Annotated in this window: 49 protein-coding genes, 1 tRNA gene and 2 pseudogenes (2 of these 52 running past the window's edge); 21 read left to right on the forward strand and 31 right to left on the reverse strand. The window is 62.0% G+C overall.

From position 1 onward, the window contains the following. The 6 genes from ACVMIM_RS15135 to ACVMIM_RS15160 all read left to right on the forward strand — a co-directional run. On the forward strand, window positions 1-1,327 hold the 3' portion of the coding sequence (locus tag ACVMIM_RS15135) for a heme lyase CcmF/NrfE family subunit (protein ID WP_476112893.1). It extends 659 nt beyond the left edge of the window; 1,327 of the gene's 1,986 nt are visible here — the last part of the coding sequence; the start codon falls outside the window, past its left edge; it ends in the stop codon at window positions 1,325-1,327. Further along, the gene (locus ACVMIM_RS15140; protein WP_278049575.1) at window positions 1,324-1,785 is read left to right on the forward strand and encodes a cytochrome c-type biogenesis protein; all 462 of its coding nucleotides are present in this window, start codon (window positions 1,324-1,326) and stop codon (window positions 1,783-1,785) included. The genes ACVMIM_RS15135 and ACVMIM_RS15140 overlap by 4 nt, the downstream gene beginning before the upstream one ends. Before the next feature lie 224 nt (window positions 1,786-2,009). After that, the gene (locus ACVMIM_RS15145) at window positions 2,010-3,560 is read left to right on the forward strand and encodes a Do family serine endopeptidase (RefSeq protein ID WP_476112895.1); all 1,551 of its coding nucleotides are present in this window, start codon (window positions 2,010-2,012) and stop codon (window positions 3,558-3,560) included. A 314-nt stretch (window positions 3,561-3,874) separates the two neighbouring features. Beyond that, window positions 3,875-4,549 (forward strand): response regulator transcription factor, encoded by a 675-nt coding sequence (locus ACVMIM_RS15150; protein ID WP_476112897.1) that lies wholly within the window; start codon window positions 3,875-3,877, stop codon window positions 4,547-4,549. 8 nt (window positions 4,550-4,557) lie between these two features. Beyond that, a complete protein-coding gene (locus tag ACVMIM_RS15155) occupies window positions 4,558-6,039 on the forward strand; it encodes a sensor histidine kinase (RefSeq protein WP_476112899.1) in 1,482 nt (493 codons plus the stop codon). A gap of 12 nt (window positions 6,040-6,051) precedes the next feature. Beyond that, window positions 6,052-9,012, forward strand: a complete 2,961-nt coding sequence (locus tag ACVMIM_RS15160; protein WP_476112901.1) for a bifunctional [glutamine synthetase] adenylyltransferase/[glutamine synthetase]-adenylyl-L-tyrosine phosphorylase — start codon at window positions 6,052-6,054, stop codon at window positions 9,010-9,012. Between the two features lie 19 nt (window positions 9,013-9,031). On the opposite strand, the gene ACVMIM_RS15165 is transcribed toward ACVMIM_RS15160, so the two are convergent. Continuing rightward, window positions 9,032-11,353 carry a PAS domain-containing sensor histidine kinase gene (locus ACVMIM_RS15165; RefSeq protein ID WP_041002166.1) on the reverse strand — a complete coding sequence of 774 codons (2,322 nt, stop codon included), beginning with the start codon at window positions 11,351-11,353 and terminating at the stop codon, window positions 9,032-9,034. A 172-nt stretch (window positions 11,354-11,525) separates the two neighbouring features. Beyond that, entirely contained in the window at window positions 11,526-14,171 is a 2,646-nt protein-coding gene (gene pepN / locus ACVMIM_RS15170; protein ID WP_476112904.1) for an aminopeptidase N, read from the reverse strand. A 152-nt stretch (window positions 14,172-14,323) separates the two neighbouring features. On the opposite strand from pepN, the gene ACVMIM_RS15175 reads away from it, so the two are divergent. Further along, window positions 14,324-15,271, forward strand: a complete 948-nt coding sequence (locus ACVMIM_RS15175) for a DMT family transporter (RefSeq protein WP_476112906.1) — start codon at window positions 14,324-14,326, stop codon at window positions 15,269-15,271. Between the two features lie 2 nt (window positions 15,272-15,273). On the opposite strand, the gene ACVMIM_RS15180 is transcribed toward ACVMIM_RS15175, so the two are convergent. The 3 genes from ACVMIM_RS15180 to ACVMIM_RS15190 all read right to left on the reverse strand — a co-directional run bounded on the left by ACVMIM_RS15180 (window position 15,274) and on the right by ACVMIM_RS15190 (window position 17,940). Then, a complete protein-coding gene (locus ACVMIM_RS15180; protein WP_476112908.1) occupies window positions 15,274-16,086 on the reverse strand; it encodes a helix-turn-helix domain-containing protein in 813 nt (270 codons plus the stop codon). A gap of 89 nt (window positions 16,087-16,175) precedes the next feature. Then, window positions 16,176-17,099, reverse strand: coding sequence for a uracil-DNA glycosylase (locus ACVMIM_RS15185; RefSeq protein WP_476112910.1), 924 nt, complete (start codon window positions 17,097-17,099; stop codon window positions 16,176-16,178). Window positions 17,100-17,301: 202 nt separating this feature from the next. Beyond that, window positions 17,302-17,940 (reverse strand): hypothetical protein, encoded by a 639-nt coding sequence (locus tag ACVMIM_RS15190; protein ID WP_476112911.1) that lies wholly within the window; start codon window positions 17,938-17,940, stop codon window positions 17,302-17,304. Window positions 17,941-18,167: 227 nt separating this feature from the next. On the opposite strand from ACVMIM_RS15190, the gene ACVMIM_RS15195 reads away from it, so the two are divergent. Further along, the gene (locus ACVMIM_RS15195; RefSeq protein WP_476112913.1) at window positions 18,168-19,871 is read left to right on the forward strand and encodes an electron transfer flavoprotein-ubiquinone oxidoreductase; all 1,704 of its coding nucleotides are present in this window, start codon (window positions 18,168-18,170) and stop codon (window positions 19,869-19,871) included. 212 nt (window positions 19,872-20,083) lie between these two features. Then, on the forward strand, window positions 20,084-20,680 hold the full coding sequence (locus ACVMIM_RS15200; RefSeq protein ID WP_476112915.1) for a DUF922 domain-containing protein: 597 nt from the start codon (window positions 20,084-20,086) through the stop codon (window positions 20,678-20,680). A 34-nt stretch (window positions 20,681-20,714) separates the two neighbouring features. Here the strand turns inward: ACVMIM_RS15200 and ACVMIM_RS15205 are convergent, their stop codons facing one another. The 4 genes from ACVMIM_RS15205 to ACVMIM_RS15220 all read right to left on the reverse strand — a co-directional run bounded on the left by ACVMIM_RS15205 (window position 20,715) and on the right by ACVMIM_RS15220 (window position 23,837). After that, entirely contained in the window at window positions 20,715-21,725 is a 1,011-nt protein-coding gene (locus ACVMIM_RS15205; protein ID WP_476117239.1) for an endonuclease/exonuclease/phosphatase family protein, read from the reverse strand. A 128-nt stretch (window positions 21,726-21,853) separates the two neighbouring features. Beyond that, a complete protein-coding gene (locus ACVMIM_RS15210; protein ID WP_476112917.1) occupies window positions 21,854-23,314 on the reverse strand; it encodes an AMP nucleosidase in 1,461 nt (486 codons plus the stop codon). A gap of 127 nt (window positions 23,315-23,441) precedes the next feature. After that, entirely contained in the window at window positions 23,442-23,636 is a 195-nt protein-coding gene (locus ACVMIM_RS15215; RefSeq protein ID WP_041002148.1) for a hypothetical protein, read from the reverse strand. A gap of 66 nt (window positions 23,637-23,702) precedes the next feature. Next, on the reverse strand, window positions 23,703-23,837 hold the full coding sequence (locus tag ACVMIM_RS15220) for a hypothetical protein (RefSeq protein WP_476112919.1): 135 nt from the start codon (window positions 23,835-23,837) through the stop codon (window positions 23,703-23,705). Window positions 23,838-24,711: 874 nt separating this feature from the next. Here ACVMIM_RS15220 and ACVMIM_RS15225 point away from each other — a divergent pair. Then, entirely contained in the window at window positions 24,712-24,948 is a 237-nt protein-coding gene (locus ACVMIM_RS15225; protein WP_476117241.1) for a DUF982 domain-containing protein, read from the forward strand. 30 nt (window positions 24,949-24,978) lie between these two features. Here ACVMIM_RS15225 and ACVMIM_RS15230 read toward each other — a convergent pair whose 3' ends face one another. Then, window positions 24,979-26,076: a COG3904 family protein gene (locus ACVMIM_RS15230; protein WP_476112920.1), complete on the reverse strand. Its 1,098-nt coding sequence runs from the start codon at window positions 26,074-26,076 to the stop codon at window positions 24,979-24,981. Window positions 26,077-26,735: 659 nt separating this feature from the next. Here ACVMIM_RS15230 and ACVMIM_RS15235 point away from each other — a divergent pair. The 3 genes from ACVMIM_RS15235 to ACVMIM_RS15245 all read left to right on the forward strand — a co-directional run bounded on the left by ACVMIM_RS15235 (window position 26,736) and on the right by ACVMIM_RS15245 (window position 29,530). Further along, window positions 26,736-27,446: an SOS response-associated peptidase gene (locus tag ACVMIM_RS15235; RefSeq protein WP_476112921.1), complete on the forward strand. Its 711-nt coding sequence runs from the start codon at window positions 26,736-26,738 to the stop codon at window positions 27,444-27,446. Between the two features lie 202 nt (window positions 27,447-27,648). Continuing rightward, window positions 27,649-28,947: an SMODS domain-containing nucleotidyltransferase gene (locus ACVMIM_RS15240; protein ID WP_476112923.1), complete on the forward strand. Its 1,299-nt coding sequence runs from the start codon at window positions 27,649-27,651 to the stop codon at window positions 28,945-28,947. 22 nt (window positions 28,948-28,969) lie between these two features. Beyond that, window positions 28,970-29,530: an SLATT domain-containing protein gene (locus ACVMIM_RS15245; protein WP_476112924.1), complete on the forward strand. Its 561-nt coding sequence runs from the start codon at window positions 28,970-28,972 to the stop codon at window positions 29,528-29,530. A 13-nt stretch (window positions 29,531-29,543) separates the two neighbouring features. Here ACVMIM_RS15245 and ACVMIM_RS15250 read toward each other — a convergent pair whose 3' ends face one another. The 11 genes from ACVMIM_RS15250 to ACVMIM_RS15300 all read right to left on the reverse strand — a co-directional run bounded on the left by ACVMIM_RS15250 (window position 29,544) and on the right by ACVMIM_RS15300 (window position 39,079). Further along, window positions 29,544-30,452 carry a hypothetical protein gene (locus tag ACVMIM_RS15250; RefSeq protein WP_476112925.1) on the reverse strand — a complete coding sequence of 303 codons (909 nt, stop codon included), beginning with the start codon at window positions 30,450-30,452 and terminating at the stop codon, window positions 29,544-29,546. 7 nt (window positions 30,453-30,459) lie between these two features. Further along, entirely contained in the window at window positions 30,460-30,843 is a 384-nt protein-coding gene (locus ACVMIM_RS15255; protein WP_476112927.1) for a thermonuclease family protein, read from the reverse strand. A gap of 531 nt (window positions 30,844-31,374) precedes the next feature. Then, the gene (locus ACVMIM_RS15260; RefSeq protein ID WP_476112929.1) at window positions 31,375-31,764 is read right to left on the reverse strand and encodes a hypothetical protein; all 390 of its coding nucleotides are present in this window, start codon (window positions 31,762-31,764) and stop codon (window positions 31,375-31,377) included. A 50-nt stretch (window positions 31,765-31,814) separates the two neighbouring features. Then, window positions 31,815-32,606 (reverse strand): hypothetical protein, encoded by a 792-nt coding sequence (locus ACVMIM_RS15265; protein ID WP_476112931.1) that lies wholly within the window; start codon window positions 32,604-32,606, stop codon window positions 31,815-31,817. Between the two features lie 111 nt (window positions 32,607-32,717). After that, complete coding sequence (locus ACVMIM_RS15270; RefSeq protein WP_476112932.1) at window positions 32,718-33,257, reverse strand: hypothetical protein; 540 nt, start codon at window positions 33,255-33,257, stop codon at window positions 32,718-32,720. 106 nt (window positions 33,258-33,363) lie between these two features. Continuing rightward, window positions 33,364-34,104, reverse strand: a complete 741-nt coding sequence (locus ACVMIM_RS15275; protein WP_476112934.1) for a hypothetical protein — start codon at window positions 34,102-34,104, stop codon at window positions 33,364-33,366. A 31-nt stretch (window positions 34,105-34,135) separates the two neighbouring features. After that, window positions 34,136-34,918 (reverse strand): hypothetical protein, encoded by a 783-nt coding sequence (locus tag ACVMIM_RS15280; protein ID WP_476112936.1) that lies wholly within the window; start codon window positions 34,916-34,918, stop codon window positions 34,136-34,138. 17 nt (window positions 34,919-34,935) lie between these two features. Further along, a complete protein-coding gene (locus ACVMIM_RS15285) occupies window positions 34,936-35,166 on the reverse strand; it encodes a hypothetical protein (RefSeq protein ID WP_476112938.1) in 231 nt (76 codons plus the stop codon). A gap of 336 nt (window positions 35,167-35,502) precedes the next feature. After that, on the reverse strand, window positions 35,503-36,372 hold the full coding sequence (locus ACVMIM_RS15290; RefSeq protein WP_476112940.1) for a ParB N-terminal domain-containing protein: 870 nt from the start codon (window positions 36,370-36,372) through the stop codon (window positions 35,503-35,505). Window positions 36,373-37,177: 805 nt separating this feature from the next. Further along, window positions 37,178-38,686, reverse strand: a complete 1,509-nt coding sequence (locus ACVMIM_RS15295; protein WP_476112941.1) for a recombinase family protein — start codon at window positions 38,684-38,686, stop codon at window positions 37,178-37,180. A 51-nt stretch (window positions 38,687-38,737) separates the two neighbouring features. Further along, window positions 38,738-39,079 carry a DUF2147 domain-containing protein gene (locus ACVMIM_RS15300; RefSeq protein WP_476112943.1) on the reverse strand — a complete coding sequence of 114 codons (342 nt, stop codon included), beginning with the start codon at window positions 39,077-39,079 and terminating at the stop codon, window positions 38,738-38,740. A 119-nt stretch (window positions 39,080-39,198) separates the two neighbouring features. Between ACVMIM_RS15300 and ACVMIM_RS15305 the strand changes: the two genes are divergently transcribed. The 3 genes from ACVMIM_RS15305 (at window position 39,199) to ACVMIM_RS15315 (ending at window position 41,345) form a co-directional block, all read left to right on the forward strand. Next, a complete protein-coding gene (locus ACVMIM_RS15305; RefSeq protein ID WP_476112945.1) occupies window positions 39,199-39,387 on the forward strand; it encodes a hypothetical protein in 189 nt (62 codons plus the stop codon). A gap of 124 nt (window positions 39,388-39,511) precedes the next feature. Further along, window positions 39,512-39,778 carry a sel1 repeat family protein gene (locus ACVMIM_RS15310; protein ID WP_476112946.1) on the forward strand — a complete coding sequence of 89 codons (267 nt, stop codon included), beginning with the start codon at window positions 39,512-39,514 and terminating at the stop codon, window positions 39,776-39,778. Between the two features lie 445 nt (window positions 39,779-40,223). Next, window positions 40,224-41,345 (forward strand): ABC transporter substrate-binding protein, encoded by a 1,122-nt coding sequence (locus ACVMIM_RS15315; protein WP_041002142.1) that lies wholly within the window; start codon window positions 40,224-40,226, stop codon window positions 41,343-41,345. Between the two features lie 51 nt (window positions 41,346-41,396). On the opposite strand, the pseudogene ACVMIM_RS15320 reads toward ACVMIM_RS15315, so the two are convergent. The 4 genes and pseudogenes from ACVMIM_RS15320 to ACVMIM_RS15335 all read right to left on the reverse strand — a co-directional run bounded on the left by ACVMIM_RS15320 (window position 41,397) and on the right by ACVMIM_RS15335 (window position 46,050). Next, a pseudogene (locus tag ACVMIM_RS15320) lies at window positions 41,397-43,360 on the reverse strand (acetyl/propionyl/methylcrotonyl-CoA carboxylase subunit alpha). Between the two features lie 52 nt (window positions 43,361-43,412). Next, window positions 43,413-43,790: a hypothetical protein gene (locus ACVMIM_RS15325; protein WP_476112948.1), complete on the reverse strand. Its 378-nt coding sequence runs from the start codon at window positions 43,788-43,790 to the stop codon at window positions 43,413-43,415. Window positions 43,791-43,909: 119 nt separating this feature from the next. Continuing rightward, entirely contained in the window at window positions 43,910-44,440 is a 531-nt protein-coding gene (locus ACVMIM_RS15330; RefSeq protein WP_476112950.1) for an O-acetyl-ADP-ribose deacetylase, read from the reverse strand. A gap of 2 nt (window positions 44,441-44,442) precedes the next feature. Then, entirely contained in the window at window positions 44,443-46,050 is a 1,608-nt protein-coding gene (locus ACVMIM_RS15335; protein ID WP_476112952.1) for a carboxyl transferase domain-containing protein, read from the reverse strand. A gap of 233 nt (window positions 46,051-46,283) precedes the next feature. On the opposite strand from ACVMIM_RS15335, the gene ACVMIM_RS15340 reads away from it, so the two are divergent. Continuing rightward, the gene (locus tag ACVMIM_RS15340; protein ID WP_278049554.1) at window positions 46,284-46,688 is read left to right on the forward strand and encodes a hypothetical protein; all 405 of its coding nucleotides are present in this window, start codon (window positions 46,284-46,286) and stop codon (window positions 46,686-46,688) included. A gap of 17 nt (window positions 46,689-46,705) precedes the next feature. Here ACVMIM_RS15340 and ACVMIM_RS15345 read toward each other — a convergent pair whose 3' ends face one another. From ACVMIM_RS15345 to ACVMIM_RS15365, 5 genes and pseudogenes are all read right to left on the reverse strand, one after another. Further along, window positions 46,706-47,869: an isovaleryl-CoA dehydrogenase gene (locus ACVMIM_RS15345; RefSeq protein ID WP_476112954.1), complete on the reverse strand. Its 1,164-nt coding sequence runs from the start codon at window positions 47,867-47,869 to the stop codon at window positions 46,706-46,708. 49 nt (window positions 47,870-47,918) lie between these two features. Next, window positions 47,919-48,566 carry a TetR/AcrR family transcriptional regulator gene (locus ACVMIM_RS15350; protein WP_476112956.1) on the reverse strand — a complete coding sequence of 216 codons (648 nt, stop codon included), beginning with the start codon at window positions 48,564-48,566 and terminating at the stop codon, window positions 47,919-47,921. A gap of 17 nt (window positions 48,567-48,583) precedes the next feature. Continuing rightward, a pseudogene (locus tag ACVMIM_RS15355) lies at window positions 48,584-48,700 on the reverse strand (hypothetical protein); the annotation flags it as partial. Then, on the reverse strand, window positions 48,660-48,941 hold the full coding sequence (locus ACVMIM_RS15360) for an acylphosphatase (protein ID WP_476112958.1): 282 nt from the start codon (window positions 48,939-48,941) through the stop codon (window positions 48,660-48,662). The gene ACVMIM_RS15360 and the pseudogene ACVMIM_RS15355, both read right to left, overlap by 41 nt. A 102-nt stretch (window positions 48,942-49,043) precedes the next feature. Next, window positions 49,044-50,156: a pyridoxal phosphate-dependent aminotransferase gene (locus ACVMIM_RS15365; protein ID WP_476112960.1), complete on the reverse strand. Its 1,113-nt coding sequence runs from the start codon at window positions 50,154-50,156 to the stop codon at window positions 49,044-49,046. A 120-nt stretch (window positions 50,157-50,276) separates the two neighbouring features. On the opposite strand from ACVMIM_RS15365, the gene ACVMIM_RS15370 reads away from it, so the two are divergent. Further along, on the forward strand, window positions 50,277-51,956 hold the full coding sequence (locus ACVMIM_RS15370) for a tetratricopeptide repeat-containing sulfotransferase family protein (protein ID WP_476112961.1): 1,680 nt from the start codon (window positions 50,277-50,279) through the stop codon (window positions 51,954-51,956). A 369-nt stretch (window positions 51,957-52,325) separates the two neighbouring features. Here ACVMIM_RS15370 and ACVMIM_RS15375 read toward each other — a convergent pair whose 3' ends face one another. Further along, complete coding sequence (locus tag ACVMIM_RS15375) at window positions 52,326-53,519, reverse strand: porin (protein WP_041002121.1); 1,194 nt, start codon at window positions 53,517-53,519, stop codon at window positions 52,326-52,328. A 333-nt stretch (window positions 53,520-53,852) separates the two neighbouring features. On the opposite strand from ACVMIM_RS15375, the gene ACVMIM_RS15380 reads away from it, so the two are divergent. The 3 genes from ACVMIM_RS15380 to ACVMIM_RS15390 all read left to right on the forward strand — a co-directional run. Then, window positions 53,853-53,943 (forward strand) — tRNA-Ser (locus ACVMIM_RS15380). Window positions 53,944-54,331: 388 nt separating this feature from the next. Continuing rightward, window positions 54,332-55,522 (forward strand): porin, encoded by a 1,191-nt coding sequence (locus ACVMIM_RS15385; protein WP_476112962.1) that lies wholly within the window; start codon window positions 54,332-54,334, stop codon window positions 55,520-55,522. A 242-nt stretch (window positions 55,523-55,764) separates the two neighbouring features. Next, window positions 55,765-56,678: the 5' portion of a tyrosine-type recombinase/integrase gene (locus ACVMIM_RS15390; RefSeq protein WP_476112963.1), read on the forward strand. 163 nt of this gene lie beyond the right edge of the window; 914 of the gene's 1,077 nt are visible here — the first part of the coding sequence; the start codon lies at window positions 55,765-55,767; the stop codon falls past the right edge of the window.

Genomic DNA, 56,678 nt, shown 5'->3' on the forward strand with positions numbered 1-56,678 from the left:
CATCGCCATGGGTTCCTACTGGGCCTATTACGAGCTCGGCTGGGGCGGCTTCTGGTTCTGGGATCCGGTCGAGAACGCCTCCTTCATGCCGTGGCTTGCCGGCACGGCGCTGCTTCATTCGGCCATCGTTATGGAGAAGCGCTCGGCGCTGAAGATCTGGACGCTGCTCCTGGCTATCCTCACATTCTCGCTGTCGCTGCTCGGCACCTTCCTGGTGCGTTCCGGGGTGCTAACCTCGGTGCACGCCTTCGCCACCGATCCGACGCGCGGCGTTTTCATCCTGTGCATCCTGACTTTGTTCATCGGCGGCTCGCTGACGTTGTTTGCGCTACGTGCCTCACAGTTGACGGCGGGCGGCCTGTTCCATCCGATCTCGCGCGAGGGCGCGCTGGTGCTGAACAACCTGTTCCTCACCACCGCCACGGCAACGGTGCTTGTCGGCACGCTCTACCCGCTGGCGCTCGAAGCGCTGACGGGCGGCAAAATCTCGGTCGGCGCACCCTTCTTCGACCTGACCTTCGGTCCGCTGATGCTGCCGCTGCTTGCCATCGTGCCGTTCGGCCCGCTGCTCGCCTGGAAGCGCGGCGACGTCATTGCCGCCTCGCAGCGGCTGATGGCGGCTTTCGCTTTGGCGATCGCCGCGATGCTGGTCACCGGCCTGTTCATCGACGGTGCCTCCGTGTTCGCCGCCCTTGGCGTCGGCCTTGCCGTCTGGCTGGTCGCCGGCGCGCTGACCGACCTTGCCGTCAAATCCGGCGCCGGCTCCGTGGCGCCGGCCGTCATGCTTCGCCGCTTAGCCGGGCTGCCGCGCTCGGTCTTCGGCACGGCGCTTGCGCATATCGGCCTCGGCCTGACCTTGCTCGGCATCGTCGGCACGCTCTGCTTCGGCACCGAGAAAATCCTCACCCTGCGTCCCGGCGAAACCGTGGAGCTCTCCGGCCACACGCTTCGCTTCGAGGGACTCACCCCACAGAAGGGGCCGAACTTCACCGAGGATCGCGGCCGCTTCCTGCTGATGGGCGCCGGCGGTAATCCCGATGGCGAGATTACCTCGGCCAAACGTTTCTATCCGGTGCGCCAGACGGTGACGACGGAGTCCGGCATCAGGACGCTTGGCTTGAGCCAGCTCTATCTGTCGCTCGGTGACGAGAACAAGGACGGCTCCGTCGTCGTGCGGCTCTGGTGGAAGCCGCTGGTGACGCTGATTTGGGGCGGCGGTCTGGTGATGATGGCGGGCGCCGCCATGTCGCTGCTCGATCGCCGCCTGCGCGTCGGCGCGCCGGCAAAGCGGCGCAAGCCGGCGGCGGCCTTGGCGAACCCGACATGAGGTCGAGATTTTCACTCGCCTCGCTGGTCCTGCTGCTGGCGCTGTCCTTCGCCGGCACGGCACAGGCGGTGAAGCCTGATGAAGTGCTGCAGGACCCCGCGTTGGAGGCGAGGGCGCGCGCGCTTTCGGAAGGCCTGCGCTGCATGGTCTGCCAGAACCAGTCGATTGACGAATCCGACGCCGATCTCGCCCGCGACCTGCGCATCCTCGTGCGCCAGCGGCTGGTGGCCGGCGACACCGACCAGCAGGTGATGGACTATATCGTCTCGCGCTATGGCGAGTTCGTCCTGCTCAAGCCGCGCTTCAGCCTGCGCAACGCGCTTTTGTGGGGCACGCCTGTGCTTCTGCTTCTGGCCGGCGGCCTCTTCATCGTGCTCAGCGCCCGCACGCGCCGCCCGGCATCGACCACGCTTTCGGCCGACGAGCAGGCGGCACTGGACAAGATGCTGCGCGACTGAACGCCATCGCGGACCGTGGTGAATGGCTTCGACCGCTTCCGTGGTCGTCATTTTATGGACTGCGCATGTCGCTTCGCTCCTGCTTGGCCCAGGAAGGACGAACCCGGCCAACATTACAAAACTTTCATGTACCGGAAATGGCGCCGTAATGTGCGGCTCTCTAATCCTTTTGCCCGAGGATGCTTCGCCTGAGCGCATCCCTTCGAAAGAGGAAACGAGACCCCATGAATATTGCCCCCAATTCATATTTCCGCACCCGAAAGCGCCTGATGGCCGCCGTCGCTTCCCTGGCCGTCGTCGGCACGGTCGGCGCGGGCATGCTTGCAACCGGCACCGCCCCCGTGCTGGCCGATGCCGTGCGCGTCGAAGCCCCGCAGATGCCGAGTTTCGCCGATGTCGTCGAGCACGTCTCGCCGGCGGTCGTCAGCGTCAAGGTCAAGGCCAAGATCCAGCCGACGGCCGATGACGGCTCCGACGATCAGAATGGCTTCGACAATCTGCCCGACAATCCGCAGCTGCGCCGCTTCTTCAAGGAGTTCCGCGGCTTCGGTGACCAGGGCGGCCAGTTCGGCATGCGCCGCTTCAACCACCGCAACCACGGCAATGGTGAGCCGCGTCCGATCGCTCAAGGGTCGGGGTTCTTCATCTCCGAGGATGGCTATCTCGTCACCAACAACCATGTTGTTTCGGAAGGCTCGGACTTCAGTGTCGTCACCAATGACGGCAAGGAACTCGACGCCAAGCTGATCGGCACGGATCCGCGCACCGATCTTGCCGTGCTGAAGGTTGATGGCGGCGGCAACAAGTTCACCTATGTCGACTTCGCCGACGATTCCAAGGTCCGCATCGGCGACTGGGTGGTTGCCGTCGGCAATCCCTTCGGCCTTGGCGGCACCGTCACCGCAGGCATCGTCTCGGCCCGCGGCCGTGACATCGGCGCCGGTCCCTATGACGACTTCATTCAGATCGACGCTTCGGTCAACCGCGGCAATTCGGGCGGTCCGACCTTCAACCTCAACGGCCAGGTGATCGGCATCAACACCGCCATCTTCTCGCCGTCGGGCGGCAGCGTCGGCATCGCCTTCGACATCCCGGCCTCGACGGCCAAGCAGGTCGTCGAGGACCTGATGAAGAACGGCTCGGTCCAGCGCGGCTGGCTCGGCGTCGAGATCCAGCCGGTCACCAAGGACATCGCCGAGTCGCTCGGCCTGAAGTCCGACAAGGGCGCGCTGGTGTCGAGCGCCCAGGATGGCGGGCCGGGCAAGAAGGCAGGCATTGTCGCCGGTGACGTCATCACCCAGGTCGACGGCAAGGATGTCGCCTCGCCGAAGGAGCTCGCCCGCATGATCGGTGCGTTCGCGCCGGGCAAATCGGTCGACGTCACGGTCTGGCGCAACGGCAAGGACGAGACGGTCAAGGTCGATCTCGGTACGCTGCCCGCGAGCGACAAGCAGGCCTCGAACGACGACAACAGCAAGCAGTCGGCGCCCGCAGCCAAGCCCGACACGCTTGCCGATCTCGGCCTGACTGTCACCAAGGCCGAAAACGGCAAGGGCCTCGTGGTCACCGACGTCGATCCCGACAGCGACGCGGCCGACCGCGGCATCCAGCCCGGCGATGTCATCACCTCGATCAATTCGAACGAGGTGAACACAACCGACGACGTCTCCAAGGCGATGACCGATGCCGCCAAGGCCGGCCGCAAGGCGGTGCTGATGCAGATCACCCGCGACGATAGCAACCGCTTCGTCGCGCTGCCGGTCGGCAAGGGCTGAGGTACCGCGCATGACCCCGAAAACCTCATGGGTTTTCGGAAAGGATCATGCGCCACTAGAAGACGTTCAGATTTTCCCTGCGGCGGTATCAACACCCCCGAGCCGCCGCCGGGAAAACATGGGGCCGAGCACGTAAGTCAGTCACCGTGTTTCGCTCCTGGCGGCAGCGGGTTTCCCATCACCCGCTGCCGCTTTATCGCATGTCGCCCAAAAGTGGTCGCCGGTTTTGGGAAGAAGACATGCGACTAATGAATGCAAGGCCAGAAGAAATGACTGCCCCTCAAACTTCCAGTGAAATCGCGTATAACGGCTCCATGAAGATTCTCGTCATGGAAGACGATCGCGAGGCGGCGGACTACTTGCAGAAAGCCTTTGCCGAAGCGGGCCACACAGCCCATGTCGCCGGCGACGGCGAGACCGGCTTCGCACTCGCGGATTCCGGCGACTATGACGTGATGGTGGTCGACCGCCTGATGCCGCGCCGCGACGGCCTGTCGGTGATCGCCGCCCTTCGTTCGCGCGGCAACACCACGCCGGTGCTGATCCTTTCGGCGCTGGGCGAGGTCGACGACCGCGTCACGGGCCTGCGCGCCGGCGGCGACGACTATCTCACCAAGCCCTATGCCTTTTCCGAATTGCTTGCCCGCGTCGAGGTGCTGAACCGCCGCGCCAGCGCGCGCGAATCCGAGACCGTCTACCGCGTCGGCGATCTCGAGCTCGACCGGCTGTCGCATTCGGTCAAGCGCGCCGGACGGGAGATCACGCTGCAGCCGCGCGAGTTCCGCCTGCTCGAATATTTGATGCGCCATGCCGGCCAGGTGGTGACGCGCACCATGCTTCTGGAAAATGTCTGGGACTATCATTTCGATCCGCAGACCAATGTCATCGACGTCCACGTCTCGCGCCTGCGCGGCAAGATCGAAAAAGGCTTCGACAAGCAGATCCTGCACACGATCCGCGGCGCCGGCTACATGCTGAAGGGCGGCTAGAACCCGCTATGGCTCTATCCCTGCCGGCCATCATGAAGACGACCGCGGCCCGGCTCTCGGCGCTTTATCTTCTGCTTTTCGCGCTCTGCGCGGTGCTGCTCGTCCTCTATATGACGTCGCTGTCGGCGCGCATGCTGACAGCGCAGACACAGGAGACCATCAACGACGAGGTGCTGGGCCTGGCCCGCGCCTATCAGCGCGGCGGCCTGCCGGTGCTGGTGCGCGTGGTCGAAGCCCGTTCGCGCCAGCCCGGCGCCAATCTCTATCTGATCGCGGATGCCAACGGCCAGATCCTGACCGGCAATGTGCAGAGCCTGGAGCCGGGGGTGATAGAGACCGAGGGCTGGACGACGGAGCCCTTTTCCTACCAGCGCTTCGGCGAGGGTGAGCTCGACCGGCTGCGCAATGGTGCTACCGACCAGCCCGCACCCCAGACCGGCGACAACGGCAACGCTCCCCAGTCGACAGGGGAAAAGGGCCACAACGCCATCGCGCTGGTGCTGAGGCTGCCCAACCAGATGATCATGCTGGTCGGCCGCGACCTCGGCGAGCCCGAGCGCTTCCGTGCCGTCATCAGCCGCGCGCTGACCCTGGCGCTGGGCATGATGGGGCTTGGCGGCATCCTGATCTGGTTCTTTGTCGGCCGCTCCGCGCTGAAGCGCATCGACAGCGTCTCGGACGCAAGCCGCCGCATCATGGGCGGCGATCTCAGCGGACGGTTGCCAGTCACCGGCGCCGGCGACGAATTCGACCGCCTGTCGGAAAACCTCAATTCGATGCTGGCCAGGATCGCCATGCTGAACGAGGGGCTGAAGCAGGTCTCCGACAACATCGCCCATGATCTGAAGACGCCGCTGACCAGGTTGCGCAACCGCGCCGAGGCGACGCTCGCCGGCAGGCACAAGACGGAGGACTACCGTCAGGCGCTGGAAGGCACGATCGCGGAATCCGACCAGCTCATCAAGACGTTCAACGCCATCCTGATGATCTCGCGTCTTGAGGCCGGCTATTCCTCGGAACAGACCGGCCCCGTCGATCTCGCCGCCACGGTGAGCGATGTCGTCGAGCTCTACGAGCCGGTGGCGGAGGAAGCGGGCGTCGCGCTGGAGACGACCGCGCCCGAGGCCCTGACGATCAACGGCAACCGCGAGCTGATCGGCCAGGCGCTGTCCAACATCGTCGACAACGCCATCAAATACTCGACCGGCGCTGTCGAAGCGCCGAAGGTGCGGGTAGCGCTGGAGCGCGCCGGAAGCGAGATCAAGCTCACAGTCACCGACAATGGCCACGGCATCCCCGACGACGCCGACCGCGCCCGCGCCACCGAGCGCTTCGTGCGCCTGGAAAAGAGCCGCTCGCAACCAGGCTCGGGCCTCGGCCTCAGCCTAGCCAAGGCAATCATGACTTTTCACAACGGAAGGCTTGATCTTTTACCTGCCGATCCCGGATTGTCCGTGGTCATGAGTTTCCCGTTGCGGGAGACACATTGATGGCACGGATAGATGGCGAACAAGAAAATCGAATCCGAGTTCCGGCTTAGCCCGACACTGGCGCTCCGCCCTCTGGATGCGGAGCATGCCCGGCGTGAGCTGTCGGAAATCGCCGATGCCGCCGAGGAGGAAGGGCTTTCCCGCCTCGCCGCGCTCCTTGCGGGCGAAGGGCAGCTGCAGGCCCTGCTGGCGGCCGTTTTCGACCTCTCGCCCTTCCTGCGCGATGTGGCGCGCCGCCGGCCGGCAATTCTCGACACGCTGTTCGACCGGACGATCGAAGCGCGGCTCAATGCCATCGGCCAGGCGATTGCCGGCGCGGCCGGGGCGGATGAAGCCTCGGAATCGAGCCTGATGATGGCGCTCAGGCAATGGAAGACCGAAGCGCATTTCCTGATCGCGCTCGCCGATCTTTCAGGCGAGGCTGAGACCTGGGTGACCGTGCGCCGCCTCAGCGATCTCGCGGATGCCTGCACATGCGCCGCCGTCGATTTCCTGCTGCTCGACGCGCACCGGCAAGGCAAGCTCAAGCTGCCGAATCCGGCGAAACCTGCCAGGGATTCGGGCTGGATCCTGCTCGGCATGGGCAAGCTCGGCGCGCATGAGCTGAATTTTTCCTCCGATATCGACCTCGTCGTCTTCTTCGATCCGGAGGCGCCGGCCATCACCGACCCGCTCGATGCGACCGAGCTGTTCTCCAGGCTCACCCGTCGGCTCGTGCGCGTCCTGCAGGACCGCACCGAGCACGGCTATGTCTTCCGCACCGATCTGAGGCTCCGGCCGGATCCCGGCTCGACGCCGCTGGCGATCCCGATCGAGGCGGCGCTTCGTTATTACGAGGCGCGCGGCCAGAACTGGGAGCGGGCGGCCATGATCAAGGCGCGGCCGGTTGCCGGCGACCTCGCCGCCGGTGCCGCCTTTCTCAAGGAATTGCAGCCCTATGTCTGGCGCAAATACATGGACTATGCCGCGATCGCCGACGTCCATTCAATCAAGCGCCAGATCCATGCCCACAAGGGCCATGGCGAGATCGCCGTGAAGGGCCATAACGTCAAGCTCGGCCGCGGCGGCATTCGCGAGATCGAATTCTTCGTCCAGACCCAGCAGCTCATCGCCGGCGGCCGCTTCCCGGAACTGCGCGGGCGCGAGACGGTGCCGATGCTCGCAGCGATCGCCGCGCGTGGCTGGATCACCGCCGACGCGCGCGATTCGCTCACCCGCCAATACTGGTTCCTGCGCCGCGTCGAGCACGCCATCCAGATGGTGGCGGACGAACAGACGCATGTTCTGCCTGATGAAGACGAGGAGCTGAAACGCATCGCGCTGATGCTGGGGTTGGCCGGCGAGGCGGAATTCACGCAGGCCTTCCGCGCTTCGCTGCAGCAGGTCGAGCGCCACTATGCGGCGCTGTTCGAGACCGCTCCCGAGCTCTCGGCCGGCGTCGGCAATCTGGTCTTCACCGGCGATGTAGACGATCCCGACACGCTGCAGACGCTGCATCGCCTGGGCTTCCAGCGGCCGAGCGACATCTGCCGCGTCATCCGCGGCTGGCATTTCGGCCGGTATCGCGTCACGCAGTCGGCCGAAGCGCGCGAGCGGCTGACGGAATTGACGCCGGCGCTGCTCAAAGCCTTCGGCCAGACGCGGCGCGCCGACGAGGCTCTGATGCGCTTCGACGAGTTCCTCGCCGGCCTGCCGGCGGGCATTCAGCTCTTCTCGCTTTTGCAATCCAACCCGGCGCTGCTCAAGCTGATGGCGACGATCATGGGCGCGGCCCCCCGGCTCGCGGCCATCATCACACGCCGCCCGCATGTCTTCGACGGCCTGCTCGATCCGGCATTGCTCACCGAATTGCCTGACCGCGCCTATCTCTCGGCCCGCCTTGCCGCTTTCCTCGAGGGCGACCGCGCCTACGAGGATGTGCTGGATCGCCTTCGCATCTTCGCCTCCGAGCAGAAATTCCTGATCGGCGTGCGCCTGCTTGCCGGCTCTATCGATCCGGCGCGGGCGGGGCGCGCCTTCTCCGATCTGGCCGACCTCACAATCGAGGCGGCGCTCAACGCCGTGATCGCCGAATTCGCGCTGCGCCATGGCAGTATTGCCGGCGGCAGGGTGGCGCTCCTCGGCATGGGCAAGCTCGGCAGCCGGGAGCTCACCGCCGGCTCGGATGTCGATCTCATCCTGCTCTACGATCATTCAGATGCCGAGGATTCCGACGGCGAGAAGCCCCTGGCACCTTCGCACTACTATACCCGCATGACGCAGCGCCTGATCGCGGCCGTCTCGGCGCCGACGGCCGAAGGCGTGCTCTACGAGCTGGACCTGCGCCTGCGCCCGTCCGGCAACAAAGGCCCGGTCGCCACCCATATCGACGCGTTCAAGAAATATCAGCGCCAGGACGCCTGGACGTGGGAACATATGGCGCTGGCACGGGCCCGCGCCATCGGCGGCGATGCCGAACTCTGCGCCGAGCTCGATAGGGAAGTGGCGGCGGTGCTGGCGCAGCCGCGCGATGCCGCTAAGGTGAAAGCCGAAGCCTCGGACATGCGGGCGCTGATCGAAAAGGAGAAGCAGCCGCGCGACCTCTGGGACATCAAACTGATCCCGGGAGGGCTCATCGATCTCGAATTCATCGCCCAGGTCGCAGCCATCACCGGCAATGTCGAGCCCGGCCGCCGGGTGACGGCGACCGCCGACATTCTGGCGCGGCTAGCTCCCAGGTTCGCGGGCGGCGATGTCCGCGATGAGCTTAGCGAAGCGTATAGGCTCTATCTGGCGCTGACACAGATGATCAGGCTTTGCCTCACTGGCGAGTTCCAGCGCGACGATATCCCGCCAGGCCTTTCGGACCTGCTTCTTGCTGTCACCGACCTGCCGGATTTCGGTGTGTTGGAGGCGCATCTCAAGGAGACGTCGCGGAAGGTTCGGAAGGACTTTGAGCTCCTGCTTCGCGCGGGCGCGGCCCTACGAAAGTAACCGGTGTTGGTGCCGTCCGTCAGGCTGCCGCTTTCACCGCCGGCGGCGCCTTTTTCAGTGGGATGCGCACCGACACGATGGTGCCGACGCCTTCGGTCGAGCGGATTTTCAGCGCGCCGCCCTGCAATTCGGCCAGCGAGCGCGAGATGGCAAGCCCGAGGCCCGAGCCGGTGTGGTTCTTGGAGAACTGGTTCTGCACCTGCTCGAAGGGTCGGCCGAGCTTGCTCAACGCCTGCTTGGGGATGCCGCAGCCATTGTCCTCGATGGTGAGCAGCAGCGCGCCTGAGGTGTTGCGCGCCCGGACCGTGATCTTGCCCCCCTGTCCGGTGAACTTCACCGCGTTGGAAAGAAGATTGATGGCGATTTGCTTGATGGCGCGGCGGTCGGCGTAGACTCGCATCGCGTCGGCGATGCGCGTCTCGACATTGATCGACTTTTCCGCCGCCTGCAGCGAGATCACCCGCACCGTCTCCTTGATCAGCGGGCAAAGGTCGATCTCCTCGCGGTCGAGCGAGAACTGACCGGCTTCGATCTTCGACATGTCTAGTATGTCGTTGATCACGCCGAGCAGATATTTGCCGCTGCCGTTGATGTCGCTGGCATATTCCTCGTAGCGCTCCGAACCGAGCGGCCCGAACAGACCCTGCTGCATCAATTCGGAGAAGCCGATGATGGCGTTGAGCGGCGTGCGCAGCTCGTGCGACATATTGGCGAGGAATTCGGACTTTGCCCGATTGGCCGCCTCGGCGCGCTCGGTTTCCTTCATGTATTTGCGGTTGAGCTCGACCAGTTCGCTGGCGCGTTCTTCCTCGGCGCGGCGGGCGAGGCTGAGGTCGTGAATCGTCGCCATCAGCCGGCGCTCGCTGTCGACCAGCTTCTCCTGATGCAGCTTGATCTGGGTGATGTCGGAGCCGACTGAGACGATGCCGCCGTCGCGGGTCCTGAGCTCGTTGACCTGCAGCCAGCGGCCGTCCGCGAGCTGGCGTTCGAAGCTGACGCCGCCCTGCGGCCCGTTGGCGTTGGCGAGCCTGCGCTCCGAGGCGAAGGCCAGCATCCGCTCCTCCACCGTGTCGCGGAGAATGCCGGGCACGACGTCGCGGTCCGACAGCCCGTTGTCCTTCTGGAACTTCGAATTGCACATGATCAGCCGCTCGGCGGCATCCCACAGCACGAAGGATTCATTGATGTTCTCGATCGCGGTCCTGAGCCGCATGTCCGCCGCTTCCGAACGCAGCGCCAGGTGCCGCTGCTCGGTAACGTCGACGGCAATCCCAATCAGCTGGATTTCAGGCGCCTCCGGATCGATCACCTGGGCGCGGGCCCGCATCCACACCCACTGTCCGTCGGCATGGCGCATGCGGAAGACCTGGTCGATATGATCGATCTCGCGCTCGACGATGCGGTTGGCGAGCTCGAACAGGTCGCCGTCGTCCGGGTGGATGATCTCGTCGACCTCGCCGAAGGAAAGCATCGTATCACAGGGCTCATAGCCTAGCATGTCGTACATCGAGCGCGACCAGTACATCTTGCCGCGCACCATGTCCCAGTCCCACAGCCCGCAGCGGCCGCGAACCAGCGCCATGTCGATGCGCTGATGCGCCTCCAGATAGATGCGGTCCGCGGCCTGGGCGCGCGCCGCCTGGCCGAAATAGGCGTAGAGGATGACGATCAGCACGCCCGCCGTCAGCACGAAGAGCGTGACGTTGAGCGACATCGACTTGCGCCAGCTTTCGAACACCGCTTCCTGGGGCACCAGCACGGCGGCCGCGTGTTTGCGATCGCGGCCGAGGCTGACGGCGGCAAACCAGTCCTGTCCGGCGATCGAGACATCCATGACGCCAGCGCGGTCGCCGAACATGAACAGCGGCTGGCCGCCCAGGATCAGACTGTCCAGCGTGCGGCCCTGCCAGCCCGTCGACAGCGGCGAGACGGCGATGACCTTGAAGTTGGCGTCGGTGATGGCGAGCACATGGGCGCGGCTCATCGCGCCCTGGCGACTGGTGCTTTCGAGGAGGCTTATGGCGTTGGCGCCCGCAGCGCTGGGGTCGGCGGTGATGGCCTGCGCCATCTGGCCCGCGCCCAGCGCCAGCACGGCCTTGGCGTCGCGCTCGATCTCGTCATGCTCGTTCATCAGCGACAGGAAACGCAGCGCGGCGATGACGATCAGGAAGATGATGATCAGAGCCGGGATCGAACGGCGAAGAAAGGGCTCGGCAGCTAAGAGCCGCTGATAGGCAGGTTCGGCGATCAGGCGTGTATTGCCGGCAAGTCCATCGTTCCTTGCCTTGCGACGCGCAAAAGCCTTCCCTCCGGGCGCGCCCCACGCGTCCGCCTTGGCCATAAATGGCACTCCCCGATCTGCCGTATACTGGATGACCCGGATACGCCGCACGCCCGAATCGCCATTAAAGAATCAAAGCCGATTCGCCTTGTCCAGAGGCGCGGGCGAAAAAGATTAAAAGTTGATTGAAATTTGCGCTTTCCCTCCTCCCACAAGGGGTGAAGGAGAGGCGCTACGCCAGTGTCCGCTCCACGATATCGCGCAGATCCGCCGACAGGTTCTCGGCCTTGGCCATATCGAGCAGCGCCTGCTTGGCCTTGGCCTGGCGTCCGGGCTCCAGCGAGCGCCAGGACCTGAGCGCCGTCGCCAGTCGCGCTGCCACCTGCGGGTTCCGCTTCTCCACCTCCAGCACCGTCTCGGCGAACAGGCGATAGCCTTCACCGTCGGGGCGGTGGAAGCCGGTCTGGTTGGCGCTGGAGAAGGTGCCGATCAGCGATCGCACCCGGTTCGGATTGGCGATCGAGAAGGCGGGGTGCCGCATGAGCGCACGCACCTTGTCGACGGTCTTTGCGCCGGGCACTCCGGCCTGGATCTGGAACCATTTGTCGAGCACCAGCGCATCACCGCGATAGCGTGCCTCGAAGGCGGCCAGCGCCTCTTCGGCCTCGGCCGTGCCTGAATGGCGATGCGCCAGCACGGCCAGCGCCGCCGCGCGGTCGGTCATGTTCGTGGCGGCATTGAAGTGCCGCGCGGCGAGGCCTGCGCCGCCCGGCAGGAGCGAAAGGTAATCGAGCAGGGTGTTGCGCAGAGCCCTGCGTCCGGCGCTCGCCGCGTCCGGGCTGAACGGACCCTTGTCTGCAAGGCTGTCATAGAGCGCCGAAAAGGCGTCGCTGTTTGTTTCGGTGATCGCCCGCGCCAGCGCCTCGCGCGCAGCGAAAATGGCGTCGGGATCGATGCCCTTGCCGATGTCGCGGGCGATGTCGGCTTCGCCGGGCAGCGCCAGCGCCAGCGCCCGGTATGCCGGTTCCAGCGCCTCGTCGCCGGCGATCCTGCCGGCAAGCTCGGCCAGCCGCGCCGCAAAGACCGGCTGCTTGCCGCCAAGCACCTGGCGGAAGGCCGCGATCAGCGCATCGGTCAAAAGCGTGTTGAACGCCTGCCAGCGCGAGAAGGCGTCGCTGTCATGTGCCGCGAGGAAGAACTGGTCTTCCGGTTTCTGCTGCACCGAAAGCGTGATCGGCGCCGAGAAGCCGCGGTTGAGCGACACCGAAGGCCGTTCCGAAACGCCGGCGAAGCGGACCGTGTGCCGGCGCTTGCGGATATGGATGACGCCGTTATCCACCGCCGCGCCCTCGACGCTGTCCCAAGCGACGGGCTTGCCGCCGGCGCCGACAAGCCCGAATGCAAGGGGAATATGCATCAGCCGCTTGCGGCTTTCCGACGGCGTCGGCGGCACCGACTGTTCGATCTCCAGCGTGAATTCCTTGGCCGCCGCATTATGCGTCGAACTCACCGTCAGGTTCGGCGTGCCGGCCTGATGGTACCAGAGCGCGAATTGCGCGAGGTCCCGGCCCGAGACGTCCTCGAAGACTTTCAAGAAGTCCTCGATCGTCGCGGCCTGGCCGTCATGCCGCTCGAAATAGAGGTCCATGCCGGCGCGGAAGGTCTCCGGCCCGAGGATGGTGCGGATCATGCGCACCACCTCCGAACCCTTCTCGTAGACGGTCGCCGTGTAGAAATTGTTGATCTCGCGATAGCGGCGCGGCCTGACCGGGTGCGCCAGCGGCCCTTGATCTTCCGGGAATTGGTGTGCGCGCAACGTACGCACTTCGGCGATACGCTTCACTGCCCGCGAGCGCTGGTCGGCGGAGAATTCATGGTCGCGGTAAACCGTCAGCCCTTCCTTCAGGCAGAGCTGGAACCAGTCGCGGCAAGTGATTCTGTTGCCTGTCCAATTGTGGAAATATTCATGCGCGATGATCGCCTCGATATTGGCGAAGTCGGCATCCGTCGCGGTCTCCTCGTCGGCCAGCACATATTTGTCATTGAAGACGTTGAGGCCCTTGTTCTCCATAGCGCCCATGTTGAAGTCCGACACGGCGACGATGTTGAAGACGTCGAGGTCGTATTCGCGGCCGAAGACGTCCTCGTCCCATTTCATCGAGCGTTTCAGCGCGTCCATCGCGTAGCCGGCAAGCCGCTCCTTGCCTGGCTCCACATAGATGCCGAGCTCGACCTCCCGGCCGGACATTGTGGTGAAGCTGTCCGCCACTTTGCCGAGCGCGCCCGCCACCAGAGCGAAGAGGTAGGAGGGTTTGGGGAAGGGGTCGTGCCAGACCGCGTAATGCCTGCCATTGGCGAGCGCGCCGCGTTCGACGGGATTGCCGTTGGAAAGCAGCAGCGGCGCCTCGTTGTGCGGGGCTTCGATGCGCACGGTATAGACCGACAGGACATCGGGCCGGTCGAGGAAATAGGTGATGCGGCGAAAGCCCTCGGCCTCGCATTGCGTGCAATAGACGTTGTTGGAGCGGTAGAGGCCCATGAGCGCCTCGTTGCGCGAGGGTGCGATCTCCGTCTCCAGGCGAAGCTCGAAGCGCTGCGCGGCCGGCGGCTTCAGGATCGTCAGCCGGTCCGGCGTCGCCTCGTAATCACCGGCCGGCAGCGCTTGTCCGTCTATCGCCACGCCGAGCAGCGTCAACCCGTCGCCGTCGAGCACCAGCGGCGCCGAGGCGGTGACGCCCTCGCGGCGTTCGATGGTGAGCAGCGCGATGACGCGGGTGGCGTCCGGCGACAGGCGGAAGTCGAGGCTGGTCCTCGGGATGAGATAGTCGCTGGGGCGATAGTCCTCGAGCTTGAAGACTTGGCCGGTGTCGGTGCGCATTCCTTAGGCTTTTCCTGACGATTTCGGGCGGAGGCCAGCTTGGCTGGTCCAAGAATTTTGAGGTGCGCGCTCTTTACACGAAATGGCCACTCGACAAAACTGCGCAAAGGCCTCATTTGCGGCTCCCTTTCCGACCACCCTTACGAGGCAAGATGACCGTCGATCATGCCGTCGGCCACAACACGCTGCGCGGCATCACGCTGAAAATCGTCTCGGTGACGGTTTTCGTCGGCATGCAGACCTGCATCAAGGCGGCCGGCGACGTGCCCGCCGGGCAGATCGTCTTCTTCCGCTCCTTCTTCGCCATCTTCCCGATCATCGCCTTCCTGGCCTTCAAGGGCGAGCTCGCCACAGCCTTCACGACCAAGCGGCGGTTCAACCATATCGCGCGCGGTCTGGTCGGTGTCGGCGCCATGGGGCTCGGCTTCTTCGCGCTGACCAGGCTGCCGCTGCCGGAAGCGATCACGCTGAACTACGCACAGCCGCTGCTGGTCGTGATGTTCTCCTCGGTCTTCCTCGGCGAGACGATCCGCGTCTATCGCTGGAGCGCGGTCGCGGTCGGCCTTGCCGGCGTATTGATCATCTCCTGGCCGGAACTCACGCTGCTCAATTCCGCTCAAGGCCTCGACGACCAGGAGGTGCTGGGCGTCATGGCCGCGCTGATCGCCGCCGCGATCTCGGCCGTCGCCATGCTTCTGGTGCGCAATCTGGTCCAGACGGAGAAGACGGCGACTATCGTGCTGTGGTTCTCCTCGACGGCTTCGGTATTGTCGCTCTTCACGCTACCCTTCGGCTGGCAGGCGTTGACGCCGATGCAGGCGGCGCTTCTTGTCGTCGCGGGCTTTTGCGGCGGGCTCGGCCAGATCCTGATGACGGCGGCCTACCGCCATGCCGAAGCATCGGTGGTGGCGCCCTTCGAATACACCTCGATGATCCTTGGCGTCGTCGTCGGCTATTTCGTTTTCGGTGACGTGACCTCGCCCAACACGCTGATCGGCGGCGTGATCGTGGTGGCCGCCGGCATCTTCATCATCTGGCGCGAACGGCAGCTCGGCCTGGAGCGCACGCGGACGCGAAGGGCAACGCCGCCGCAGGGATGAGGTTACGAAGCGGTCGCACGTTCCTTCGCCAGCTGTACCAGCACCGCCCGGGTCTGCTCGTCGGCCGGGAAGAAGGATTCGATCGCCAGCTCCGACAGTGTGACGTCGAGAGGTGTGCCGAACACGGTGATGGTGCTGATGAAGGATAGCACGGCATCGCCATGCGCTAGCCTGAGCGGATGGACGATGCCGCTCGGCTCGACAGGCGCCGGCCGGCCGCCCTTCAGGCCGGCCGGATAGGTGCGCAGCTCGCGTTCGAGCTCGATCAGCACAGGGTCGCCGGTGGCGTCGTTCTGGTGCTTCAGCCGCTCCAACAGATGCGCGCGCCACTCCGCCAGGTTGACGATCCGTGGCGCCACGCCGCCCGGATGCAGGCTGAGCCGCAGCACATTGACCGGCGGCTGGAGCAGGGACGGCTCGGAAATATCGGCAAGGAACGGGGCCATCGCCCCATTGGCGGAAACGAGGTTCCAGTGCCGGTCGACCGCCAGCGCCGGGAAGGGCTCGTGGCCCTTGAGAACGGTTTCGACCGCGGCCATCGCCGGCGCGAGCGTGGCGTCGGTCAGCGGCTTTTCGCTGAAGCTCGGCGCGAAGCCTGCCGCGAGCAGAAGCTGGTTGCGCTGCCTGAGCGGGATCGACAGCTGCTCGGCCAGATGCAGCACCATGTCGCGCGACGGCTGCGCGCGGCCGCTCTCGACGAAGGAGAGATGCCGCTGCGAGATATCGGCTTCCATGGCGAGATCGAGCTGGCTCATGCGCCGCCGCGTGCGCCATTCGCGGATCAGGCTGCCGGCGGAAATGTCGGATGTGGTCATGGGGGAGGAGTAGGGGCGGGCAGGGAGGGATCTCAATTACCTAGGATGTTATGGCTCCCCCTTCCCGCAAGGAAGAAGGGGAAGACGCTTTACTCCAACGCCCTCAGTTTCGCCTTCACCTCGAGGAAATCCCGCCATGCCAGCTTCTTGTGCGCCGGCGTCCTGAGCAGATAAGCCGGATGCAGCGTCGGCATCGCCGGAATGGCTATGCCCGATGAGGTCGTGTGCACACGCCAGTTGCCGCGCAGGCGCAGGATGCCCTCGGTTGTGTTGAGCAGCGTCTTGGCCGACGGCCCGCCGAGATTAACCAGCACCTTGGGATTGACGAGCTCGATCTGCCTTTCGATGAAAGGACGGCAGATTTCGGTCTCGTGCGGCGTCGGCGTGCGGTTGCCGGGCGGCCGCCACGGAATGACGTTGGCGATATAGGCCGAGTTGCGGTCAAGGCCGATCGCCGCCAGCATGCGGTCGAGCAGCCGGCCGGAGCGGCCGACAAAGGGCAGGCCTTCGAGGTCCTCGTCGCGGCCCGGCGCTTCGCCGACCAGCATCAGGTCGGCGTTGGGATTGCCGTCGGCGAAGACCAGGTTCTTGGCGGTGAATTTGAGATTGCAGCCGTCGAACGCGGCCATGTGCCGGCGCAGTTCATCGAGCGTCGAAGCGCTTGCCGCGAGCTGTCGGGCCGCAGCCGCCTGTGCCTCGTCGGGAACGGCCGCGGCCGCGCGTACCCGGGCGGGCGCGTCCGGAATAGTGCTGGCGTCGAGGCCGGATAGGGGCGCCGGCGGGTTCTCAACCCGTTCCGGAGCCTGCTCCGGCGCCGTTCGGCCCTCGGGCCTGGCTTCCTGGCGCGGCGCGGCTGGCGCCCGCTCGGCGGGCCTGCGCTCGGCCGACTTCGCCGCCGCTTCGGCAAACCGGTTGATCGGCGCGTCCTCGAGCGCGTCGTCGACGCCGGCGCTGGCGTAGAAGGCGAGCAGTTCGGCGATCTCGGCTGGTGTGCTGGGGGAAGCGGCAGTCATGGCGCCACCATCGTCCGCGCTGCGTCGATTTGCAAGATTAAGCCACACTCGCCTGCATTGAAGCATGTCGAGATCCAGGTCGGGCCGAGCCGAGAAATGGCGAGTTCCGAGAACCGGAGCGGAGCGTACTTAAAGTACGTGAGCACCGGAAGCGCAGGAAGCCGCCGTTTGCAGGCCGGCATCACCTGAATATCGATATGCTTCACCCGGTCGGTATGCGCGGATCCTGCACGATGTAGAATGTCCAGCGCGGCGTGTAGTCGGTGATCAGGAAATCGAAGGTTGCCGTCTTCAGCGGGTCGATCTTGCCATTGCGGAAAAGCAGCCGGTCATAGGGTTCGAACCGGCGGTCGAAATCGGCGAAGTTGCTCGACCAGATGTTGTCGGGCGTCTTGTTGCGCTGGTCGAAGGACAGGCCGTCGCCGAACACGCTCGGCTGGTCGAGGATTTCCTGCAGCTCGAACTGGAACTCCACCCAGGCCTGGGCGCTGTTGTTGAGCACGTCGATGCGCATATACATCACGCCGTTGGCGACCTCGCCGGCCTTGCCGAAGGGCTCGATCGGCTTGGTCGCGCGGATGGTCAGCGTCACCGGCGTCGCCGAATTCAGTTCCTCCTTGATGATCAGCGGGTCTTCCTTGGTGCCGATGCCGGTGGCGCCGGTGATGCGAAAGCCGCCCAGCTCGTCGGAGAAGGAATAGGCGCCGGTTGCCCAAACCTTCACCGGATCCGCCTCAGCCGGCACGGTCAAAAAGAGGAGCGGAAGAACCGCGCGCCAGGCGGCGCCTGGCGTGAAGAGTAAGCGCTTCGAGGGAAAGCCGGCTGGCTCTGGACTGCGCATGCCGCGAAGTATTGCCGATAACCAAGCCGTCGAACAATTAAAAACATCCCCGCGCCGCCTGGCCTGCCAACCAATTGGCGCTGGCCTATGCTTCGCCATGGCCTGTGCTGCTGCGTTTTCGCAGGGAAAACCGCGACTTTTTGTCGAAATCGGCGTTGTCACGTCCGCGCCGGTTTCGCGTCGCGAATTGATGCGCTATGCAGCGCATGAGCCAGCACAATGCGAGAATGCGGCAAGCCATAGAGGGGTCGATGAGCGATATCGAACGCGAGAGCATGGAATTCGACGTGGTGATCGTCGGCGCGGGTCCTGCCGGCCTTGCCGCGGCTATCCGTCTGAAGCAGCTCAACCCGGACCTCTCCGTGGTTGTGCTGGAAAAGGGCGGCGAGGTCGGCGCGCATATCCTGTCGGGCGCCGTCGTTGATCCGATCGGCATCGACCGGCTGCTGCCCGGCTGGCGCGAGGAGAGCGATCATCCGTTCAAGACACCGGTCACGGCGGACCATTTCCTGGTGCTTGGCCCGGCCGGTTCGTTCCGCCTGCCTAACTTCCTGATGCCGCCGCTGATGAACAACCACGGCAACTACATCGTCTCGCTCGGCAATGTCTGCCGCTGGCTGGCGACCAAGGCCGAGGCGCTGGGGGTCGAGATCTATCCGGGTTTCGCCGCGGCCAGCCTCGTCTACAACGATGCCGGCGCCGTCACCGGCGTCATCACCGGCGACATGGGCGTCGAGAAGGACGGCACGCACGGCCCCGCTTACGCGCCCGGCATGGCGCTGATGGGCAAATATGTGCTGATCGGCGAGGGTGCGCGCGGCTCGCTCGCGAAGCAGCTCATCGCCAAATACAAGCTTTCCGAAGGCCGCGAACCCGGCAAATATGGTATCGGCCTCAAGGAACTCTGGCAGGTCAAGCCCGAGAACCACAAGCCCGGCCTGGTGCAGCATTCGTTCGGCTGGCCGCTCGACATGAAGACCGGCGGCGGCTCCTTCCTCTACCATCTAGAGGACAACCAGGTGGCGGTCGGCTTCGTCGTCCACCTGAACTACAAGAACCCTTATCTCTCGCCCTTCGAGGAGTTCCAGCGCTTCAAGACGCATCCGGCAATCGCCGGCACCTTCGAGGGCGCCAAGCGCATCGGCTATGGCGCTCGCGCCATCACCGAGGGCGGCTGGCAGTCCGTGCCGAAGCTGTCCTTCCCCGGCGGCGTGCTGATGGGCTGCGCGGCCGGCTTCGTCAACGTGCCGCGCATCAAGGGTTCACACAATGCGGTGCTATCCGGCATGCTGGCGGCCGAGCATGTGGCCAAGGCGATCGCCGGCGGCCGCGCCAATGACGAGCTTGCATCTTACGAAGGAGCCTGGCGCGGCAGCGACATCGGCAAGGACCTGAAGAAAGTGCGCAACGTCAAGCCGCTTTGGTCGCGCTTCGGCACCATCGTCGGCGTCGGCATCGGCGGGCTGGATATGTGGCTGAACACGCTGTTCGGCTTCTCGCCCTTCGGCACGCTGAAGCACGGCAAGGCGGACTATGCGACGCTCGAGCCCGCGGCGAAGCACAGCAAGATCGCCTATCCGAAGCCGGACGGCGTCTTGACCTTCGACCGTCTCTCCTCGGTGTTCCTCTCCAACACCAACCATGAGGAGAACGAGCCGGTGCATCTGATCGTCGGCGACATGGCGCTGCAGCAGCGTTCGGAGCACGACGTCTTCGCCGGTCCTTCGACCCGCTATTGCCCGGCGGGTGTCTATGAATGGGTGGACAAGGACGGCAACGCCGCCGCCGATCCGTCGGCCAAGGACGTGCGCTTCGTCATCAACGCGCAGAACTGCGTGCATTGCAAGACTTGCGACATCAAGGATCCGAACCAGAACATCAACTGGGTGCCGCCACAAGGCGGCGAAGGCCCGGTCTATCAGGGTATGTGATCCGCTCCGACCGGGCCGTCTCGACCGCCGCTCCAACAAAGCCGGCGAAGGCCCGGTCTACCAAGGCATGTGATCCGCTCCGACCGGGCCGTCTCGACCGCCGCTCCAACAAGGCCGGCGAAGACCCGGTCCACCAGCGCATGTGGGCCGTCAAGGCCGTTGAACCGCGGCGCCGAGTATGATCTGCTTCGCCTCTGAACAAGGAGGCGCATATGCGGCGGACCAGCCTGGCGATTTTAGGTGCTGCCGGCGTGCTTTTTTGCGGGACTGCCTCCGCCGGCACTAGGCTGACCGTTCATGTGCGCACCTATGACGTTGCCGGCAGGACCGGCGCGGAACTGGTCGAGGCGATGGATGGCCTGGGACCGCGGCACGGGCATGCGACGCGCGCCATCGCCGAAACCGGCTACACCGTGCATTGGGACCTCGACGTGACGCGCGACAACGGCATTTGCCGGCTGCGCGGGGCCAACGGCAGGATCGACCTCACTTACACCTTTCCGCGCCGCATTTCGGCGTCCGGCCCGGCCTTGCGCAAGCGCTGGGACCGTTTCATGGCCGGCGTGCGCCAGCATGAGCACACCCATGGCCGCATCGCCAAGCAGATGATGCGCGCGACGGACACCGCGCTTGCCGGGCTTGAGCGGCAGGACAACTGGTTCTGCACCGGTCTTCGCTGGGAAGCCAGGCGTCGCATTAACACGATCTATGCCGACTACGAGGCTAGGCAGAACGCTTTCGACGCGCGTGAGCATCGCGACGGCGGCCATGTCGAGCACCTGGTCAATGCTCTGATGGGGAAGAACTGAAGCTCCAGCCCGGTCGCTCAAGCCGATGGGGCGATCAGCCTCGGCGCTTGCCGGGCACTTCATTCGCCGCCAGCGCCGACTTATGCTCGTCCTCGGGCGCGTTGCTGGCGGGCGGCAACGTGAATTCGACCAGCACCGGCAGATGGTCGGAGCCCGTATCTTGCAGCCGGGCCGAGGACAGGATCGTCACCCCGCCCTTGCTGAACACCTGATCGATCGGCAGGCCCGCATAGCGGCGCAGGAAATCGGGCAGCGTACGGTGAATCCAGGTCGGGCCGGCCGACGGCATCAGCGTCATGCCGCTGAGTCGCGCCACCCGTCGCACCGCGGCGCTCCACGGCACGGCATTGCAATCGCCGGCCATGATAGCGGTCTCGCCAAGCCCGGCCAGCGGTTCCGCCAGTTCGCCGATCTGCCAGTTCTGCTCCTTCGGCCAGGGCCAGCTCAGATGGATCGCGGCGACGTCGACCGGAACGCTGTTGAAATCGATCGTGGCGGTCGCCATCGCGCCGCGCGGCTCGCAACGCGGCGCGGTGCCGGCGGCGAAGGGACGGCGCGACAGCAGCGCGACGCCGAATATGCCGTTGGGATAGTCGCACAGGATGCGATAGGGATAGGCGCCGGCAATGTAACCGAGCTCCTTCGCCCACATCCCCGACACTTCGTCGAGCGTGATGACGTCCGGATTGGTCCGGCCGATCAGCGACAGCACCTTCTTCGGCGTCGGATTGTTGAAGCGCAGGTTCATCTGCAGCAGGCTGTAGACGATCCGGTCGGCCGGCTTTGCGACCGCCTGCTGCGTCGATAATCTGGGCAGCGCGCCCGTCGTCGTGGCGAAGCAGGCGATGGCGAAGACCAGGACCGCGACGGCCTGCAGCCGGTAGGGACCGACAAGCAGCGACAGCGCGAGCAAGGCCGCAAGCACGCTCAGATGCATGCGGAAATGCGAGAAGGAATCGAAGGCCGGATGCAGCGCGCCGAAGAACCCGGCCAGCAGCGCGGCCGAGCATGCCATCATCGCCAGGAATGTCAGCTGAGCCATCATGCTCAAGCGTGCACCGCCCGTAGTCATCTGCTCCGACCCGCCTCGGCTATCCGTTCTGGCCGCTTATCGGCCAAATTGCGGCCCAAGCAAGACGACGGATTGCCTCGCCAGCACTGGCCGTCACGTCTCTACTGGAACGCCGTCTCGGAAAAACTTCTGAGCTTGCGCGAATGCAGCCGCTCCATCGGCATTTCGGCGAGCTTCTCCATCGCCCTGATGCCGATGGTGAGATGCTGCGCCACCTGCCGCTTGTAGAACTCGGTTGCCATGCCGGGCAGCTTCAATTCGCCGTGCAGCGGCTTGTCTGAGACGCACAGCAGCGTCCCGTAAGGCACGCGGAAGCGGAAGCCGTTGGCGGCGATGGTGGCCGATTCCATGTCGAGCGCAATGGCCCGCGACTGAGACAGCCGCTGTACCGGTCCGCGCTGGTCGCGCAGCTCCCAGTTGCGGTTGTCGATGGTGGCGACCGTGCCCGTGCGCATGATGCGCTTGAGGTCGTAGCCGGAAAGGCCGGTGACTTCGGCGACGGCTTCCTGCAGCGCCACCTGGATCTCGGCCAGCGGCGGGATCGGCACCCAGACGGGCAGGTCGTCGTCCAGCACATGGTCCTCGCGCACATAAGCATGCGCCAGCACATAATCGCCCAGCGCCTGCGTGTTGCGCAGGCCCGCGCAGTGGCCGAGCATGACCCAGGCATGCGGCCTCAGCACCGCGATATGGTCGGTGATCGTCTTGGCATTGGAAGGGCCGACGCCGATATTGACCATGGTTATGCCGCCGTGGCCGGGCTTCTTCAGGTGGTAGGCCGGCATCTGCGGCAGGCGCTGCGGCGGGGTGCCTTCGCTTGGCGAGCCGGCTCCCGCCTTGGTCAGGACATTGCCCGGCTCGACGAATTCACTGTAGCCGCCTCCGCCACTCTCCATCAGTTCGCGAGCCCGCGCGACGAATTCATCGATGTAGAACTGGTAATTGGTGAACAGCACGAAATTCTGGAAATGCTGAGGGCTGGTCGCCGTGTAATGCGTCATGCGGTGCAGCGAATAGTCGATACGCTGCGCGGTGAACGGCGCCAGCGGCCGCGGCTCGCCGAACGCCACCTCGAAGGTGCCGTTGGCGATTTGGTCGTCGGTTCCGTCGAGATCCGGCACGTCGAACAGGTCGCGGATCGGCCGCTTGATGCGCTCGGCGGCCGCGCCGCCGACATAGGTGCCTTCCAGGAAGGCGAAATGCAGCGGGATTGGCGTGGTCGACTCCGACACCGTCACCTGCACGCCGTGATTGCGCATGATGAGCCGTAGCTGCTCGGTGAGATAGTTCTCGAACAGTTGCGGCTGGGTGATGGTGGTGGCGAAATGCCCGGGCGTCGGCATATGGCCGTAGGCCTGGCGCGAGTCGATCTGCGTGAACGAGGTCGTGGTAACGCCGATCTGCGGATAGAAAGCCCGGTAGCGCTTGCTCTCGTCACCGCCCGCGGCAAGGGCCCCGAAGGAATCGCGCAGGAATTTGGTGTTGCGGTCGTAGAGCGCCTGCAGCGCCGCGACGGCCTTTTTGGCGTCATGAAAGTCCTGCCTGCCGAAAGGCTCCGGCATGACGACCGATTCGATGGCTTGAGGGTAGATTCGCTTTTCCATGGCCCAATATAGAGATTTGGAAGAGCGGTTGGGAGGGGGGAGGCCGGCGTCAAGCCGACGCAAGGGCCGTTTTTCTTCGATGGCGTTATCCGCGCTGCAAGCTGATCAGCAGCACAAAGCCCACGCTGGTGTTCCTGTGTGCCGGCGCCTCGATCGTGTGGCCGGTGTCGGCCCGCATCATCGGCACCGCCAGCACCGGGGCGGCGAGCAGCATCAGGATGAGCGTCGCCCGCGGCAACAGCCTGAGGATATTCGTTGCGGTGGCGGCAATGCGGTTCATTTTGGTGGTGTCCCGATTTTCAACTTGGTCGATTTTCAGCTTTGTCGTTCCGGCGCGTCACTAGGTTCACGGAGCCGGGAACGAAGCCACGGGCCGCTCCCACAAGCGGGTCGAGCGACCGCTCTCGGCCACCAAGATGGCGAAGAACATGCCGAACAGGCTCATCAGCAGGCAGACGATGGTGAAGCGACGGGCAAGCATTTCTCTCTCCTTCAATGCGGGAGAGAGTGCCGGAATGCCTCTGAACCGGTTCTGAGACCGGTATTCATCTGCGGTTCAAATTGATTGACGAGGTTTGGCCTGGTGCCGGTGCAGGTCCGGTGGAGCGCTGCCGCTGCAAAAGAAAACGGGGCCGTTCGGCCCCGCTTCGGATGGTCTGGAATTGGCGATCAGAGCTTGTGCCAGAACTAACTTTATTTTTGCAGATTGTACAAGCGGTACGACCATAGACGGCCTGCGCGGCACCTAAAGCCCTACGGGGGGAACCAGCCCCTCGGTGTATACGTAAAGGGGATGCACATTTTTCGCAAAAAGGTCCGCATGAGATACGAACTGGTACGCAAGGAACCCGAGGGTACCTGGAGTGTCTGGGACAGCCGCACTGAGCAACCCGCGATTTACGGAGGGGAGCGGGCCGTGGAGCTAAGCCTGGAGGACGCCCAAGACATCCATGCTTTGTTGGAGGCTGAGGACATGAAGCTCAGGATGTCTCGGGGGCACATCGTATGAGGTTGGCTTATTGACCAACCCGCCCGCGCTCGCTCTCCAGCTTTGACAGAAGTGCCTCGCGAGTCTTTAAGCCACATTGATACAGAAAAGAAAGGCGTAGCGCGACGTATTCCCTGTCGTCCTCAGTGCAGCCGGGCGACGTGCTGCTACAATACTCTTCAAGAACGGCCGCGAGCAATTTGAGGTGGTCTGGAGGAACGACGCCATTGTCCGTCATGACCAAGCTCCCGCAGGTCGAAATCCATTCTATTGCGCTGGCAACGAGAGTAGGCAAGGACATTTGATGGCGGTCCTGTGGTGGAACGGCAGGGTCCCCGTGCGGGGCGAGCGTCCTGGCATAGCCGTCATGGTCGGGGACGTGCAGCGGGCCGCTGAGATGCTCATGTCGTGGGAACTCAAGGGTCCCTTATGGAAACGTGCGGTTCGGGCCTGCATCGACGCGATGGAAGGCAGGATTACACCGGACGAAGCTCGGGATGCCTTCAGGGAGGCGGCGGCTGAGGAGGGGATGTACCTGCGGAATCTTGAGGCGACACCCGCGCTCGAAGAAAATGGCAGACCCACCTCTCCCCGAAATCGATAGCGTATTGAGAGCGCAGGGGGGAGGTGGCCATCAACGCTGAACTTTGCCTGTCTCGGCAATTATTTTCGGGTTGGGGCCAATCGATATCGTATAACTGAAGTTCGCCACGCCTTTGGCCTGCTTGTGCCTTGGCAGGCTGCGCACAACCCAGTCATAGACGCCCGACACCATGCATTGGTCATTCGCACAAGTGACCATGACGCTGCTGTCGCGAACGCTGTAGCCCCGTTCAGGCCACCGCAGGAAATACGTTCTCTTGTCCTGAAGGATCGAGCTTAGGTCCGTCCACTTGCCATAGTAGTCGACCGTCGGTGCGTAAGACGCCTGAACTTGAGCAAGAGCTAACGCGGCGTTGTCCCCATGATGCTCGATGAGCCCTTTGATAAACGCCACCGCAGCGTTCTCCAGTTCCTTGGCGTTGGCACTTACTGCGGGGGCTGGCGCGGGGTTAGGCATTGTGGGTATTTGCGAGGTGTCCACTGGCGGCGGACTCACAGCGACATTGGTGACCCTCAGGTCTGCCATTTCGCTTGCTGACAGGTACCGCATGTCGGACCTGTCGTAGCTTAGTGCCACCTGCATGAGCTTTGGGTCGACCCCCATTTCCGTCATGTAGCCCATGACCTGAGCGGTACCGGCTTGAATTTGAGCCACCGCCTCGTCGGCGGACATTCCGCTATTAATATCGAAAGATGACCTATGGACACCGATGGAGCCGGTCTCGGCCACTCGACGGACCCCACCCAAGAAAGCCAGTGAGCAAGCCGAAGCGCACTGCAACTGGCGAATTTGCAGGGTGTCCAATCCAGCCGCACGGATCATGCGTCCCAGCTGTATTGCCGTGCCGACACTGCCGCCAGGGGAGTTGAATACGATCACGCGAGCCCCGCTTCTCACCACCGCGTCGCTAAAGCCCGTCAATGATTCATTGACGCCGAACTCACCGGAGACCACCAGGAACGGCTGCTCACCAGGAGAAGAAACAGGAGTGTAGTCTAAAGCCACGGCCTGACAGGTCGCTGCCACAGCAAGTGACCCCGCCGCCAAAACCAGAGAAATTACACGCACGACCTGACTGTGCCCTAACTCGCCCGGTGGAAGTAAGGACCTGTTAAGCGAATATTTCAAGAGTCTTGTCGAAGTCAGGTTAATTAGCGAGGCCCTTACCCAGCGCCCGAGACCTTTATTGACATTCTGCTGATGTCGCCCTCCTATTGACGCCTCGGGGGTGGAAGGATGAGCAGGCACGGCTTTGCTTCTCTTTGCATTTGTCTTCTGGCTGCTGCGTCTTGCACAACCGGCCCCGCCAGGGCGCCCGAGAGTTCCGTCTTAAACGTCTTCCCCGGGCCGCCTCCGCCCCCACCATACCAACCCATCCCTGCCGACAGTCCAATTGAACGGGCAGCGCTTCCCTCGGGGCAGGAAGCGGCAACCACATCGTTGCCCCAAAGCCCATCCGGCAGCAATGCCTCCCAGGTCGCGGTGGCACCTCCTCAAGCTGGTGAGCAGCCGTCCACACAGAGCCAAGGCCAAACCTACCAGTCACCCACATATCAGTCCGGCCCCAAACCCACTTACCAGCCGAACTATCTGCCATCGGCGCCATCAGTTGGCCCCTGTGCAGAAAACGGAAGTTGTTACGGCGACCTGAGCAATCTCACCGGCAAACCCAAGACCGTGTTGGTGCGCGGCTATTTTCGGAAGAACGGCACGTATGTCAGGGGACACTATCGCAGCCACTGAGTCTGCATTGCTCTTGCCGGGCGACTTGGGGCAGACTCTCCGCCATGTGCAACCTCTACAACATCACCACCAGCCAAGACGCCATTCGAGAATGGACCCGCGCCATGCGAGACATTGTGGGCAACCTTGAACCCTCTCTGGACGTCTATCCAAACATGCCAGGTCCTGTGGTTCGCAATGCACCGGACGGCCAGCGAGAGTTGGCTAAGCTGTTGTGGGGCATGCCCACGCCAATCGAACGAGTGAAGGGCAAAGCTGACTACGGGACGACTAACATCCGCAATCCACAGTACGGCCATTGGCAACAATACGTGGGGGTGGAGAACCGTTGTGTGGTGCCCGTCACAAGCTTTGCGGAGCCGAGCCCAACGCCGAATGACAAGGACCCTGAGACGGGCATTCAGCGGAACTACTGGTTTGCACGCAACAAGGACCGACCACTCTTCTTCTTTGCTGGGTTCTGGACGCGGTGGCAGGGCGTCCGCAGGGTCAAGGACGGGCCGGGCGACTTCGAGCTTTACGGGTTCATGACGACCAAGCCCAATGCCCTCATCGCACCGATCCATGAAAAGGCTATGCCGGTCATCCTTACGACGCCAGATGAGGTTGAGGTCTGGCTCACGGCACCATGGTCGGAAGCGCGGCGCATGCAGCAAACAGCCCCGGACGATACCTTGGTGATCGTGGACAAGCCAGCTACGCAAATTAAATTTCCGTTGGCTCAAAACAACGACAGCCAGCTTTCCCTGCTTTAGATTAATCGACATCAGCAAAACACCGTCGGGAACCGCGCAGCAGCCCTGCTACGAGGGCTGGCCAACGTCACATTCTTGTGGGAAATCACTCGCTTCTATTAGAACAGTTTGATTTTAGGAAAATGGCGCTTCACTTTCCCTTGCCGAAAATCCAGCCTGATTCCCTTTTTGATGAACGTAGTTGATAAGATGGGGTGTTGCAGTGGGCGTAGCCGAAAATTTTAGGACCTTTATTGAGAACCTCAGGATATCTAATGCCGACGTGATCAGTAATCGGTACGGCGAAATCACTGCTGCCGCAAATAAGAAGTTTCGGGATAGTGAATCAAAAACAGCAAATAGTTTGCAGGTTGGATCTTATGGTAGGCACACCGCAATCGATGGAATTTCAGATTTAGACATGCTCTATATAATGCCGGCTTCAAGTTGGGATGACTACAAGGAAAACGGCCAGTCGAAGCTACTCACGGAAACGAAGGATGCCATCAAGGCGCGCTATCCAAATACGGAAGTGTATGTCGACCGACTGGTAGTCCGAGTTCTGTACACGGACTTTCACATTGAGGCGCAGCCCGTGTTCGAGCAGGAAGATGGCAGTTTTAAGTATCCTGACACTTATGATGGCGGAAAATGGAAGATCACCATGCCGCGCGACGAAATCAAGGCTATATCGGAGTTTAATGAACAGAAAAATAAGAACCTTAGACGCCTCTGTAAGATGGTCAGAGCCTGGAAGAACAAACACGGCGTCGGAATGGGAGGTCTTCTTGTAGATACGCTATCCTACAATTTCTTAAAATCTACGAAGGACTACGATGAAAGGAGTTTCTTGTATTATGACTACATGAGTCGCGATTTCTTCAAATACGTTTCCGAGCTTCCAGAGCAGGATTACTATGCTGCTTTGGGTAGCGGACAACGAGTGCGGGTGAAGAAGAAATTCCAGAAGAAAGCCAAGAAAGCGTATGAGTTGTGCCTCAAGGCTATTGAAGCTGCTGGTAAGGACAACGAAAACGATAAATGGCGAAAGGTCTACGGACGGCATTTCCCTGCTGCGACCGCAAGCCTGCAAAAGGCCGCTGCAAGCGCAGCTGTGCATCGTGACACAGAGGAGTTTGTCGAGGACCGTTTTCCTGTGGACATCAGATATCCTATCACGATCGATTGCGATGTCTCTCAGAACGGTTTTCGGGAGTATCTCCTGAGAGACATCTTGCGTTTAAAGTTGCCGCTAAAGCCACACAAGACGCTGAAGTTCCACGTTGTCGACCACGAGATACCAGGCGAGTTTAGGCTCTATTGGAAAATTCTGAATCGAGGGGACGAGGCCGTTAGGCGAGATTGTATCCGAGGGCAACTGGTGATGGATGCGGGTAAACTCGAAAAAACTGAGACGACCACTTTTCGTGGGGACCACATCGTCGAGTGCTACGCGGTCCAACGGGGCGTTGTGGTCGCGAAAGACAGGATACATGTTCCTATCGATTCAAACGCCGCGTAGCGGACGGAGGAGATGATCTGACATGACTGAATTCAGCCCTATGGAGGATCAGATACGGGAGTGTTTTGGAAGGGTGATCTACACCCACAAAACCCATGAGAAAATGGCCGAGGCATGTGCGACTACTTTACAGCGATACAAGCTTTGCCAGATTGCGGTTTCGGTCCTCACAACGTCAGGCGCGTTGAGCGTTGTCTTTCTTGACCAGTTCTGGCTCAAGCTTGCCACAGCGGCGCTATCCATCGTCGGACTTTGGGCATCGGGCTACATGAAGGGTTTCGATCCAGGCGGCACGGCGCAAAAACATCGCGACGCTGCTGCAAATCTATGGCCCGTTAGGGAGTCCTATTTGTCACTTCTAACGGACCTGCGCATGGGGGCGTTATCTGAAAAGGATGCAGCGCAGCGGCGCGATGAGCTCCAAGCGACCCTTGCAGCTATCTACTCGGGGGCGCCGCAAACGACATATTCCGCTTATAAGAAGGCCCAGGAAGGTCTCCAAAAAAACGAGGAATATACCTTTTCCGATCAGGAAATTGATAAGTTTGTTCCAGCATCCCTCAGAAAAGCAAAGAAGAATTGAGCACACAGGCTGACTACCCCGGCGCCGCCGAACTAATCACCCGGCGCTCCAAGTTGGTCATGCTGTTGACCTTGCGAGTGATCTCATCATGATATTCAAGCGTTTGTAGTAGGATGGCGAACTGTCCAACTCGAGTTCCGCCCTCCATGGCGATGGCTGTTGCCCCGGTAGTTTCGCCACCCTCGGACTGCTCGCGGTAACTCTGGAGAGCCCCGTTCACGAGTTCTTTGGCTTCCTGAACGGCGCCCTTCGTTTCCTCGCGGAACAGTGCCTGAAGCTCTCCAATCGCTCGCATGTACTCCCGAACATGTAGGTTGATTGGAACGGTCTCATCCGTGAGTTCTGACAGCAATTTCCTCTTGACGCTGCCATCCTGCGTCAACCGTGTTCGCGACAAATGAGGCTCAAGCCAAAAGTGCATTCGATGCAGTCTTTCATCCCCCTTAGAGGTCCACTGGTGCCCAAATTTCAGACCATGGACGCCGAAGCCACGATGCTGCACGAAGTTCCGCAAACCCTCCATGATCCGGTACGAAACTGACTTGTCGTACCACTGGGTAGCCAGCATCCCGATCTTGTCAGAGCTCGATGCTGCCCCCGGGAACTTGCTGGCTATGGATTTGATTTGATCAAGGTAGGCTCTGCAGGAACTCAGAAAATTTGCCAAGCGTTGGTGGATCCTGGTGGAAAGAGACCAAAAGTCGGAATAGTGGTGTTTCTGGTACAGCATATCGTTCAAAGAACTTTGCAAAAGGGTGTGCTCATAGTCCTCGTAGTTGTATACGCAAACCAGAAAAAGCTCCTCTGCATCAGTAGCTCTTAAAATAAGCGCGATGGCGTCTGAAAGGTTATCATAATGTTCCTTTGAAATGTCAATATCGACGTCCCCACCAAAGTAATCTGAGACGATTTTATATTCCATTTGCACCTCATCCGCACCAAGGGCGAGGGGTCGGTGGGCAACTGGTCGCACCGCAGATAAACGGGACCGCCAGCCCCTCGGAAATCAGCACGTCACCGACGTCCTGGCCATTCGCGAACAGGTAGCCGCAGGTTCGCCCGTAGTTGCACCTGTTGGTACCCTCGGTCCCTGGGGCGCACGAGCAGGGGATCATCTGCAATTCCAGCTTTGCTGAAGAGACCAGTTCTGTCAGGCGTGCCTTGGCGCGGCGCCCGAGGTTTCCTTCGACGGCGCACTTTGGGTCAATGGTCTCGGGGGCATTGAAGCCGACCAGGCGAGTTCCCTTCGCGCTGCCGTTGAGCCGGATAGTGTCGCCATCTGTGATGCTGAACTGTGATGTGGCAAGTGGCACTCTGTCTCCCGTGCCTGATCTCGCGAGAGATGGCATGCTTGGCCAGGTGATATGCCTGTCACTGACAACGAAGGAGTAAATCAGGGAACCGACTGCCAATGCCAACACGATCCCAAAGGTCCTGGCAAACCGGCGTGCCAAGTATCGGGCCTCACGTTCGAGCGGGCTTCGCCAGCGGCGCGGCCGCCAGGGCGGCGACGAGGAGGACTTGTTCGGGCGCGATTGCGGTGATGCGTGAGTGTTTGGCGGGCCGGGGCCGATGATCTCGTACAGCTTAGCCCACTGCTTTGCGCTCAGCCGTGTCCGTGGGCCGTACTTCATTAAGCGGCCGCGCATGTCGAGCAGGAATTGTCTCTGCCACTGGCTAAGCAGACCGCGAACAAGCGCAGCCTCGATACTGGACTTTAGGTCGTCCTCCGGCTCCATTTTGAATGCCCGTGCCCGCAGAAATACTTGTTAGATGATCAAGCGTGAACCCAATCTAATGTCTGAGTTGAATCTCACCGAGCTAACCGTGGTTCATCCTCCGGGTTAATCCGGTTCACGGCCTCGCGGCTCTTCCTCAGTCTGCATTTCGCGAGATTCCAAGTTTAAGACGTAAAACACATAGAATGCCAGTGAAATGCAGAGGTAGATCCCGCCTGCTGTAATGATCCACCCCAGTCCTGCTGCAGGATCGCCAAGAACTATGATCAGAGTGACCAACAGCAGGCTAAACGTGGTCCAAAACCATGCATGAATGTTATAGAGCAACCAGCCGACCAACCCACCCAGGACCACAGCAGGGGCTACTGTGCCGAACCCCCGGGCAAGTTTCAGCCCACTGGTTTGACGCATTTCAGAGGGCATTAACCACAAGGCCGCAACTAAAACGACTGCTCCCGCTACGGCGATCCGCCTGCCTGGGTGTTCGGAAAACATTTGTTACCCTCCGTCAGATATGAATTTGGCGGCGCAGTTCAGTTGCTCCGTCATACGTCGCGCTTGTCCAAATCGACGAGGAATTGATCTTTGCTCCGCGCATTGTAGGTGATGGCGGCTATCCCAGTTGCGGTGAAGGCAATTCCCAGCGGGTACACAAAGGCCAGCAACAAGAAGGATGTCGCGAACAGTACCCACGGATATTTCTGGACAAGCGGCATCAATCCCACGGCAATCAGGAAACGCATTTGGATATTCCAGGCGGATACCAACACCCGGCCAATAACCGGGATCAGCCCGTTAACGGAATTCTCGAATTCCTTTAGCGTTCCCGGCTTTGGCGCCTGAGTGCCGCCAGGACTCTCTGAGGGCTCGTTCGATGGTCCTGAATTATTTGCGTGACTGTCCATAGTACCCCCGTATTGGTGCAATCGGAGTACCGAATAGGCACGGCCTGCGTCAACTCTCCACGATAGCGCGGCCTCTCTGGTGGTCAGACTTTTTTCTTCCGAGGGCATGTGATTCATAGCGTGTCGGCAACAACGCCGTGCTTCAAAAGGAAAGCCGACATCATGGTCAACTACAGGGTAATGTTTTTTGGAAGACAGGGCCGCCTCGTCAGCAAGAGGATGGTCGCTTGCGAAGGGCATTGGGAAGCCTGCGAATGGGCGTGGAAACACAAGCCTTCTCAGGCGGGAGACTTCCACATCGAAGAGGCGGACCACGAGCATGATCCAGAGGCTCAACGTCGCAAGGACGATGAGACGATTAGTGCGGCCTTTCACATCCTCCGCAAGCGAGCCGGGATGATCGAGCGGCCATAGGTAGGGGCGGGGCACCATGCGAGACCTTAACGAAACGCAAGGTGCCCCACTCGCTCTCCCCAATCCCTGCGCTTTCCGCAGACCGAGTGGAGACAACGGACGGGAGCGTGGCCTCGGGAGAGAAACGGATTATGCGCCTTCCGCTATCGCCAGGGCGCTCTGATGTTGCGCCAGTTCAGTCTCGGCCAAGGAGTCGGCGGTATCTGTCACGTCAACCTCAGGACCGCTCAGGGCCGGGAAGAAGGACGTGAGTTCCGACTTGGTCACCTTAGGTGCCCCCGCCGTCAACTCGCGCAGTGGTTTTGTCTCGGCGGTATAGGCAAGGCCAGTCGCAGGGTCGTGGGTGCCACGCTGAATGCCCGCTCGGACCTCTGCTAAGGCCATGCGATCTGCACGATCAGCGGCGGCAGCAGCCTCAGCCTGACCGGGCCTGTCCGCGCCGTGCGAGCGCGTCCGAACGTCTACTTTGCGGATGGCGTCGCGGACCAACTGCATGGCCTCGCGTTCCTGCTTAAGCTGGCGCTCAAGCTCCTGGCGCTGACCCACAAGGCTCGAGTTCTCATTGGTGAGACGCGTGATTTCGGCATTAAGCCTGCCGATCTCGGTGGAGTTGTCCAGCGCGTCGAGTTGGGCGAGGAGTTCCTCGCGTGTGATGGGTTTCTTGGCCATTTGTTTTTTACTTCCTGTGATGTCTGGTTAGTGGGGCAGCAGGGCTGCGATGGTGGCAGCGGTCGCGAGGACCACGTAGATAGCGGTGAGATAGCCGATCATGGGATCAGAACTCATCCGCGTCAGGCAGAGACTGCCACCACCAGTCATAGGCCTGCGGTAGTCGGGCAGGGTCCAAACGACCAGTGACCACGTCGGACACAATGCGACGGGCGAACGTGTCATCCGTGCGGGAGGCCGCATAGACCAGAGAGGCCCAACGTTCGTCTCCGATGTGTACGGAAGCCACTGGCGAGGCCTCCATTACAGCCGTCTCGACAAGGGTTGATGCCGTCGCAGTGTCTACGCCAGTAGCATCAGAGAGGCGGGCGAGCGTGTCGTTGAAGTCGCCTGTTTCGACCAGGGCTTCCACGCCGTCCACGAAGGCCTCGGGGGTGAAGCATTCGGCAACGGCGTCGAGGGTCTCAGACAATGACGGGGTCGTGTCTTCGTCGTCCTTGATCTCAAGTTGGTCCTGGAGGGCCTCAAGTTCCTCGTCGGTCATCTCGTCGATGTTGATGTGTTCGAGAGGGTCGTGACCGGCAGGGATGGCTTCCGGGTTGAGGCCTGCGGTGGGGGAGAACGGAGCGGCCTCGGGGGACCCTTGAGGCGCCGCTGGGGCATAATCAGAAAGACCAAGCTCGGCTGCAATGTCGGCATCCACGTAGGTGTTGAGACCAGCCACGAAGACCTTGCCCTCAGGGGCAGGACCAGCGGCAGAGCCTGAGGCATAGTTCGGGTTGCTTAGCGTCCAGCCAGAGCGGGGTTCGTCAGGGCTCGGCCTGCGCATCATTCCATCATCGGACATGAGGTTATTTCCTTGGTGTTCAGTCGCTGCATCAGCAGCTGAGAAGCCCAGCGGCCTTGAGGGCCATCCGGGTGTAGTCGCGGAGGGTCAGGGACCGACCGTCATGGGTTGAGACGGGTGAGGACCAGAAGTCCCTGCCGTAGATCGTGTTGGCGTGGTGGACGAAGTCGCGGCCAAGGAGCCGGTGGGTTGCCCCTGAGGTTTCCTTGATTAGCTTCGTTCGACCGATGGCCTTGCGGAAGTCGCCTAGCAGGGCACCCGCTCGCGTTGTCAGGAACGCGTTGCGGTTCACCCACAGGCCCCCGGCGTGACCGGTGTCGTAGTAGACCGACATCCACCCACTCAGCGCCAGGGCGTTGGTGACCGCCTCGGTGTAGGTACGCTTGTCCTTGTGTTGCCAGTTGGCGAGGAGACCCTTGGCCTTGGCGATCTGCGGCAATCCCTTGTGGATGTCGGCGGGGCTGAGGCAGAAGGACGGTGGCTGCGACATGCGCCGTTCAAGGGCCTTGAGGTCCACCGCGATGCGCTCGGCCAGCTTAGCGTCCGTCTGGAGGTAGACGGTGACGGCGTGGCGGAAGATGGTCAGTTCGTTGCGTGACGGGAGGCGGGCCAGAGGGTCACCCCTAGAACTCGCGGCGTCCCTGTGGGTGCCACAGTAGCGGGAGACACCTGAGCGCAGCCGGTCACAGCCGGGGCAGGAGCAAGGCTTGCGTTCGTTGATGATCTGTCGGCGGCGCAACTGTGCGCCGTTGTCAGGGGCCTGGACACCAACACGCCAGTCGCGCGGGTGACCCCGAGTGACGGGAGATGACATGAGGGTTTCCTTGGGGTTTACTGGAACTGGCTGTAGTTCTTGAGGCCAGCGGTTGCGATGCCCGTAAAGGTGGAAATGGGGTTAGGCTTCAGCGCGTTGACGGTACTCTGGGCCTGTATCTGCTGGGACTTGCCAGTCATGATGTAGTTGGCCTTGGCACCGTCCATCTGGTCCTTGGCGTTGGCGATAGAGAGGGCAGTCTGTCGGGACTGTTCGGCAACGCGGAGACCAGCAGTGGAGCCGGTCATGCCAGCACCTGACGCGACAGCCGCCGATTTGGCACGGTCGCCCTCCAATTGGGCCTGATAACCATCCTTGAGGGCGGCGTTGGTGTTTACGATGAACTCGCGTTCGTTGGCGGCTTGCTGCAGATTGTAGTTGGTGACAGCAGCCTTTTGTTTGTCGCTCGCTATGGATGCCTCACCGGCAGCCTGAGCGGCCCCGGCAGCAAGACCGAGGACTAATCCGAAGTCACAAATGGTGACCTCCTATGATTGGTGTGGAGAGCCTCCGGGGAGGCGTAGGTAAGGGCCTAGCGTCATGCCCAGTTGGGCAACGCTACATGGGCAATATGCCCAGCCAGCTTAATAGTCGGGGTTGTCCCGTTCCTCGATCATCCGATCCAGATTGGCCGCGACATGCTCACTAAAGGCGGGTGCCGCAAGGAGCCACTCGGGGAAACGCTTGTCGAGGACCACAAGGGCCTCAGCCAGGATGTCCGCATTCTTGAACAACTGAGAGCCGAACGTCTTGCGGAGGCGGCGTTCGTAGTCCGAGACCATCTTGGAGCGCCAGCCGGGCACCGGCGCCTTGGGTGCATGGCCTTGCAACTCGTCTCGCGCATCCTGCCATGTGAGCGACATGAGATGCTCTTGCGTTGCTCCGGCCCCAAGGAGCCCGTCGCGAACCTTGCGCATGTTCTTTACGGTGCCATCAGCGACCGAACAACTGCGGCGTATGCGGTCGCGGGATAGGTCTGTGGTGACCGACAGGAACCATGCGCGGTCCAGCTTCTCGACAAGCGTCATGGGAAGGCGGTCCTTTGAGTTGGCCTCGACGGCGAACGCCAAGGCCTCCTCAAGTGTCCCTTCAAAGACCTTGACTGGCACGGCTGTGTGAACGCCAGAGCGGAGGTATGCGTGTCGACGGTGATGGCCATCGATCACATACCACCGGTCGCCCCCCCACCAGACCACCAGGGGGTCCAGGTAGTTAGGGTGGGACGGGGAGCCGATCGCGGCCATAAGGGTTTCAATGTGCCGCTCACCCTCCAGCTTGCGGCCTTCGAGTTCACGGGGCTGGAAGACTCCCGTCATTGACGTGACGCGCGAGGGGCCGGTGGGTCCCTTGAGGCTGAGATGGATTGGCAGAGGGCCGGGTGGGGCGGCACCGTGCGTTTCGAGAGCCTGCCGGATAACCCGGAGGGCCTCAGGGGTCGAGATTTGTTCCGTCATTTGGAACCTTTCAGGGGTGTTGGGTAGGCAACGCTACATGGGCAAAATGCCCAGTCCTAAGCGTTCTTCCCGTGTCGGAAGGCCTGGAGGTCATCGACAGTGTGTCGGAGGGTGAACCAATCAGGCAGGAGGTGTTGGGTGTCATTAGGGCGGCGGGTGCCAGCTTTGACGAAAGCCTCGACTTGTGACCACGTGAGATAGAGCGTGTCCGATGGGAGCCACCCGAGGAGCCGGAAAGACCAGAGTGTGGCCATGATCTCCTTGAGGGCGTCAATGCGGATGCGGTGGTTAGTGCGAACGCGTTCCATCTCAGGGGCGGCGCAGCCTTCGGGTGCCATGGCGCCGTTGTTACCGAGGCGCCGGGCGGCGCGCGTCATGCGGACGGGCAGGGGCGAGTCACGGTACCAATGGCGTCTACCGGCGTACGGGAAGGTCTTTGCGAGACTTGGGGTTTTCGTGGGGGTACGCAGGTCTTCACGGATGGCGAGCAACTCGGCGTCACCAGCCGCATCCACAGGTGCGGTGTGGGTCATGGGGTCCTAGATGTTGTGTGGTGGGAATAGACAAGCGTCAAATGTAGACGGCGCGAGCTTGGTGATCAGAAGGGACCACCAAGAGAAAAACAGGGAACAAATGGGAGGAAAGATGTACAAGCCGGAGTGGAGCTTCCCTGTTCTCCATATGAGGCTCTAATAGGCGGTGTGAGACCGGGTTGGCTTCACATTCTCCATATGACGACAGAAAGCGACAGCTAATATAAGTGGCCACTAATTTTATTCTTTCCTCTCTCTATATGGACACCTAATTAGCCGGGCTCTCCACTATGATCGAAGACGATAGTGTGGGTGTGGCCGCTGCGCATGGTTACCAGGGCGCGCCTCAGGGTCGCGCTTTCGCTCTCAAGATCGAGGCGTTCAATCAAATTCCCGAGCAACCCTTGCGCAGCCTTCCGGTCCTCTCGGGCCAGCCGCTCCATCTCTTCTTGGTCCGCCACGAAGTCGTCCACAGCGGCCTCGGCCTCAAGGAACCTCGCGTTGTTCTCGCGCATCTTTTCCAGTTCCCGGCGCTTCAATCCAATCTCTCGCGAGATGGCATCGGCCTGAGTTATCAGAACCTGCCGGACCCCAGCTTCTGAGGCATCGGCCACACCGGCTAGGACGTTGGCTCTCTTGGCTTCGAGGGTGACCAAGGTGTCCTCTATCGCCTTTACGGGACCATCAAGGGCGTCCATTTCCTGCGGTATAGGAACGGCCAGGAAGCCGACACGGCTGACCATTTCCCGCTCGAAGTCTTCATACCTCCAGTTGGGCGCCCGGCAGTCGGTCCGCTTGGACATCTTGCCGGTGCATGTGAGATAGCCGAAGGACCGACCATGACGCTTGACGGAAGTCACGGCCATTGAGGAGCCACACCCCGCGCAGTAGACCATGCGGCTAAACAGGTTCGTTGTGTTGCCCACCTGTCGGCTGTGCTGTCGCGCCTTTGTCCTCTGGCGTGAGGCCAGCCATTCACTCTCGGTGATCAGGGCAGGGAAGTAGCCTGGCACTTGTTCGCCTCGAAGCACAAGCGTCCCATAGGCGGCAGGATTGCGCAGCGTCTCGCCCACGACCACCTGAGACCACGTGCCACCTAAGGGACCTGGGATGCCCTTGGCGTTCAGGGTCTTTGTGATGGCGAGTTGTCCGAGACCCTGCTTTGCCAGATCGAACAATAGGCGAGCGTCTGCGGCCCTGGCATTAAGCTCTTGCGTCTCGCGGTCTATCCAAAAGGGAACCTTGGCGAGCTTGATGCGTCCCGCGCGCGCCTTCTCGGCCTTTCGCTTCCAGGCCTCTTGGACACGGTAAGACAACTTGGCGCTGTACTCATGGGCGGCTTGCATCGCCATGAGGGACATCATGAGCCCGGCGAAATTGTCGTCGTAGCCCTCGCTGGTATGGACGCGCTGGTCTGTCAAAGTCACCAGGGTAAGACCGGTGTCCAAGAGATCGAGGAAATAACGGATTGCCCTGGCTGGCTTGACGCGTGTGATGCGGTCGATGTTCTCGACGATGAGGACTACGTCATTCGGTATCTTACCAGACCGGACATCAGCCACGAAGGCACCAAGAGAGGCCTCTAGGTTCGCGCCTTTGAAAGCAGAAACGCCATCGTCCACCAGCAGGCGTTCGCGGTCTAGCGTCAGGCCGTGCTGGTTGCAGAACGCCTCGGCATTGCTGACCTGTCGGGCAAGGCTATCGCCTTGGGACTGCTTTCCCGAGGACCAGCGAGCGTAAGAGATCGCTTGGCGTCCTTTGAGATTGTGGGGATGCAGCATGGGGGCGTCTCCGGTTGTTCCTTGGAGACGCCCAGGTATCAGTCTGCAGAGTTACTGTCTAGTCCAGGTCTGGCTCTTGCAGATCAGGCCGCCGAGCACGCAACCGCTCATCTTGAGCGTTGTGCCTGTAATGGTCGCCTTGCCGGAATAGGTCTTGTCGTTCGCCGGGTCGGTGATGCTGCCGGCATATTTGTTGTCGCCGGTCGCCTTCAGCGAGCCGATCGTCTTGCCGGCATATTTGCCGGTCTTGAGCGTGATGGAGAACGAGCCGCCGCCGCCGATCGTCGCCGTCTCGCCCGATTGCGTCTTCCAACTGCCCTCGATCGGGTCGGCCCAGGCGGCGCCCGCCATGATCAAGGTGGCCGCCAGGACCAGGCTTATCTTTCGAAACATCTTGTCCTCCTCTCCCTAGGGGTCGCAGCGGACCGCCTTCCTGCCCCTTACGCAAAGGTAAAGCTAATCCAGCTCCGGCCAAAACGAAAGCGGTGCCGCGACGGAAGGTTGCAAGCATTTTGGCCACGCCGACGGCTGAAAATAAACGCGAACGGAAAAACGCTTCGGTTTCCGTGGTTAGCGAAATCTTGATTCCCAGCGCGGCAATTTTCATCGAATTTGAAGCAAAATGGCCGAAACGCTGGATTCCCATGCTTAACGAATTTCCGCGTTTACCTCTTGTTTTAGCTTTGTTTTCCTCAAATTAAGCAAGCCATTTAACGACGGATTCAAGGCCAGCCGTCATCCTCGAAAGGATCGAAAGAGCGGCCCGCCCCGAGGGATACCAAGGGAAAAAGGAGGCAGCTCTCGGGAGCCAGACAGGGGATTGAAATGGCACGCTTTGAAATGCTTGAAGACGGCTTCGGCGCCATGGGGGCAACTGCCCAGGCCGACATTCTTTTCGAACTGGGCATGATGTATGCGACCGGCCGCGACTGCGAGATCGATGTCGTTTCCGCCCACAAATGGTTCAACATCGCTGCGATCAAGGGCTCGGCCCGTGCCGCCGAGTTGCGCTCGGAACTGTCGGCCTCGATGTCGAAGCCCCAGATCGCCAAGGCGCTGCGCGAAGCGCGCGAATGGATGACGATGCACTGATCCTGCGGGTGTAGCGCCCGAAAGCCTTCAGCGGACAAGGCCGCGATAAGACGGCCGGTTGACAAGACCAAGAACGCGGCGGGTCAAAGAACCTCAAGCCGCGCCGGCCATGATCCCGAACCGAAGGTCCACGCAGTGAAAAGTGGAGTACGGTTTCGGATAAGATCATGGTCCACTAGAAACAGGGAAGCGAGCGGGTTTCAGGCGCGGGGGCGTCTGGTGAACTCGACTGCAAAAGCCGCGACCGGCGAAACAAGGCCGGCGCGGCTTTTTGCATTACGCGAGGTAATCACGCGGACGCGTGGCCCAAGGAATCCCGGCCGAAATGAACCAAAACCTTCCGAATTGTCCTCTCGACAGTTCCAGCGAAGGGTGAAATTGTCCCGGCTCTGTGAAAGAAGCGCGGCCCGGACGGCCATGCGCAAGTGGAGGAGTTCTTAAAGTCATGAAAAAATTGGGTATTTTGAGCGCGGCCGCATTTGGCCTGATGATGAGCGCCCCGGTTGCCTTCGCCGACGACATCACCATTTCGGTGGTCGGCCCGATGACCGGCCAGCTCGCCACCATCGGTGACCAGTTCAAGCAGGGCGCGCAGGCTGCCGCCGACGCAATCAATGCCGCCGGCGGCGTCAACGGCTCGCAGATCAAGCTCGATATCGAGGACGACCAGTGCGATCCGAAGCAGGCGGTGTCGGTGGCCAACCGCATCGTCGCCAATGGCGTCAAGTTCGTCGATGGTCATGCGTGCTCGGGCTCGAGCATCCCGGCCTCCGCCGTCTATGCGGAAGCCGGCACCCTGATGATGACCCCGGCCTCGTCCAACCCGGTGCTGACCGACGCCGCCGCCAAGGCGGGCTGGCCGACCATCATGCGCCTTTATACGCGTGACGACGCGCAAGGCGCCTTCATCGGCCCGTGGATCGCCAAGAAATATGCCGGCAAGAACGTCGTCATCCTGCACGACAAGAGCGCCTACGGCCAGGGCGTCGCCGATGCAGTGAAGGCGACGATGAACGCGGGCGGCCTCAAGGAGGTCGACTATGAAGGCATCAATGCCGGCGAGAAGGACTATTCGGCTCTCGTCACCAAGCTGAAGGAACTCAAGGCCGACGTCGTCTATTTCGGCGGCTACCATCCGGAAGCGGGCCTCATTCTGCGTCAGTCGGCCGAGCAGAATGTCAAGTTCCAGCTGATCATGCCGGACTCGATCGCCTCGCCGGAATTCTGGCAGGTCGCCGGCCCGGCCGGCGAAGGCACCATGTTCGTCTTCCCGTCGGACCCGCAGGCCAAGCCCGAAGCGAAGGACGCGGTCGCCAAGATCAAGGCCGGCGGCTTCACGCCTGAAGGCTTCACGCTGTTCTCCTATGCCGTGATCCAGGCCGTGGCCGAAGGCGTCAAGCGCGCCGGCACCGACGATCCGGCCAAGGTCGCCGAGGCTCTCAAGGACGGCAAGCCGATCAGCACCGTCGTCGGCGATGTCATCTTCGACGAGAAGGGCGACCTGAAGAACGCCAGCTACGACATCAACCAGTGGCACGACGGCAAATACGCGCCGATCAAGCCGTAAGTCGTTCTGTGTGCAGGCGAAATGGCCGGGCTTGTCCCGGCCATTTTTATTTTAGACTTGACGGTCCTCGACAAACCGCACCAGCACCGTGCCGTCACTCACTTGCGCGCCTTCGGCCGCGATCTCGGCGATCATCCCGTCATGCGGGGCGGCAATCGTGTGCTCCATCTTCATCGCCTCGAGGATCAGAAGCGGCTGGCCCTTGATCACGGCATCGCCTGCCGCGGCGCGCACCAGCTTCACCAGCCCCGGCATCGGCGCGCGCAGGCTGTCCGAGGCGGCTCCGGCCTCGCCGGCCTCGGCCAGCGGATCGGGAACCGCAAACGTATAACTCACCGCGCCTTCGAAGACGGTGACATGGCCTGGCCAGCGAGCGGTGTGCGGCATGGTCCTCAGATCATGCGTGTTCACCGCGTCATGCGGCGCCTCAAGCGCCACCTGGAAGCGGCCGTCCGGCCGCGCCGAAACCCTGGCCAGGATGTTTTCCTCGCCATGGCGCAGCCGGATGCGCGCGCGAGCGTGTGAAAATGCGCGTAACCCGAAAGGGTAGACCATGGATCGGCGGCTAGACCCCGCGCGCCGGCGTCCGTCGCGGCCAGAGCCGCCGCGGCGATCGTCTCGTCGCTCGGCGCGGGTATGGCGGTAAGCGCCTCCTGATGACGGCCAATCAGCCCGGTGTCGACATCGCCCGCCGCGAAATCGGGGTCGGCAGCAAGCGCCGCCAGGAAGGCGGTGTTGACGGTCGAGCCGGCCACTTCCGTCCGCGCTAGCATGTCGCGCAGGGCCTTGAGTGCCGTTGCCCGGTCCTTGCCGTGCACAACCAGCTTGGCGATCATCGGATCGTAGAAAGGCGAGATCGCATCTCCGGCGCGCACGCCGGTCTCGATGCGAATCGCGGTATTTTCCGGCGCCGCGTCGGGGAACTTGAGATGATGCAGCGTGCCAGTCGCCGGGAGGAAGCCTTTCGTGGCATCCTCGGCATAGAGGCGCGCCTCGAAGGCGTGGCCGGCAAGCGCGATCTCGCCTTGTGTTTTCGGCAGTTCTTCGCCGGACGCGACGCGCAGCTGCCATTCGACGAGATCGACGCCGGTGACCATCTCTGTGACGGGGTGCTCGACCTGCAGCCGCGTGTTCATCTCCATGAACCAGAAGCGGTCGGCCTTCAGGCCTTCGGAAGCATCGACGATGAACTCGATCGTGCCGGCGCCGGAATAATGGATCGCCTTGGCGGCCTTCACGGCCGCCTCCGTCATCGCCTTGCGCAGCGCAGGCGTCATGCCGGGGGCTGGCGCCTCCTCGATCACCTTCTGGTGGCGACGCTGCGCCGAGCAGTCGCGTTCGAAAAGATGCACCGCATTGCCGAAATTGTCGCCGAACACCTGCACTTCGATATGGCGCGGCTTGTCGACATATTTTTCGACGAGCACGCGATCGTCGCCGAACGCCGCTTTCGCTTCGCGCCGGGCGCCTGACAGCGCTTCGGAGAAATCGTCAGGGTGGTCGACGCGCCGCATGCCCTTGCCGCCGCCGCCGGCGCGTGCCTTGATCAGAACAGGATAGCCGATCTCGCGCGCCTTGGATGCGAGCAGCACGATTTCCTGCGCTTCGCCGTGATAGCCGGGCACCACCGGCACGCCGGCCTTCTCCATCAGCCGTTTGGCGGCGTCCTTCAATCCCATGGCGCGGATGGAGGCGGCGGACGGACCGATGAAGACGACGCCTGCCGCCGTCACCTGGTCGACGAAATCGGGGTTTTCCGACAGGAAGCCGTAGCCGGGATGGATGGCTTCGGCGCCGGTGGCGAGCGCCGCCGCCACGATCCTGTCGCCGCGCAGATAGCTTTCGCCGACGGGCGAGGGGCCGATACGCACCGCTTCGTCGGCCATCTCGACATGCAGGGCGCGGGCATCGGCATCGGAATAGACGGCCACGCTGCGCACGCCGAGCTTGCGGGCGGTGCGGATGACGCGGCAGGCGATCTCGCCGCGGTTGGCGATCAGGATCTTGCCGAACATGGAACCTCCCGGCTTTGCGTCGGGCGGCGCCAGTCCTGCAGGCGCCCGCCTATTATTTCGAAGCGGCGATGGCGCAGCCGCCGCTCGCGGTTTTGACCTTCCACTTTTTCAGGCCGTACTGGCAGTTGCGCAAGGCGATCTCTTCCGCCGCCTTCTGGGTCGGCGCATTGAGTTTTGCTCCACAGATTATGTAAAGATCGACGACGCGGGAGTAGAAAGTTGTCGCATAGGCCGAATGCCCGCCCGCCGCGATGTAGCCAAGATAGGCTTTGTAGCAGGCTTCCTTTGGATCCAGCGACAAATTTGGAGCAAACCGCTTGTCGCCGATCTTGCCCGCCAGTGATTCTGTCGCCTCTGCGGCCGGTGCGACAAATATTAGAAATCCTGAAAGTATCGAAATAATCAGCTTGCGGAAATGTTTCAAGATCATTTTCACCCAACCCCATTTGCCCAGTGCAAGATGAGGAATAGCGAATATTTTCTTTCTGCACCAGCGGGCGTCGGGGAATTCGCATTTGCCTGTATTGAAGGATCCTTTGGTGCATAAGTTCAGCGCTCCCAGGCGCCAGCAACGGTGCGCCGGTAAAGCTCCGCTGTCTGGTCGTCGAAGCAGCAGAAGGTAACCACCTCCGGCACCGTGTTATGTCTCAGGAAGTCGGCTGTCGTGGCCACGGCGATGCTGGTCGCTTCGTCCTTGGGAAAGCGGTAAATGCCAGTTGAGATCGCCGGGAAGGCGATCGTGCGACAGCCATGCGCGTTGGCGATTTCGAGCGAGCGTCGGTAGCAGGAGGCGAGCATCTCCGCCTCGCCCTTGCCGCCGCCGTGCCAGACCGGACCGACCGTGTGGATGACATAGCGCGCCGGCAGCCGATAGCCCTTGGTCAGCTTGGCATCGCCGGTCTTGCAGCCATGAAGCATGCGGCATTCGGCAACGAGTTCCGGGCCGGCCGCGCGATGGATGGCGCCGTCGACGCCGCCACCACCCAGCAGCGAAGAATTCGCTGCGTTGACGATCGCGTCGACCGCGAGCCTGGTGATGTCGCCAGTGTGGATGCGGATTCTGTCGTCGAAAGTGCTCATCGTTACATCCTGAACACGCCGAACTTCGTCTCCTCGATGCCGGCATTGAGCGCCGCCGAGAGGCTGAGCGCCAGCACCTCGCGCGTTTTGGCCGGATCGATGATGCCGTCGTCCCAAAGCCTTGCCGAGGAATAGAGCGGGTGACCCTCATGCTCGTATTTCATCAGGATCGGCTTCCTGAATTTGGCTTCCTCCTCGGCGCTCCATTCGCCGCCCTCGCGCTCGATGCCTTCGCGCTTGACCATGGCAAGCACCGTCGCAGCCTGCTCGCCCCCCATCACCGAGATGCGAGCGTTCGGCCACATCCACAGGAAGCGGGGTGAGTAGGCGCGGCCGCACATGCCGTAATTGCCGGCGCCGAAGGAGCCGCCAATGATCACCGTGAGCTTCGGCACCTTTGCGGTAGCGACCGCCATCACCAGCTTGGCGCCGTCCTTGGCGATGCCGCCAGCCTCGTACTTTCGCCCGACCATGAAGCCGGTGATGTTTTGCAAAAAGACCAGCGGAATGCCGCGCTGGCAGCAAAGCTCGATGAAATGCGCGCCTTTCAGCGCGCTCTCCGAGAAGAGCACGCCGTTGTTGCCGAGGATGCCGACCGGCATGCCATGCAGATGCGCGAAGCCGGTAACCAGAGTCGTGCCGTAATTCTGCTTGAACTCGTCGAACTCCGAACCGTCGACGAGACGCGCTATCACCTCGCGCACATCATAGGGCTGGCGCAGATCCGTCGGCACGATGCCGTAGAGTTCGCTCGGATCGTAAAGCGGTTGAATCGGCTTCTGCAAATTCAGGCTTAGAGCCTTGTTTCGATTCAGGTTCCGGATGATACGCCGGCAAATGGCCAGTGCATGCTCGTCATCCATGGCGTAGTGGTCGGCGACGCCGGAAAGCCTGGTGTGGACATCGGCGCCGCCGAGCTCCTCGGCGCTGACATCCTCGCCGGTTGCGGCCTTCACCAGCGGCGGGCCGCCGAGGAAGATGGTCGCCTGGTTGCGCACCATGATCGTTTCGTCCGACATCGCCGGCACATAGGCGCCGCCCGCCGTGCAGGACCCCATCACGCAGGCGATCTGCGGGATGCCGGCCGCCGACATGTTGGCCTGGTTGTAGAAAATGCGGCCGAAATGCTCGCGGTCGGGGAAGACCTCGTCCTGGTTGGGCAGATTGGCGCCGCCGCTGTCGACGAGGTAAACACAGGGCAGATTGTTCTGCAGCGCGATCTCCTGCGCCCTGAGATGCTTCTTCACCGTCAGCGGATAATAGGTGCCGCCCTTCACCGTCGCGTCGTTGACGACGACCATCACCTCCGTCCCCTCGACCCGGCCGACGCCGGTGATAATGCCGGCCGACGGAATGTCCTCGCCATACATCGACCAGGCCGCGAACTGGCCGACCTCGAGGAAGGGCGAGCCGGTGTCGAGCAGTTGCGCCAGTCGCTCGCGCGGCAAAAGCTTGCCACGCGAGACGTGGCGTTCGCGCGCCTCATCGGAGCCGCCGCGCTCGACGCTTGCCGCCTTCTCGGCGATGTCGTCGACCAGCGCTCGCATGCGCTCGGCATTGGCGCGGAAGCTGTCGGAGGAAGGGGAGATCTGCGTTTGCAGTGTGGCCAATTTGTTCCTCACACCTCTTGATGCCGTAGCGGAACCAGTGTAACAGCCCGCGCCCGGATGCTGCGTGCTAGGCGCGGCATCTTTTTTACGTATGACACCCTCAGGAGGCGACGATGGAAAGCATGGATATGCGTTTCACCAGATGTCTCCCTTCGGCCATGGCCTGACGCCGCCGAAGGGCGGTCTTCCACGTCCCGACTCTGAGCAAGAGGAACACGGCGCCCGCAGGCGCTGTGGGTGTCATCATGTATTTGCGGTTTGTAACGCCGCTGATCCATCCGAACAGCCGGGTGGAGACCGGCTTTTTTCATGCGTCCTGGTACCTGTACCGGATCGGATGTCCGGACTGGATCCATAACGAGCTGAACGATCAGTTCGACTGGTTCAACCGGCATCTGCCCATTCCAGGCCGGGTTGGCCGGCATTTCAAGCGCCGGAATTCGATCTGGGGCATCTGCTGGTTCCATCCGGACGCCAGGGAAGCGATCAGTCGTGCGCGTTATTGCGCCTGGCTGATCGAAGAGGGCGGATTGCCGGTGCGCCCGATCACGTCGGCGCGTCAACGCGAGGTCCTGTGGCGCGATGCGCATCAGATCGTCGCCAAGCCGACCGACGAGCTGCCCAAGGCATTCGGCTGAGATGGCGGAGAGAGACATCACAACCCCTCCGCCATGATCTCCCGGCCGATCAGCCAGCGGCGGATCTCGCTGGTGCCGGCGCCGATCTCGTAGAGCTTGGCGTCGCGCAACAGCCGTCCCGCCGGATAGTCGTTGATATAGCCGTTGCCGCCGAGAAGCTGGATCGCGTCGAGCGCCATCTGCGTCGCCTTCTCGGCCGCGAAGAGCACGCAGCCGGCGGCGTCCTTGCGTGTGGTCTCGCCGCGGTCGCAGGCGGCCGCCACAGCATAAACGTAAGCCCGCGCGGCGTTCATCGTGGTATACATGTCGGCGAGCTTGCCCTGCACCAGCTGGAACGTACCGATCGGGTGGCCGAACTGCTTGCGCTCATGCACGTACGGAACAGCGATGTCCAGGCAGGCCGCCATCAGCCCGATCGGCCCGCCCGAAAGCACCGCGCGCTCATAGTCGAGCCCCGACATCAGCACCTCGACGCCACGTCCTTCCTCATGCAGCACGTTCTCGAACGGCACCTCGACATTCTCGAAGACGAGTTCGCCCGTGTTGGAGCCGCGCATGCCGAGCTTGTCGAGCTTCTGCGCGACCGAAAAGCCGGCCATCGTCTTCTCGACGATGAAAGCGGTGATACCGTGCGAATGGCGCTCCGGATCGGTCTTGGCGTACACCACCATCGTTCCGGCGTCCGGGCCGTTGGTGATCCACATTTTTGAGCCGTTGAGCACATAACGGTCGTCGCGCTTTTCGGCGCGCAGCCTGAGTGACACTACGTCCGAGCCGGCGCCCGGTTCCGACATCGCCAGCGCGCCGACGGTTTCGCCCGAGCAAAGGGCGGGCAGATACTTCTCCTTCTGCGCCGGCGTTGCCCAGCGGTTGATCTGGTTGACGCAGAGATTGGAATGCGCGCCGTAGGAGAGGCCGACCGAGGCGGACGCCCGCGAAATCTCCTCCATCGCCACGACATGCGCGAGGTAGCCCATGCCGCTGCCGCCGAAATCCGCATCGGCGGTGATGCCGAGCAGGCCGAGCGCGCCGAGCTCGGCCCACAGATGCGCGGGAAACTCGTTGGAGCGGTCGATCTCGGCCGCGATCGGCGCGATCCTGTCCTGGGCGAAGCGCCGCACCGTATCGCGCAGCGCCTCGATGTCGGGATCAAGTCCGAAGCTGAGCGTGTTCGTGTACATGCCGTTCCTCCCTGCGCATGCCCCGGCCTTGGCGGGGATCATGCCCGTATCAGAGTGCCACGGCGTCTCCGGCGCGGCCGAAAGGACGCGCGGTGCCATGGCTGATTGTCGCGCCGACCAGGCGCATTGTCATCGAAAGATATGATGCCGTGACTTCAGCGATCGACAGCCGTTCGCCCGGACGGAACCAGACGATGACGCCGGTCATCATCTGGATCAGCGCCATGGCGGTCAGGCCTGTATCGTCGATCTCGAAAGCACCGGCTTCGGCGCCGTCGCGCAGGATCTTGCGCAATTCCTTTTCGTAGGCCGTGCGCATCTTGAGGATCTGCGTTAGCCTTTCATGCGACAGGCTGCGCAATTCCATGTTGGAGACATGGGTGGCGTGACGCCGTTCGATGTGGAAAGCGATATGGTTTTCGACATAGGCGGCGAGCTGGCTTACCGGATCGGTGTTGGCTGGCCGCACTGCGCTCCAGGCCTCAAGCAGGCCTTCCATATGCTCACGCATCAGCGTGAACAGAAGGTCCTCTTTAGTCGGGAAGTAGCGATAGAGCGCTGCCGCCTGCACGCCGACCTCCGCCGCCAGCTGCCGCATCGACATCGCCTCGTAGCCCAGCCGCGCGATCAGGTTGACCGCCGCCTCGCGGACGGCCGCTTCGGTCTTTTCCCCGTCGGAACCTGTTGTGCGCGCCATGTTCGCCTCCGATGGAATTAATAAAACGAACGTTCAATTAATTCAAGGTGCATTATATGATCATCCACTCTGGTTTGCGGAAGCGAGATGAGACTAGACGATGATCCGGAAATCCGTCGCCGCGTCGTCGGCCACCTCCTCGATCTCGACCTTCGAGACGAGCGCGCCCCGCGGCCCTTGCCACAGGCGTTCGATCATCGCGGTGACGGCGCCGTCGGCGCCCGCAATCAGCGCGGTCACCGAGCCGTCACGCTCGTTGCGCACCCAACCCGTCAACCCGAGACGGATGGCTTCGCCGCGCGTCCAGACGCGGTAGCTTACACCTTGCACAGTACCGGAAACGCGCGCCCGGACGGCTCTTTGCTCACATTGCATCGTCCGCTCCAGAATCTTCCCCATCAATCTGGAGCACGAAAGGTCAAATGCAACCGGCTTTGCGCGCCTGCTGGCAGCCGCAAGCATGCAACCGAGGTTCGGTCAGTTCCCCCGCGCCGCCGCCAGGGCGCCTGGCAGTTCCTCGGCGAAGATGTCGAGCTCATGGTCGAGGCCGACGCTGACCCTAATGCAGCGGTCGAGCCTTGGCGCCATCGGCTTGCGGATGAACACGTCGCGCGACAAGAGCTTCTGCATCACCTTCAGCGCGAAGGCGCCGTCACGGCCGCAGTCGATGGTGACGAAATTGGTCGCCGACGGCAACGGCTTGAGATCGTTCTGCCTGGCGATGTCCGAGATGCGCTCGCGGCCTGCCGCCACACGCGCCGCCACCGAACGCAGATAGTCCTGATCGGCAAGTGCCTCGAGACCGGCGATCTGTGCCATGCGGCTGACGCCGTAATGGTTGCGGATCTTCTCGAAATCGCGGATCACCTCCGCTTCCGCGACCGCATAGCCGCAGCGTATGCCGGCCAGTCCGTAAGCCTTGGAGAAGGTGCGCATGCGGATGACGTTCGGCCGCGCGACATCGATCGCCGGCAGCGCCGAGGCCGGTCCCAACTCGCCATAGGCTTCGTCGAGCACCAGCATGGTGGTTTCGGGCAGCGCTTCGATGAAGCGGACGACATCCGGCGCTTCCCACCAGCTTCCCATCGGATTGTCGGGGTTGGAGAGATAGACCAGCGGCGCCTTTTCGCTGATGACCTTGGCGAGAAGCCCGTCCAGGTCCTCCTTATCGTCGGCATAGGGGACCGTCACCAGGCGGCCGCCGACGCCGGCAATGTGGAAATTGAAGGTGGGATAAGCGCCGAGCGAGGTGACCACCGCGTCGCCGGGGCCGACATACATGCGCGCCACCAGGCCGAGCAGGCCGTCGATGCCTTCGCCGACGACCACATTTTCAACGGCCACGCCGTGATGCGCGGCCGCTGCAACCTTCAGTTCGTAATTGTCGGGATCGCAATACATCCACTGGTCGCGCGCGACGCTCTCCATACGGGCAATGACGCGCGGCGAGGGGCCGAAACTGCTTTCATTGGCGCCGATGCGGGCGCGGAACGGCCGCCCGCGCTCGCGCTCCTGCGCCTCCGGACCGACGAACGGCACCGTGGTGGGAAGCGCACCGATGATCGGCGTGAGGGAAGGGCGACGAAGCATGGCATAGGCTCGCGTGAGAAAAGGGGCTTCTTGCTAGCGTGAGGCGAGGATGGCTGCAAGCCGCAGTCTCTACACAGAGCTTGGACTGGATTCCGTCGCTGCATTTTGCTAGCAGACGCCATGAACAATCGTCTGCCGCCTGCCTGGTCCAAACACCTCAAATCCGGCGCTATGCCGAAACCCAGATGGCCCCAGGCAGGCCCGCCACAGCCGAGCCTCCAGCAGGCAAATTCGCTTGCCCGCGCGCAGGCCGACGACGCGTTGCTGATGAAAGCTTATGAGCATCAGCAAGCCAAACGACTGGATGAAGCGCAGGATCTATGCCTCCAAGTGCTGGCTCGAAGGCCAAACCATCCGCTGGCCCTATACATTATGGGCACCGTTTGTCTGGGCTACGATGACGAGGCGGCTCTGCGCTATTTCGGACGTGCAATCGCTGAGGAGCCTAAGAATCCTTATTACCATCTCAGCCTCGGCGAGGCCTATGGCAAGCTGAGCGAATATTCGGCGGCGATCAACCATATTCAGTATGCATTGGAAGTGCAGCCGGATCTCGTCGAGGCGCTTTGTGCCTTGGGGCGCGTCTACACACAGTTCGACAAACCTGATTTGGCTTTGCCCCTGTATGAGAAGGCGCTGAAGATCAATCGCGACCATCCCAAGGCGCGGATCGGAATAGCGGCCGCGCTCACTGGCCTCGGGCGCATGGATGAGGCCGCTTCCTATCTCAGAGAGGCGATCGAACGTCGCATCGATGCGGCGGCCGCCTACTACGACCTTGTGCAAACCCAAAAGTTCACCGAGGAGCCCGCCGAACTTCAGGCGATCCTTCGCGAGCTGAACAGTCCGGGGCTTAAGCCGGAGGCCAGAGCGAGTCTCAACTACGCCGCCGGTAAGGTGGAAAACGACCTCAAGCGCTATGCGGAAGCCTTCGGCCATTTCAAGAAAGCGAAGCAAGCGGAAGGTTACAAATTCAACATCGATCAGTATCGTCGTTTCATAGATCTGACGATTCAAACCTTCACGCCGGAGTTGTTTGCCGCAAGGTCTGGTTACGGCAATCCTTCCGAAGCGCCTGTGTTCGTGGTGGGCATGCCGCGCTCGGGCACCACGCTTACCGAACAAATCTGCGCCAGCCATCCCGAGGTTCATGGCGCCGGAGAGCTTAGCAAGCTGAGACGGGTTGCGAATGCAATCGGCCTGCAACCCTCCGTCTCGGATTTCAACAAGCCGATCATGACGATCACCGAGGGCTTGTCGAAGACTTTGGCCGAAGAACACCTTTCCTATCTGCGGGAGCGCGCCCCGAGGGCGCAGCGCATCGTCGACAAGATGCCGCATAATTTCGAATTGATCGGCCTCCTCACCCTGCTCTTTCCCAAGGCGCGCATCATTCACTGTCGCCGCGATGCCATTGATAACTGCGTATCGTGCTATGTCCTGCCGTTCAGCTCAGCGCACAGCTACAATACGGACCTGCAGGCGCTAGGCCTCTACTATCGCGAATACGATCGCTTGATGCGTCACTGGAACGAGGTTTTCCCGGGCCGTATCTTCGAGAATCGCTATGAGACGCTTGTGGAGGACCAGGAGGCACAGTCGCGCCGGCTCATAGATTATCTCGGGCTGCCATGGGATGATGCATGCCTTCGTTTCTTCGACAGGGAAGGGGCGGTCACCACCCCCAGCCGCTGGCAGGTTCGTCAGCCGATCTACAAATCGTCCGTGAAGCGCTGGAAGAACTACGAAAATGAGATCCAGCCTTTGATTGAGGCCTTGGGCGACCTCGCCGACACCTGATCTTCAGCAGAGCCACGGTGAGGGCATGGCGGCGCGCAGGAGGCGGCTTGAGAGCGCGTCGGGGTTCCGTTCTTCGATGCATCCGGCCGGTTTCGGCAAACAGCAATCAGCCGCAACTGACCTGAACCGAATCCATCCTTGAAAAATAACGCTTCGATCGCGCCGCGGCTTGCTTCCGTCCGAGCGTGCGCGGTGCTGCGACAAGTTCGCGATTTCTGACGGTTTCGACCACCGCTTCGGACGTGGATCGCCAAGCGGTTTGCGGATGAGCTGCAGGGCGCGGCAGCGAAATCGCTCATAGCCGGGCCGCTCAATGAAAAACCCGGCGGTTGCCCGCCGGGTTTCCTATCTACCCAGAAGTATCTGGGCTTAGAAGTCGCGCTGGAAGCGGAGGATACCGCCGACGCTGTTCTTCTTGGTGGCTGGCGTCCAGGTCCAGTTCTCCGGACCAGCGTCGCCAAACCGGCCCGCATGGAGATAGTCAACTTCGGCCGTGACGGTAAAGCCCGGAACAACAGTGTAAGCCACGTTTGCGGCAACTCCGAGGTTCTTCCACTCGTCAGCAGAAATCTGAGCGTTGAACGATGCCTTTTCGTTGAACTTGTAGGTGCCGCCGCCCCACACTGCCCAATTGCCGCCCCACGGTTTGTAGAAGCCGCGACCGCCTGCATAGTCGACGAAGCTGGTGTCGCTGAGATGCTTGTCGGAGCCGTAGCCAGCCATGATGAACAGCGACAGAGCATCGTTGACATTTACGTCCAGGCGGACCTTGCCGGATACTTCTTCGTAGTTACTGTCATAAGCAACGACGCCCGTGATCGCACCCCAGCCCTGCGTCCACTTCACGCCGCCGACGATGTGCGGAACATAGGAGTCGATTGTGCCCGCGCCGTAGTAATGGCCGTAGTGAGTGCCGTCCACCGGGGTGCCGGCGCCCGAGCCTTCTTCGAGCGAGACCACTGCCGAGAAGCCGTTGCCAGCGTCGAAATAGTACTGGATCTCGTTGGTCTGGAACCCGCCATAGGGGATCAGCGTATCGTTGATGACGTTGCCGGCGTAGCCGATGAACGTATCGAAGGCGGATTCGTCTAACCCAACGCGCAAGCCGCCGAGCTGGACATAAGCGAAATGCAGGTCGAAGCCCTTGTTCCCGGCCGCGTTCACGAAAGGCGCATAGTCGGCGTTGTGGTTGCCGAAGTTCATGCGCATTTCGGTATAGGTCTTCAACGTACCGAGCTCGGTTTCCTGGCCAGTCCAGGTCTTCAGAGTGAAGCGCTCGTTCTTCAGCCAGGTTCCCTGGTCCTTGCCGGTCTTGACGTCGCCGCCACGGGCACCGTCGAACGAACCGAGGTCGCCGCCAGCGGCGTCGTAACGGACATAGCCGCCGATGCGCAGGCAGGTCTCGGTGCCCGGGATGTAGAAGTAGCCGGCGCCGTAGACGTCGCAGATCTTGACGTATTCGGCCGGTTCCGGCTCGGCGACGGTCACCGCGTCGGCGGCGCGAGCACCGGAAACTGCGACGAGAGCCGCAGCTGAGCCGAGAAGAAGGCTCTTGATGTTCATTTTCTGACCTCCAGTCAGAATCGAACGCAAGCGATGTGAACTTTCGACCGAAATTTTGGGCAACGCCTTGTTAACAGGCTATTTTTTGCTCCGGTACAGCGAAGCGAAGGGCGTCTGCCGGCGATTGCGTGTCCGTTTCCGGTCTACGATGGCGCTCCAGTGAAGGCGCCGCTACCTGGCCCGAAAAGGCCCACAAGTCACGATCCGCCACGTCTGGCCGAATGCGATGCCGATGCTCCACCCCTTCCGAAGCTGCCGGCCAGACGATTTTTCGGCGATTATGGCGCCGGCTTGTTGATTGTGCCCGCGCTTTTCTTTATCCAGCGGCGCGACGGAGAGGTGGCCGAGTGGTCGAAGGCGCTCCCCTGCTAAGGGAGTAGAGGTCAAAAGCTTCTCGTGGGTTCGAATCCCATCCTCTCCGCCATCTTCCCCTGCGCTATGCGCAACAAGCCCCTTCGCAAGGCGATTCTGCGGCAACAAGCAGACAGGGCGACTCGCCGGGACGCCGCAATTCAGCCGGCCGATCGCCGGATTCGCCCGGATTCGATTGTCTCGCTGGCCTCGATGGTTAACGAGAGCTTTCTGAGTGAGGCCAAATCGTGTCATTTGTGCAACAACGCCCCGCGATAGCACCCGGATAGCCCTCGCGGCGGTACGATCGTGGTTGAACGGCGCCGGCTCATGGGTAATGTCAGCTTCGAAGGAGCGGCGCGGTGCGCATCTTTTTCGGTAGTGGGGATGGGGCAGGGAACGCTGTCCTTCAGCAAAAAATACCCAGACCCGTTTTTTAACTTTTGACTGGAGGTCAGAAAATGAACATCAAGAGCCTTCTTCTCGGCTCAGCTGCGGCTCTCGTCGCAGTTTCCGGTGCTCGCGCCGCCGACGCGGTGACCGTCGCCGAGCCGGAACCGGCCGAATACGTCAAGATCTGCGACGTCTACGGCGCCGGCTACTTCTACATCCCGGGCACCGAGACCTGCCTGCGCATCGGCGGTTATGTCCGCTATGACATCGCCGGCGGCGACCTTGGTTCCTTCGACGGTGCCCGCAGCGGCGACGTTAGGGACGGCGACGACCAGGGCACCTGGAAGAAGAACGCCCGCTTCACGCTGAAGACCTGGACCGGCCAGGAAACCGAGCTCGGCACGTTGAAGACCTATACCGAGACCCGCTTCAACTTCGGCAACAGCAACTCCGACACTTCGCCTTTCGTCAATGCCCCCGGCAACTCCAGCTCGCTGAACTTTGCCTGGATCCAGCTGGGTGGTCTGCGCGTCGGTAAGGACGAATCGGCCTTCGATACGTTCATCGGCTACGCCGGCAACGTCATCCAGGATACGCTGATCCCTTATGGCGGCTTCGACACCAACGTCGTGCAGTACTACTTCGACGCCGGCAACGGCTTCTCGGCCGTGGTCTCGCTCGAAGAAGGCTCGGGCGCCGGCACCCCGGTGGACGGCACTCACTATGGCGCTTATTACGGCGCAGGCGCGATCGACTCCTATGTTCCGCACATCGTCGGTGGCGTGAAGTGGACGCAGGGCTGGGGCGCGATCACCGGCGTCATCGCCTATGACAGCAACTACGAGGAAGTGTCCGGCAAGGTCCGCTTGGACGTGAATGTCAGCGACGCCTTGTCGCTGTTCATCATGGCCGGCTATGGCACGGACGACAATCTCAATGACACCACCTACTTCCACTATGCGGGCGGTCGCGGCTTCTACAAGCCGTGGGGCGGCAACTGGGCTGTGTGGGGTGGTGGCTCCTACAAGTTCAGCGAGAAGGCCTCGTTCAACATCCAGGCCTCGGCTGACGATTGGAAGAACGTCGGCGTGGCGGCAAACGTTGCCTACACTGCCGTTCCTGGCTTCACCATCACGGCTGAAGTGGACTACCTGCATGCAGGTCGCTTTGGCGATGCTGGTCCGGAGAATTTCTCCTGGACGCCGGCCACCAAGAAGAACAGCGTCGGCGGCATCCTCCGCTTCCAGCGCGACTTCTAAGGGCTGGAACCCTACAGGTGAAATCCGGCCCGGGCGCTTACACGCCCGGGCCGTTTCGTTTCGCGATTGGTCAACACTAACGAAAGGATGGGGGTGAAACGGTAAGCTGATGATCCCGTAGGATGGTTTCGTGGGATCCGCCTCTTGGTGGATGGAATCACAACTGCGTGATCAAAACTCTTGAAAGGATGCTCCCGAGCGGTTAGGGCTGAACCCCTTAACCACAGGGGGTGTGGCTAGAAATGTCGAACGAAGCGGTTCAAGAGGCCGAGGCCTCTGGTCATTTTGCGGTATTTTCTTCTCAGAATTCGAATTTTCGATACACCTACAACAAGATCAGAGAAGTAAAGTCGTACAGGATCGGGGAGCTTTTCGCAGCTTATCGAGATATACTCTGGGACGACGGGCGGCACAAATACAATGTCAGCTCGTTCATCGGTGAAATAGACGAGATCCTGCTTGGAGAGCGTTTCAGCACCTTTGACCAGAACACCCTGGACAATCTTATCGGTACGTTGCGCCAACGCGGCAACAGCAATGCAACCATCAATCGCAAGATGGCTGCCCTCAGCAAATTGCTGCGTAAGGCGCATAAGATGGGAGATATCCACAGCCTGCCAGAGTTCCGCCGCCAGAAGGAGCGGGCGGGACGGATTCGTTTCCTCGAAAGGGACGAAGAGGCAAGGCTGTTCGCGGCGATCAGGAGCCGCAGCGAAGATGCCTACCGGCTTTCAGTCTTCCTGGTCGATACCGGCTGCCGTCTCGGCGAGGCGCTCGGCCTGATCTGGAATGACATCCAGGAGCACCGGGTCTCTTTCTGGATCACCAAATCCGGCCGCAGCCGCACCATTCCGATGACCGAACGCGTCAAGGAAGTCATCAAGCTGCCGCCGAGCACGGAAGGGCGCCGGCCGAAAGGCCCGTTCGCCGTGCTGACCCAAGCGCAGTATCGCGCGATCTGGAACGAGGCGAAGACGGAAGTCGGTCTCGGCGCCGACGAGCAGGTGGTGCCCCATATCCTGCGTCACACTTGCGCGTCACGTCTCGTCCAGGGCGGGATCGACATCAGGCGCGTCCAGATGTGGCTGGGCCACCAGACACTGTCGATGACCATGCGTTACGCGCATCTTGCCACCAACGATCTCGATGGCTGTGT

This window comes from Mesorhizobium sp. USDA 4413 (genome assembly GCF_056280365.1).

Excerpts from the sequence above, each read along its gene's own strand:
- ACVMIM_RS15140 (WP_278049575.1), top strand. The coding sequence starts at position 1,324 with ATGAGGTCGAGATTTTCACTCGCCTCGCTGGTCCTGCTGCTGGCGCTG.
- ACVMIM_RS15145 (WP_476112895.1), top strand. The coding sequence starts at position 2,010 with ATGAATATTGCCCCCAATTCATATTTCCGCACCCGAAAGCGCCTGATG.
- ACVMIM_RS15150 (WP_476112897.1), top strand. The coding sequence starts at position 3,875 with ATGAAGATTCTCGTCATGGAAGACGATCGCGAGGCGGCGGACTACTTG.
- ACVMIM_RS15155 (WP_476112899.1), top strand. The coding sequence starts at position 4,558 with ATGGCTCTATCCCTGCCGGCCATCATGAAGACGACCGCGGCCCGGCTC.
- ACVMIM_RS15160 (WP_476112901.1), top strand. The coding sequence starts at position 6,052 with ATGGCGAACAAGAAAATCGAATCCGAGTTCCGGCTTAGCCCGACACTG.
- ACVMIM_RS15165 (WP_041002166.1), bottom strand. The coding sequence starts at position 11,353 with ATGGCCAAGGCGGACGCGTGGGGCGCGCCCGGAGGGAAGGCTTTTGCG.
- pepN (WP_476112904.1), bottom strand. The coding sequence starts at position 14,171 with ATGCGCACCGACACCGGCCAAGTCTTCAAGCTCGAGGACTATCGCCCC.
- ACVMIM_RS15175 (WP_476112906.1), top strand. The coding sequence starts at position 14,324 with ATGACCGTCGATCATGCCGTCGGCCACAACACGCTGCGCGGCATCACG.
- ACVMIM_RS15180 (WP_476112908.1), bottom strand. The coding sequence starts at position 16,086 with ATGACCACATCCGACATTTCCGCCGGCAGCCTGATCCGCGAATGGCGC.
- ACVMIM_RS15185 (WP_476112910.1), bottom strand. The coding sequence starts at position 17,099 with ATGACTGCCGCTTCCCCCAGCACACCAGCCGAGATCGCCGAACTGCTC.
- ACVMIM_RS15190 (WP_476112911.1), bottom strand. The coding sequence starts at position 17,940 with ATGCGCAGTCCAGAGCCAGCCGGCTTTCCCTCGAAGCGCTTACTCTTC.
- ACVMIM_RS15195 (WP_476112913.1), top strand. The coding sequence starts at position 18,168 with ATGCGGCAAGCCATAGAGGGGTCGATGAGCGATATCGAACGCGAGAGC.
- ACVMIM_RS15200 (WP_476112915.1), top strand. The coding sequence starts at position 20,084 with ATGCGGCGGACCAGCCTGGCGATTTTAGGTGCTGCCGGCGTGCTTTTT.
- ACVMIM_RS15205 (WP_476117239.1), bottom strand. The coding sequence starts at position 21,725 with ATGATGGCTCAGCTGACATTCCTGGCGATGATGGCATGCTCGGCCGCG.
- ACVMIM_RS15210 (WP_476112917.1), bottom strand. The coding sequence starts at position 23,314 with ATGCCGGAGCCTTTCGGCAGGCAGGACTTTCATGACGCCAAAAAGGCC.
- ACVMIM_RS15215 (WP_041002148.1), bottom strand. The coding sequence starts at position 23,636 with ATGAACCGCATTGCCGCCACCGCAACGAATATCCTCAGGCTGTTGCCG.
- ACVMIM_RS15220 (WP_476112919.1), bottom strand. The coding sequence starts at position 23,837 with ATGCTTGCCCGTCGCTTCACCATCGTCTGCCTGCTGATGAGCCTGTTC.
- ACVMIM_RS15225 (WP_476117241.1), top strand. The coding sequence starts at position 24,712 with ATGGTCGGGGACGTGCAGCGGGCCGCTGAGATGCTCATGTCGTGGGAA.
- ACVMIM_RS15235 (WP_476112921.1), top strand. The coding sequence starts at position 26,736 with ATGTGCAACCTCTACAACATCACCACCAGCCAAGACGCCATTCGAGAA.
- ACVMIM_RS15245 (WP_476112924.1), top strand. The coding sequence starts at position 28,970 with ATGACTGAATTCAGCCCTATGGAGGATCAGATACGGGAGTGTTTTGGA.
- ACVMIM_RS15250 (WP_476112925.1), bottom strand. The coding sequence starts at position 30,452 with ATGGAATATAAAATCGTCTCAGATTACTTTGGTGGGGACGTCGATATT.
- ACVMIM_RS15260 (WP_476112929.1), bottom strand. The coding sequence starts at position 31,764 with ATGTTTTCCGAACACCCAGGCAGGCGGATCGCCGTAGCGGGAGCAGTC.
- ACVMIM_RS15265 (WP_476112931.1), bottom strand. The coding sequence starts at position 32,606 with ATGGTGCCCCGCCCCTACCTATGGCCGCTCGATCATCCCGGCTCGCTT.
- ACVMIM_RS15270 (WP_476112932.1), bottom strand. The coding sequence starts at position 33,257 with ATGGCCAAGAAACCCATCACACGCGAGGAACTCCTCGCCCAACTCGAC.
- ACVMIM_RS15275 (WP_476112934.1), bottom strand. The coding sequence starts at position 34,104 with ATGTCCGATGATGGAATGATGCGCAGGCCGAGCCCTGACGAACCCCGC.
- ACVMIM_RS15280 (WP_476112936.1), bottom strand. The coding sequence starts at position 34,918 with ATGTCATCTCCCGTCACTCGGGGTCACCCGCGCGACTGGCGTGTTGGT.
- ACVMIM_RS15285 (WP_476112938.1), bottom strand. The coding sequence starts at position 35,166 with ATGACCGGCTCCACTGCTGGTCTCCGCGTTGCCGAACAGTCCCGACAG.
- ACVMIM_RS15290 (WP_476112940.1), bottom strand. The coding sequence starts at position 36,372 with ATGACGGAACAAATCTCGACCCCTGAGGCCCTCCGGGTTATCCGGCAG.
- ACVMIM_RS15295 (WP_476112941.1), bottom strand. The coding sequence starts at position 38,686 with ATGCTGCATCCCCACAATCTCAAAGGACGCCAAGCGATCTCTTACGCT.
- ACVMIM_RS15300 (WP_476112943.1), bottom strand. The coding sequence starts at position 39,079 with ATGTTTCGAAAGATAAGCCTGGTCCTGGCGGCCACCTTGATCATGGCG.
- ACVMIM_RS15310 (WP_476112946.1), top strand. The coding sequence starts at position 39,512 with ATGGCACGCTTTGAAATGCTTGAAGACGGCTTCGGCGCCATGGGGGCA.
- ACVMIM_RS15315 (WP_041002142.1), top strand. The coding sequence starts at position 40,224 with ATGAAAAAATTGGGTATTTTGAGCGCGGCCGCATTTGGCCTGATGATG.
- ACVMIM_RS15325 (WP_476112948.1), bottom strand. The coding sequence starts at position 43,790 with ATGATCTTGAAACATTTCCGCAAGCTGATTATTTCGATACTTTCAGGA.
- ACVMIM_RS15330 (WP_476112950.1), bottom strand. The coding sequence starts at position 44,440 with ATGAGCACTTTCGACGACAGAATCCGCATCCACACTGGCGACATCACC.
- ACVMIM_RS15345 (WP_476112954.1), bottom strand. The coding sequence starts at position 47,869 with ATGTACACGAACACGCTCAGCTTCGGACTTGATCCCGACATCGAGGCG.
- ACVMIM_RS15350 (WP_476112956.1), bottom strand. The coding sequence starts at position 48,566 with ATGGCGCGCACAACAGGTTCCGACGGGGAAAAGACCGAAGCGGCCGTC.
- ACVMIM_RS15360 (WP_476112958.1), bottom strand. The coding sequence starts at position 48,941 with ATGCAATGTGAGCAAAGAGCCGTCCGGGCGCGCGTTTCCGGTACTGTG.
- ACVMIM_RS15365 (WP_476112960.1), bottom strand. The coding sequence starts at position 50,156 with ATGCTTCGTCGCCCTTCCCTCACGCCGATCATCGGTGCGCTTCCCACC.
- ACVMIM_RS15370 (WP_476112961.1), top strand. The coding sequence starts at position 50,277 with ATGAACAATCGTCTGCCGCCTGCCTGGTCCAAACACCTCAAATCCGGC.
- ACVMIM_RS15375 (WP_041002121.1), bottom strand. The coding sequence starts at position 53,519 with ATGAACATCAAGAGCCTTCTTCTCGGCTCAGCTGCGGCTCTCGTCGCA.
- ACVMIM_RS15385 (WP_476112962.1), top strand. The coding sequence starts at position 54,332 with ATGAACATCAAGAGCCTTCTTCTCGGCTCAGCTGCGGCTCTCGTCGCA.